39 protein-coding genes and 1 pseudogene (2 of these 40 cut by a window edge) are annotated in these 57671 nt (G+C 33.6%); 27 read left to right on the top strand and 13 right to left on the bottom strand.

The window, feature by feature from the left end:
* The 3 genes in view from M666_RS12765 to M666_RS19995 are tightly spaced (at most 21 nt apart) and all read right to left on the bottom strand, a layout consistent with a single transcriptional unit that may run on beyond the window.
* A protein-coding gene (locus M666_RS12765; RefSeq protein WP_029446170.1) for a hypothetical protein crosses the window boundary here: on the bottom strand, positions 1-285 show its beginning. It extends 291 nt beyond the left edge of the window; only the first 285 of its 576 coding nucleotides appear in the window; its start codon is at positions 283-285; its stop codon lies off the left edge, out of view.
* Between the two features lie 21 nt (positions 286-306).
* The gene (locus M666_RS12760) at positions 307-2238 is read right to left on the bottom strand and encodes a hypothetical protein (RefSeq protein ID WP_029446169.1); all 1932 of its coding nucleotides are present in this window, start codon (positions 2236-2238) and stop codon (positions 307-309) included.
* A 14-nt stretch (positions 2239-2252) separates the two neighbouring features.
* The gene (locus tag M666_RS19995; RefSeq protein ID WP_029446168.1) at positions 2253-3566 is read right to left on the bottom strand and encodes a T9SS type A sorting domain-containing protein; all 1314 of its coding nucleotides are present in this window, start codon (positions 3564-3566) and stop codon (positions 2253-2255) included.
* A gap of 291 nt (positions 3567-3857) precedes the next feature.
* On the opposite strand from M666_RS19995, the gene M666_RS12750 reads away from it, so the two are divergent.
* Positions 3858-4241: a hypothetical protein gene (locus tag M666_RS12750; RefSeq protein ID WP_029446167.1), complete on the top strand. Its 384-nt coding sequence runs from the start codon at positions 3858-3860 to the stop codon at positions 4239-4241.
* A gap of 277 nt (positions 4242-4518) precedes the next feature.
* On the opposite strand, the gene M666_RS20500 is transcribed toward M666_RS12750, so the two are convergent.
* Positions 4519-4680, bottom strand: a complete 162-nt coding sequence (locus M666_RS20500; RefSeq protein WP_158400240.1) for a hypothetical protein — start codon at positions 4678-4680, stop codon at positions 4519-4521.
* 434 nt (positions 4681-5114) lie between these two features.
* On the opposite strand from M666_RS20500, the gene M666_RS12745 reads away from it, so the two are divergent.
* The 9 genes and pseudogenes from M666_RS12745 to M666_RS20895 form a co-directional block, all read left to right on the top strand.
* Positions 5115-6968, top strand: coding sequence for a type VI secretion system Vgr family protein (locus M666_RS12745; protein ID WP_029446166.1), 1854 nt, complete (start codon positions 5115-5117; stop codon positions 6966-6968).
* Between the two features lie 2 nt (positions 6969-6970).
* On the top strand, positions 6971-7822 hold the full coding sequence (locus M666_RS12740) for a hypothetical protein (protein WP_039325763.1): 852 nt from the start codon (positions 6971-6973) through the stop codon (positions 7820-7822).
* Positions 7819-9318, top strand: a complete 1500-nt coding sequence (locus M666_RS12735) for a PAAR-like protein (RefSeq protein WP_029446164.1) — start codon at positions 7819-7821, stop codon at positions 9316-9318. The genes M666_RS12740 and M666_RS12735 overlap by 4 nt, the downstream gene beginning before the upstream one ends.
* Positions 9319-9320: 2 nt before the next feature.
* Positions 9321-10238, top strand: coding sequence for a hypothetical protein (locus tag M666_RS12730; RefSeq protein ID WP_029446163.1), 918 nt, complete (start codon positions 9321-9323; stop codon positions 10236-10238).
* A gap of 346 nt (positions 10239-10584) precedes the next feature.
* Positions 10585-11139, top strand: a complete 555-nt coding sequence (locus M666_RS12725) for a hypothetical protein (RefSeq protein ID WP_029446162.1) — start codon at positions 10585-10587, stop codon at positions 11137-11139.
* Between the two features lie 384 nt (positions 11140-11523).
* On the top strand, positions 11524-12123 hold the full coding sequence (locus M666_RS12720) for a hypothetical protein (protein ID WP_029446161.1): 600 nt from the start codon (positions 11524-11526) through the stop codon (positions 12121-12123).
* Between the two features lie 259 nt (positions 12124-12382).
* On the top strand, positions 12383-13192 hold the full coding sequence (locus tag M666_RS12715) for a hypothetical protein (RefSeq protein WP_029446160.1): 810 nt from the start codon (positions 12383-12385) through the stop codon (positions 13190-13192).
* An 82-nt stretch (positions 13193-13274) separates the two neighbouring features.
* A complete protein-coding gene (locus M666_RS12710) occupies positions 13275-13472 on the top strand; it encodes a hypothetical protein (RefSeq protein ID WP_029446159.1) in 198 nt (65 codons plus the stop codon).
* A 140-nt stretch (positions 13473-13612) separates the two neighbouring features.
* Positions 13613-13810: pseudogene (locus M666_RS20895) on the top strand (NUDIX domain-containing protein); the annotation flags it as partial.
* Positions 13811-14322: 512 nt separating this feature from the next.
* On the opposite strand, the gene M666_RS12705 reads toward M666_RS20895, so the two are convergent.
* Positions 14323-15114, bottom strand: a complete 792-nt coding sequence (locus tag M666_RS12705) for an aspartate dehydrogenase domain-containing protein (protein WP_029446158.1) — start codon at positions 15112-15114, stop codon at positions 14323-14325.
* A 610-nt stretch (positions 15115-15724) separates the two neighbouring features.
* Between M666_RS12705 and M666_RS12700 the strand changes: the two genes are divergently transcribed.
* The 4 genes from M666_RS12700 to M666_RS12685 all read left to right on the top strand — a co-directional run bounded on the left by M666_RS12700 (position 15725) and on the right by M666_RS12685 (position 20146).
* Positions 15725-16525, top strand: a complete 801-nt coding sequence (locus tag M666_RS12700) for a type 1 glutamine amidotransferase domain-containing protein (protein WP_029446157.1) — start codon at positions 15725-15727, stop codon at positions 16523-16525.
* Positions 16526-16918 (top strand): ACT domain-containing protein, encoded by a 393-nt coding sequence (locus M666_RS12695; RefSeq protein ID WP_029446156.1) that lies wholly within the window; start codon positions 16526-16528, stop codon positions 16916-16918. It abuts the gene before it with no gap.
* Positions 16919-17453: 535 nt separating this feature from the next.
* Positions 17454-18338, top strand: coding sequence for a putative metal-binding motif-containing protein (locus M666_RS12690; protein ID WP_029446155.1), 885 nt, complete (start codon positions 17454-17456; stop codon positions 18336-18338).
* A 545-nt stretch (positions 18339-18883) separates the two neighbouring features.
* Complete coding sequence (locus tag M666_RS12685; protein WP_029446154.1) at positions 18884-20146, top strand: MutS-related protein; 1263 nt, start codon at positions 18884-18886, stop codon at positions 20144-20146.
* A gap of 137 nt (positions 20147-20283) precedes the next feature.
* Here the strand turns inward: M666_RS12685 and M666_RS12680 are convergent, their stop codons facing one another.
* From M666_RS12680 to M666_RS12655, 6 genes are all read right to left on the bottom strand, one after another.
* Positions 20284-22653, bottom strand: coding sequence for a TonB-dependent receptor (locus M666_RS12680; protein WP_029446153.1), 2370 nt, complete (start codon positions 22651-22653; stop codon positions 20284-20286).
* A 153-nt stretch (positions 22654-22806) separates the two neighbouring features.
* Entirely contained in the window at positions 22807-24273 is a 1467-nt protein-coding gene (locus M666_RS12675; protein ID WP_151198053.1) for a hypothetical protein, read from the bottom strand.
* Between the two features lies 1 nt (position 24274).
* Positions 24275-25555, bottom strand: coding sequence for a PKD domain-containing protein (locus M666_RS12670; protein ID WP_193353724.1), 1281 nt, complete (start codon positions 25553-25555; stop codon positions 24275-24277).
* An 88-nt stretch (positions 25556-25643) separates the two neighbouring features.
* Positions 25644-29027 (bottom strand): T9SS type A sorting domain-containing protein, encoded by a 3384-nt coding sequence (locus M666_RS12665; protein ID WP_029446150.1) that lies wholly within the window; start codon positions 29025-29027, stop codon positions 25644-25646.
* A gap of 3 nt (positions 29028-29030) precedes the next feature.
* Positions 29031-31103, bottom strand: a complete 2073-nt coding sequence (locus tag M666_RS12660; protein ID WP_029446149.1) for a fibronectin type III domain-containing protein — start codon at positions 31101-31103, stop codon at positions 29031-29033.
* A gap of 137 nt (positions 31104-31240) precedes the next feature.
* Entirely contained in the window at positions 31241-35971 is a 4731-nt protein-coding gene (locus M666_RS12655) for a hypothetical protein (protein WP_029446148.1), read from the bottom strand.
* Between the two features lie 1202 nt (positions 35972-37173).
* Here M666_RS12655 and M666_RS19990 point away from each other — a divergent pair.
* From M666_RS19990 to M666_RS12620, 7 genes are all read left to right on the top strand, one after another.
* The gene (locus M666_RS19990) at positions 37174-40143 is read left to right on the top strand and encodes a carbohydrate-binding protein (protein ID WP_029446147.1); all 2970 of its coding nucleotides are present in this window, start codon (positions 37174-37176) and stop codon (positions 40141-40143) included.
* A gap of 127 nt (positions 40144-40270) precedes the next feature.
* Positions 40271-42202 (top strand): T9SS type A sorting domain-containing protein, encoded by a 1932-nt coding sequence (locus tag M666_RS12645; protein WP_158400238.1) that lies wholly within the window; start codon positions 40271-40273, stop codon positions 42200-42202.
* Positions 42203-42259: 57 nt separating this feature from the next.
* On the top strand, positions 42260-44998 hold the full coding sequence (locus tag M666_RS12640) for an RICIN domain-containing protein (protein ID WP_029446145.1): 2739 nt from the start codon (positions 42260-42262) through the stop codon (positions 44996-44998).
* A 140-nt stretch (positions 44999-45138) separates the two neighbouring features.
* On the top strand, positions 45139-45762 hold the full coding sequence (locus M666_RS12635) for a hypothetical protein (RefSeq protein ID WP_029446144.1): 624 nt from the start codon (positions 45139-45141) through the stop codon (positions 45760-45762).
* 172 nt (positions 45763-45934) lie between these two features.
* Complete coding sequence (locus tag M666_RS12630; protein ID WP_029446143.1) at positions 45935-46528, top strand: DUF6134 family protein; 594 nt, start codon at positions 45935-45937, stop codon at positions 46526-46528.
* A 526-nt stretch (positions 46529-47054) separates the two neighbouring features.
* Positions 47055-47582 (top strand): sigma-70 family RNA polymerase sigma factor, encoded by a 528-nt coding sequence (locus M666_RS12625; RefSeq protein ID WP_029446142.1) that lies wholly within the window; start codon positions 47055-47057, stop codon positions 47580-47582.
* A gap of 161 nt (positions 47583-47743) precedes the next feature.
* Positions 47744-49219 (top strand): serine hydrolase, encoded by a 1476-nt coding sequence (locus M666_RS12620; protein ID WP_029446141.1) that lies wholly within the window; start codon positions 47744-47746, stop codon positions 49217-49219.
* Positions 49220-49239: 20 nt separating this feature from the next.
* On the opposite strand, the gene M666_RS20495 is transcribed toward M666_RS12620, so the two are convergent.
* Both M666_RS20495 and M666_RS12615 read right to left on the bottom strand, forming a co-directional pair.
* A complete protein-coding gene (locus M666_RS20495; RefSeq protein ID WP_158400236.1) occupies positions 49240-49410 on the bottom strand; it encodes a cyclic nucleotide-binding domain-containing protein in 171 nt (56 codons plus the stop codon).
* Positions 49411-49613: 203 nt separating this feature from the next.
* Complete coding sequence (locus tag M666_RS12615) at positions 49614-50204, bottom strand: hypothetical protein (protein ID WP_029446140.1); 591 nt, start codon at positions 50202-50204, stop codon at positions 49614-49616.
* Positions 50205-50539: 335 nt separating this feature from the next.
* Between M666_RS12615 and M666_RS12610 the strand changes: the two genes are divergently transcribed.
* The 6 genes from M666_RS12610 to M666_RS12585 form a co-directional block, all read left to right on the top strand.
* Entirely contained in the window at positions 50540-50887 is a 348-nt protein-coding gene (locus tag M666_RS12610; RefSeq protein WP_029446139.1) for a hypothetical protein, read from the top strand.
* A 348-nt stretch (positions 50888-51235) separates the two neighbouring features.
* Complete coding sequence (locus M666_RS12605; RefSeq protein WP_029446138.1) at positions 51236-54289, top strand: HD domain-containing protein; 3054 nt, start codon at positions 51236-51238, stop codon at positions 54287-54289.
* A gap of 164 nt (positions 54290-54453) precedes the next feature.
* On the top strand, positions 54454-54861 hold the full coding sequence (locus tag M666_RS12600; RefSeq protein WP_029446137.1) for a DUF2314 domain-containing protein: 408 nt from the start codon (positions 54454-54456) through the stop codon (positions 54859-54861).
* A 289-nt stretch (positions 54862-55150) separates the two neighbouring features.
* On the top strand, positions 55151-55531 hold the full coding sequence (locus M666_RS12595; protein WP_151198052.1) for a hypothetical protein: 381 nt from the start codon (positions 55151-55153) through the stop codon (positions 55529-55531).
* 185 nt (positions 55532-55716) lie between these two features.
* Positions 55717-56415 carry a hypothetical protein gene (locus tag M666_RS12590; RefSeq protein WP_029446135.1) on the top strand — a complete coding sequence of 233 codons (699 nt, stop codon included), beginning with the start codon at positions 55717-55719 and terminating at the stop codon, positions 56413-56415.
* Between the two features lie 593 nt (positions 56416-57008).
* Positions 57009-57671: the 5' portion of a syntaxin family protein gene (locus M666_RS12585; protein WP_151198051.1), read on the top strand. Its footprint extends 837 nt past the window's final position; 663 of the gene's 1500 nt are visible here — the first part of the coding sequence; it begins with the start codon at positions 57009-57011; the stop codon falls past the right edge of the window.

Here is a 57671-nt window from a genome sequence, read left to right as displayed (position 1 = left end):
ATTTCGATGCTGTATCATACTGTGGTCATTCCGGAATATTATTACTTTAGAAATTTTTGAACCTCTTTTTAATTCAAAATATGGGCTTAAATTCTTTTGAAATAAAATATTCGCTAGTTCTTCTATTTTATTAAATTTAATTCGATTTTTTAGGTCTAATTTAAATTTTGTTGAAGAATCAAAATAAGTTGAATCAGGGTAATAAATATTTTCAACCGAATCAATATTAGTCAGACCGTTGCAGCTAGTTAAACCAAATGCTATAATTATTAATGTTTTTTTCATTTTAATTTTAATTTTAATTTTTTAATCACATGGATTTTTATTACTATCTGTACTTATAACTGCAGATAATCTATAATTTTTATCTCTTTGATCTTTTGTAAGAATATTAGCTCGAATTCCTGCTTCTTCCAATCCTCTCCAAGCATATGACATATAATTTTCTACCGGATGGGTATTATTATCAAATTTTCTGAGACCAGCTGCAATGTAGACAATATAGGATTCAGCCATCAGATAGTGCTGAGAAGCACTCGCTATAAGATTATTAGTCTCCTTATAACTATATAATTCCCATAAACGTAAATATCTGTCATATAGACTTGCACTTAATGGCTTGGGTCCAGCATTGTTTGAGATTTTTATTCTATGTAATTCAGCATGTATACCTTCGTGGATTAAAACTGTAGCTAAATCAATTGCTTGACTCCTACTTGTATTTGCTAAATTGAATTTGATAGTTATTACTGAATCTTTGTTTTCAGGGAATCCGGTCCTGGCATCCGCACTATCATTTGTTTTAAAATATGTTGTAAATTTTAATTTAAATTTACTATTATTATTTGTAAAAGCATTGATAGTATTTTGAAATGTTTTATTGCCCGAACTTAGCAAAGAACTAAGAACACAATCAGCCTTAGTTCCAATAAATGATTTGTCTTTAATAATTTCATTATCATAGTCAACCTTACCGCCTTCACCAAAAGTTCTCAAAGCTTCACGCGCAAAGTTTAAGGCATCAGGAGCATCGTTATATTTGGTCAAATAAGACTTTGTTTTATTTACCATATCTAAATTTGTTAAATTTAATTCATCTAACCACTTGATTGAATTTGTGTTTCGCCACTGCGAACCAAATAATTTATTTCCTAATGCTTCACCAAATTTGAGTAATGAATTTTGATGCTCAGAAATAATCCGATCTTTCATCTCAATCAAATACTGCCTTTGACCTGCGCAATTTGGCCCTGGACTAAATCCATTCATACAGGCTCCGAAAGTGTTTTCTATGTAATTGGGTGAAAACACCAATTCTTCGATCTTAAATCTAGGAGCAGAAACCGCTTTCCCTTTATCTAGTAATGACGTAGGACTATAAAATGATGGGATTTGAAATGAATTAGGGTAGATGACTGGACCATTATAAACATAAGTATTTAAATAAGCTGCCATTAAAATAACTTTATCAAATTGAGATTTACCATTATAGATGGAAATGTGATTCTGAACATAACCTGAAATAAAATTATTATCAAACTGGAGTCCATATACTCCATTAGCCCAGTGTATATTTTTTGCTGACTCATATTCTTTATTCGAAAATTTGGTTATAAGCTGTGAAGTAACTCTTTTTTCTTCCGAAAGTTGAAGCGGACGAGTGCGTGCATTAATTATATCTTTAACCGTCCTACCGTCTATTATAACATCACCTAATTTAGGATTTCTAGAAGCACTATAATTTTTTAAAGCATATAATCGTAATGTTTCTGCTTCTTGTTCTTCATTAAATTTAGCGCCCAAATCCTTATATGATTTTGAAATTTGGTTTACATTAACTGCTATTAATTTTGTTTCTCTACGTTTTAATAATTCTTTTTGCGCATCTTTAAAATTATTATAATTAGTTCCCAGTATTTTATTAATTTCATCCTTAAAAACATTCTCTTGTTTACCGAGCCATCTATTTAAAGCATCTCTTTGAGCCTTGCGCATTGCCCCATCTAAACTCAGTAACATGTTAATGTCATTGAATCTATATTCAAAATTAAATTCGTTGGTAGGTGTTTCTTTACCTACAGGAGTTAACGTTGGTTTATACCCATACAAATCCAAAGCTTCTATCCTTTGTAATTTATCATCAGAAGTATCTAATTTTCTTATTTGTGCAGTTACGGAATTTAGACCAACAATAATTAATAGCCCTAAAATCGTATTTCTTATGTGTGATTTTTGCATCTTTTTAAACTTGATTATTTTTTTATAACTATTCTAGAATGTTGATCATTACCTATAATCATTTGAACAATGTAAAGTCCTGGATTAAGATTATCCATATCGTTAAATGAGATAGTCCTTTCACCACTCATTTGATACTTTTTCTTTGTTTTTAAAATTTTATTGGTATTGTAATAGTCATAAAAATTAACTGTTACCTCAGAATCAATATCTAGAGTATAGTATAACAATAAATTTTCCTGAAATGGATTTGGATATACCTTTATAAATTGATCTTTTTGAACCGAAAGAGCATCTTTTATTTCTTGGCTTAATAAGGCGCCTTCTCGATGTAAAATGATTTTACTAGGAGATCCTGGTTCCAACCAGTTTTCAATGAAAGTTTCTAACTCCCCTGATAGGATTTCAGTTCCATTTTCATTCAAATAAGAATAATTTAAATTAGTGATTCTATAATTTAAGGATAATTCACTTGGATCATCTGTATACCTTTTTCTAAGATTAATTCTAAAATCCGGAAATACCAACTCACTTGGATTTACTAAAACATTCCCATCAAATTTTTGCTGATCAATTATCATATTTATGTCAGCTATTCCGGTTCCATTATTCGTTAGCTCTATATAAATAGGAATGGTGCGTTCTGTAATTTCTCCGGACCAGTCTTTGATTTGCCATTCTCCAACCCATGAACCATAAATACCATTATTTTTAGAATACTCTAGTTCTGGTAGGCTATCCTTCATTTTTAACGAATAATTAGCCTCACTTTCTTCAGTATTATTCATTTCATATTGCCATTGTTGAAGTAATAATTGGCTATTTGGAATCAAATTATTTTGTAAAAGTTCTAATGCTTTAGTTTTATTTATTGAAACGCCATAACCATGGTAGTAGCATTTTGCCAACCAATGCTTGCTCATAGAGTAATCACTTTCTTCAAAAAACCTCAAGGCTTTAGAATAATCTTGATTAACACCACCTATACCTTTCAAATACAGATAACCTAAACTAAAAGCAGCTTTAGAATTACCTAATTTTTCAGATTTTTCAAACCATTCTTTTGCTTTCTTAATATTTAAATTTACACCTAAACCCTCCTTATACATTAAGCCTATTAAATAAGAAGCTTCACTATCACCTGATTCAGCACAGATTTTTAGTAGTTTGTAATCATTTTTAAACTCTTTATCTTTAGAGTATATATTTTGCAAGTGTTTATTAAAACTTTCAATGGAATCGTCACATTCAGTTTTGTGATTCTGAGTTATTCCTTCCAAGGGAGTAAACAGCAGAGGAAAGAATAAAAAAAGTAGTAGTTTTTTCATAATTATAGTTCTATAAATTTTGTAGAAAATTATCACAATATTTTTAAATTTGATATGATATTTTCGCAATAATTAAGAATATTTTATGATGAAAACGCAAGAAAAACACCCTTTTTCGAATCCAAATTATTTATGTTTTTTTCGAGATTCCATATGAAATAAGGGGTTAATGCTATTTTCTATATTTTAACTCAAATATTTATTAATTTTATAGAATCACGGAAATAAGAAGATTTTTTAAAAAACATTACAACTGAATTTCTAAGTTTTATTATTTCTCAAATTATATCTATGAAACTTAAAAGAATAGTAATTCACGGCATTGTAAAACCAGAAGTAAGAAAATTAATTCATGATTATTTTTCCATGAATACAGAAAATGGAATCATACATTTTAAATATTCAGAAGAAGAGTTTAGTTCATTGGCAGAGCGGAGCCCTTTTTACAAAGAATTTCTAGCTGCAGAGTATGAAGCTATTTTTAAAGTGGATAGTTGTGATATTGATTTTAAGGCTTTTGAATGGTCTATATTTAATCGGGATCATTTTTATAAATACATTAACGCTACTTATAAGTTTTGTCCAGAATGCGTAAAAAACTATGCAAAAACAAAAGAGCTTTTAGGAATAAAGATTGATGGTACTGTTGGACATGAAGTTTTATTATCTAGTTAATGAAAAATTTAATCACTGTTTCAACTGTCACCGTACATTTGAATACATACTATAATATGTACTTCAAAGTAGTATTAAACTTAGTTTTCTCAAACGCACAAAATTATCACTAAGTCATTGCAATCCTTACTTCAAATCTTTGTTTGCTTCAATGCACTAAGATTTCCAAACACTTCATAGTATTAGTTTTGGTAAGAATTGGGTTTTGATGCTAACTCAAAACATAATTTTCTATAATTTAATATTTATATAAATCTATAATTATAGAAACGCTAGATTATTTAATAAATTTAATGAGTTTCTGTTCAAATTCCTCTATAGTACCGTCAATAAAAATTACTGTTCCAAAGGTTTTTTGTGGTGCTTTAATTAAGAAAAACTTTAAATATCCTTTACGCCCATTTACTTGAACTCGTCTATAACTATCATTTATTTCCATGTATTACAAGTATTTAAATAAATTGTTTTATTAAAAGTATATATTTTGTTGTTCTATTTTTCTTAAAACGAACTACCACTAGAGCTATAGTCAATTACAGAACTTGACTTCCCATAAACATTAGAACAATCACAAGAATTTTTTACTTTGATTTTTAAATATGTTTCGTACGATTCACTTTTAAAAGTTAGAACAAATGGCAGGTGCAATATTCTTTCTGACATTTATACGCTAGAAATATTTTTTTTATTGAATTAGTTTTTTTTTTAAAAATGATAAGTTCTAAACTATTATTAAATATAGATATTTTATCCATTTCACTAAAAAAATCATAGCTAATACTCTACAAAATTAAATGCACTTCATCGAAATACATTTTTATTTATTGTTCAGCTCATTGATTGTCTATACTTTAACGCTCTAAAACTTCTATCATGCCTAAAATGATTACCCCTACGCTTATTATCGAAGGTGAGCGTTTTCTTCCTAAATCTGGTTATAAGGTTACTATAGAGCAATCTATGGGTACCCATAGCTCTTTTAGTGTGGTATTTCAAACCAATGCTACCGAAGGTTACGGCGGTACACTAATGAATAATTCTATTAATTATTCAGGTAAAAAAATATCTATAGGTGTTAATGATGGCGAATTAGAATATGTGGGGATTATTACTTCGGTAGCCTTACAAAAAGGTATTGGTGCCTCTGGAGCTATCGTACTCTCTGGACAAGGAGCTAGTATTTTACTCTCACGCTCCGTACAATGTTTTAGCTATGAAGAAGGGTCTTCTTTTAGCCAAGTAGTGAGTGATACCTTTAACGGACATTCCACTGACCTTCTTAAAATGGAAATAGGAAGTGGAACTAACATCCGTTTGCCTTATACGGTACAATATAACGAATCAGATTTTTCTTTCTTGCAACGTATGTGTGCACGTTATGGCATTTGGATGTATGACAATGGGAGAACCTTTTGCGTAGGACGCACGGGAGACAAGCAATTTAGCGGGGTGTATGGTCAGGATATTCAAACCTTCGGACTCTCTACGACCCTACAATCCCAAAATAGCGGTTTTACTTCTAAAGATTGGGTAAATGATAGCGACTTAGAATCGGTTTCCACCTCTTATAACGCTCAAAGTGGTCATATGTATTCAGGACATGTAAAAAATGAATCTGAGGGTTTATTTGCTAAAAAAGAAAATTATTCTTGGAATCATAATCAAAATGAATATAGCGGACAGCAAGGTTTAGACCATGTAGCAAAAGTAGATACGTTGTCTAAAGCCGCAAATATGATTATTGCCAACGGATCCTCAGAAATTGTAGGTTTACGTGTAGGCGATAATTTAACCATTGAAGGCGTTAGTTTTTCTGATAAAACGCGTAGAGATGCTTTTGGGTCCTATATGATTACCAAAGTAGCCCATCGTTTTGATCATAGTGGTAATTATGAAAATCATTTTGAAGGCGTACCCGAAGGCACAGAACACCCACATTACAGTGCGGTATTTGCCACACCGTCTGCAGAAGAACAACGTGGTGTTGTACTAGACAATAATGATCCTAATGGCTTAGGCCGTATAAAAGTACAGTTTGGTTGGCAACGCAGAATGGGCACCTCTACTCCATGGATAAAAATGAATACCCCATATGGCGGTAACGGTAAAGGCTTTTATTTTATTCCTGAACTAGACGAAGAGGTACTCGTAGGTTTTGAAAACAATAATCCTGAAAAACCCTATGTACTGAGTGCTGGTTTTAATAGCAATGCAAAGAGTGGTTTTGCAGATCCAGAAAATAATTTAAAAGTAATACAGACCAGAAGTGGGCATATTATAAAACTAAATGATACTGAAGGAGAGGAATCTATAACCATTACTGATAAAAATAACAATAAAATATTTTTAAACACAAAAAGTAGCAGCATAAGTATTTCGGCTCCAGGTAACCTATCCTTATCTGCAGACACTATTGATATTAAGGCAAAAAATGGCATTACCATGAAATCTGACGAAGCCTCTATTGATATAGATGCTAAAATGAATATTTCTATTGACGCAGAGGAAGATATGGACATTCACAGCGCTAATACTACTGTTAAAATTAGTGGTAAAGAAAGTGTTGAAATTACAAGTAACGATTCGGAAGTAGCTATTACGGGAAGTACAGCCGTAAACATGAACAGTTCAGATGCCATATCTATTAAAGCAGGTAGTGAACTTAAAGCTCATGGAGGTGGTAAAACAAAAATATCTGGTGGCAAGGTTGAAATTAATCAAGGATAAGAATGCAAACAAAGACTCCTTTAACACCCACTGATTCATATATTTGGTATACTTATAAAATGGATGTACGACAGCGCTCCATAATGGGCGGAACTGCGAATGAAAATTTTATAACCGCTACTATTAAAAAAGCTCTTGTAAGTAAAAATGAAACTGGATATATTTATCAAATTGATACCATTGAGAGAAAGCAGACAAATCTTGAAGGTATTAGAGCAATGGAGGATGATATAGTTCAACTCCAAAATGAATTAATTGTCCAGACAGATTTCAGCGGCTTACCTATTCGAATTGTTAATTTGACACCCATAAGAGATAAGTGGTTAGCATATAGAGCTAAATTCAAAAAAAAACATAAAAACCAAGAAAACATTTCTAATATAATTTTAGAAATAGATTCACTTTTAAATAACAATAAATTATTTACCTTAAATTTTATAGAATCGGAAATAGGTACTCTTTTCTTCCCTCCTATTTATGGCTCCTTGACTAATCCTGACGAAACAATACAACAACATAAAAACTTCGATAATTTTTTCGCACAATCAGCTCTTCCTTTGAATATAACCACTCTACTAAAAGAACGTCAACCAAATGACAAGATGGTGTTAGTTAAGCGTTTTGGTGAACTTAATATAGAAAAATTTGATCATTATGCTGTTCGAAAGTTTTTTAGAAAAATGGCTGATAACATTAAATTAGCTATTCCGGTCAAAGTAAATTACATAGAAAGCTATGATTTAAACAAGTTTCATGCTATTACACATTCAGGACAAATATTAAATGTTCAAATAGAAGCACTATTTACTTTTGAACAAATTGCTCGTGTCACCCCTTTAAATACTGAACTATGAGTGGAAAAAAATATGTACCAGAAGGGGTATACTTAGTTTGTGATAAAGGAGCTAAACCATCCGAGCTTAAAATACTATACTATGAAGAAACTTTCATATATGGCGAAAAAATAGCTACAAGTGCCGATAAAATATTCATTGCTAACTTTGATCCTTTTGGTGCCTGTGCTTGCGCAAATGGCAGCCCTTGTACTGCACCGGTGACAGACTGGACTAACGTAACGGATGGAATAACTTTAAATGGTAATGATCTTTTATTAGAAGATAGCGAATTACCCTGTACTCTTGGCGGAAATATTAAAATTTTCTTCTCTTTAGCAGCAGCAACAGCTGCAGTTCCTAAACCAGAGAAAAACTTTTTTGAAAAAATGTTTGATGCCCTGCCAGAAGGTATTTTTAAAACATATGTTGATTTTGAAATTGGTGTTGCTCAAGGGCTATGGAAAGGACTTAAAGGAACAGTTACAGGTATCGTAGATCTTGTTGTATGGTCTGGAAAGCACACATTGCCCTACATAATATTAAACCCACAAGGTTTTAAAGAGCAGCTTGAAAAAGATAAGAAAACCTTGGAAGCTATTGGAAATGTAGCTGAAAAAGCCGGTACATGGGCTTATCGTAATTCCGCTGTAAATATGCTAAACGATCCAAGCGATTATATAGCCGCACAACAGGAAAATAGTGTAATGGCAGGTAAGCTAATGGAGAAAGCATCCAATATGAGCACGAGAGAATGGGGTGATGTTACTGGGCAGATATTTTTTGAAGTTGCTTTAGAAGTAGGGACGGCAGGTGTTGCATCTACATTGACAGCCGTAAAGGCAGCAGATAGAAGTTTAGATGTGATAAAAACTGTGAATGCATTAGATAATGCCACCGATGGCATCAAAGTATTGGAAAATGCTGAAGATCTTATTGACGCTGGTAGAGGTTTAGAAAATATGCACTCACCGATGCCCGAAGAATTAGGCGATGTGGTAAATTTGGAAAATGTTTTTGATAAATCTAATTATAAACTTGGGGATGGAGAGAAGCTCGGAGATTTTGGAGAAGTCATAGTTGAAGACATGTTAACTTTAGATGGGTATGACGAATTTTACAGGGTTCAAAATAATTCAGGGAATGGTGTTGACATAATAGCAAAAAATAAAAATGGAGATATTATTAAAGGAGAAGTTAAAACAACTCAACAAGATAAACTCTGGAATAATGGAGAGCCTAAAGAAATACCCATGAGTAAAGCCCAACGTGAGATGGGCGGTGAAAACTATACGAATGATAGAATAAACAAGGCGGCAAACGAAGAAGATGGTTACACTGATGGTAACAGTTCTGTAGAAGCTAGAAATGCTCAAGACGCGATTAGAGACGCAGAATTTGATGGAAAAAAAGTTGAAAATAAGAAATATGATGTTCACGTGGATAGCGAAGGTAACTTAAGAGATAAACCTATCACTCGAGATTGGGAACCTAAACCATCTAAGAAAAAAGATTAAAAATGAAAACACTAGAAGAATCTATAAAATACACCACTAATAAAAAAAAGAATCAGATTTTAAGATTAGAAAATTCCCATTTTCACCAATCTATTGAAGACTTAAAGCTTTTCCTAGAAACAGGAAAAGGGATTGGATCATCAAGCTTAAAAATAGAATACTTAGGAACGTGGTATCACTGGAATTTTATATATAAATATTTAGTAGATCAAGAAATTAAATATGATTTATTGTCGGCTAGTACTTACTATAATTTAGAATGTAATAATTGGTGTTATTTTTTGGGAGAATGGAAAGAAAATTTTAAATCAGCAACATCCTTTACTAAGAGTATAAAACACTTAGGGCAAATGCTTTATTTGGGTCAGAAAGAAGACGCAATTCAATATGGTAATTTTCTTTTAAAAATGCTCTATGGAAAGCAATATGATGGTTGGATTGTTTTTCCAACACATCCATGGTTCATGTTAGAATTATTTTGTAGATGGCAAAATATAAGTTTAGATTATGAAAAGTTAAACTACCCTAATAATCTAGGAGTATACCAGAGTGCTTTAGATAATTGGGAAACTATAGACACTCAGTTGTTATCTGATAATATCGACAGTCTTACTAAATTCCATATTGCACAATCCGATGAAGATGAACAAGGAAATGCAAATGACGAAAATGGTGATGGTTATGATTTAGAGTTCACTAGTGCAGATTATTTTATTTTTCCAATTGAAATTTTAATGTGGTTGGCAATCCGGAGAGATTTAGGCTTGCCAGAGTATAGTGCCTCCTCCCAGAATAAATTGATGCAGATGGAAATAAACCAACTACCAAGCGTAACGATTCCTATGTATGAAGATGTACTGATTCAAAAATGTAAAAACAAGTTAATGCAAGAAAACTCTGATATTACTTTTAAGCTGTAAGTCTTATTTTTCCTTATGATTGTTATATCCCATTTGCACCACTTCGTGATGAGTGTTATATACAGTAAAAAAATGAAAATGAAACTTGATTAGGTTAAAAAGTAGCTACAAACGTTTGTGAGTGACTGTATATGATTAAAAGTCCAAACTATTATCTATTCATACATTGCATTTACGGCTTATAACCAATATTTACATGTAATAAATAGAAAATTTAACGCCTTAATATTATCTTAGGCACATAGTACGGATATACTCAATACGTAAATCCAATTGTTGCCATTAATATAGACCAACCGAAATATAGAGTGAATCACTACTTAGGAATAGGACAAATATAAATTCTATGAAAAACTATATGGATAGATACGAACATTACAGCAAGCTTTTCTATGAAGAATTAAAAAACCGACGTGATTTAGATAGAGCGGTAAATATTCCTATTTTAGTAATAACTACTTTAATTGCATTTCTTACTTATATTATTGAAGCACTCGATTATAAAACTGGATTTTTCAATTTACAGATAAAAGAAAAAATTATTATGATTTTAGTCTTAATAATCTTTTTATTCTTAATACTATCAATAATTAATGTAATAAAGTCCTATAATAACCACTTGAAGGGATATAATTATGAAATATTAGGCTCAAACCAAGAATTTGAAAATTATAGAGAAGATTTGATTGAATATAAAAATAATTATGGTGATGAAGTTGAATTCAACCCTGAAAAAAAATTTAAATCCGAATTAATAAAAAAGATTGTCTTCGCTACTGACAATAATTCAGAGATAAATATCAAAAGAAATCACTATTTGTTTCTAGCGAAACGACATATAGTGATTGCACTAGTTTTATCCTTTGTAACATTCATAACTTTAGTAATCGAAAAAATATAATAAAAATGAGTAATAAAAAAGAGCAAAAACCGCCACCACCACCTAAACCACCAACTAATAGAGTTGTGAAAAATAGCGAACCAAAATCAAAACCAAAAACAACTATAAAAAAGAAATAATACTACTGGCAACAAGGTGTATAAAACATAGCTAATAAGTGCTTAACCGAAAGATTTATTTATATTTATAAAGTCCACCAAATTTTTAATTTGGCTTTTAAAAAGAGAAAAATTAAATACTAAATATAAAAATTCGGCTCTGTGTTTATCCGAAATGTTAGTGTCTTATTGCACGCTACGTTCCATACACAAGTCCGTTGGCAGCAATACCAGACAGAAACTAAATTATCGGAATGATTGTATTATTTATGGGTTATGAAATAGATTGGAATTTGGTTCCGACTTGGACTCAAATGAAGATACATCATTCATTCTTATAAGCACAAACACCCTACCTTCTGCTATTCAATTTGACAGCGCAAAAAGACTTTTTTACAATCACCAGATTAGGAAACAGAATCAAAACAATTATTCTACCGACCTTTTAGCACTATATGCAATAAGACTGTCACTAGAAAGCAGAGTGCGTGGACTTTTAGGAATTGATTACGCAACAACTAATGGAAAAAATATTGGACTCTCAACTTTTATGAAAATTGCGAAAGGACTTAAATATGTTGAATACTCAAGCAATACTGAATGGACTGAAATAGAATGGGTAAATAATTGGTTGAATCATCATATGCATAGACATTTACGACCATATCCCTGGATTATTCATCAAGCCCTTGAAGTATTGAGACTTTTAGTAGACCCAAAAGAACCGTTAATAAAATCGAACCGGACTATTTATTCCTTTTATAGTGCAACCTATGTAATTGACGAAAGTGCTTTACAGAAAGAGATTGAAGCAACCCTGAAAGAATTACATATTAAAGTGCAAATTAGATGGCTTGACAAGCGCGAAATAGTAAAAAAGAAATAAAAACTGTTGCCAACAATACCCATAGCAATTAGGGCAAAAAAGAGTTAAATTTAATGGCTTGAGTTAATTTATTAAGTCCGCAAAATCTTTTAATTGGGCTTTTAGAAAATAAAGATAAAAAAGTAATGTCAGTAGCATCTAGAAAAAGCCTTTGAACATATTGAAAAGCAAAGTCGTTTAGATTAAAATACTGCCTAAATAATTTTACCTATTATTTGGAAATAGCTAAATCAACTGACAAGCTTAAATAAAGACGTTTATGAAAAAAGAAATCTCAGTAATAATATTATTCATCGTTTTGGTATCTTGTTCTGAAGCTAAGAATAAAAAAGAGTACAATGCTACCATTCAAGAAGAGCAAAATCTCTCATTGGAAAAAATAGATAGAAAGGATTCCGTTTTTTTAAACCTAAGTCCCAATATGACTAATGCGGAATTCGAAAATGCAGTACAAAATCAAACTGTTTCAAATGTAAAAGACAAAAATTTTCAAATTCTTATAGAGCAAAAAGTGCTGAATTTTAAAATTCTGAAAAGTCAAAATGCTATATCATTAAAATATTATTCAGAAGGCGTTTCAAAAGATGAAAAAAGCACCACTCCTATTGAAAAATATTATGATGAATTAATATCAATCTTTAGAAAAAAATACGAAAGATATGAATTAGGTGATTTTACAAATAAGTCAAGTTTTCAATATTTTACTAAAGAATATCTAAAGAATAAAAAAAACGATAGCTTAATATTACAAAATCTTATCAAATATGATTTTGACAAAAATAATTACGTAATGTTCAAAGACTCCGTAAAAACAATTATGATTGGTCATTCATTTGAACATAATTTATTTAGTTCACTTGTTAAAAAAAGTAAAAGAAATAACTTAGAGATATATAATCATACAATAGAAATTGACTACTTCTTAACTAAAAATTTTGATAGTTTGAAAATAGACATTTTGACAAACTATCAAAAACATGTTTTGGGTGTTGAAAAAGACAAATTATTAAGAAAAAAAATAAAGGAAGACAACCAAAATCAATTAAATAAAAACATAGATAATTTGTAAGAAAGCAATATTAAAATAGAGAGAGAATTAAATAAATATTCCATTTCATCCTCTAAAAAAATTATAATAAACCCACTAAGTTATGGATCACGTAGACAAAAAAATAATACAACTACTGTCAAAGGGTTATATAACCCCAGAAATTTCAACTCATTTTATTGAAAAAAATATTACACCTAGTTCCGTATCATCTGTCGAGAAAAGAATAAAAGCCATAAAAAAAGCTCATGGAGCAAAAACGCTTTTCCATTTAGCTGCAATTCTATATAGTAAAAAATAAATGTAAAAGTAAAAGAGGTCACTATACAACTCTCAATGATAAAAGTAGCTGCCGGAATAATAGAATCCGAGAATAGAATACTAATTGCCCGAAGAAAAGAAGGTAAGTACCTCGCCGGTTTATGAGAATTTCCTGGTGGTAAAATTGAAATAGGAGAAACACCTGAAATTTGTCTCAAGAGAGAACTTTATGAAGAATTAGGTGTAGATATGATGACTGGTAAATTCTTTATGGAGAACATCTGTAAATATGCCGAAAAAACTGTACAATTAAAATCTTATAAATGTAAAATTGTATCAGGAGACATTGCTTTGAAAGATCATGATAAAATGGAATAGGTGGCAATCTCAAATATAAGTAATTTCAAATTTGCATCAGCTGATATACCATTTGAAACGCCTCTAGTGAACGAAGATGAATTTAATCGAAGGGTATGAAAAAATATCTAGCAAGACATAGAGCTAGGTTAAGTAATTATGATTTTAATAAGAGTATTATTTAAAAGTCAATTATTTCAATAATCAACAATACTTATTGTACCTCATCAGCTCTCAAGCACTGTAAAATATGAATATCAAAACTCTGTATTGGAAAGTAACCATTTACTCCCATTTATTGCTGTATAAACAGCATATAGAATCTTCTAAAGTTTCTGCTAATTAATGATGCATTACAAAAGCAATAGTGGTTAGCCGTAAGTCAACTTAATTCTAAATCGATAAAACCGATAGTACTGCAATACCTTTGATTACTTCGAACTCATTCCGTAATTTTAATTATGGAATAAGTCCGAAATTATCTTTACACCATCTTGATGTATAGATGGTTCTCTATTTAAACAGAACAGTCGTTAATTTATTTTAATATTCGTATTCATATTTCTAAGAATACTTACTACACTTTTAACGGCTAAAAAGCTTGTTTTTGGGTTAGCTGGACTTGGTTTATTCTCAGTACGGGTGTATATTTTTCCGAAATCGCCCTCACAAGTTATCTCATGCCTGTTGCTAGTCGCATTAGGATCAGCAACTATTTCTATTCTTAAATTTTCACATTTAGACGCAAAATAGATACTTGCTGCAACGTTTATATTTTTAGGAAATAAACTTACGGCCTCACTTACTTCACCTTCCCAAATAGTCTGACTAGTTTTAATAGAAGCCAAGTTAATCTCTGAATTGTCAAAAAACGGTGCTCCTTCTAAACTTTTAGGATGTTTTGTTGTCTTTAATTTAATGGACGTAATATCATCATTAACTGCTTTTATCGCATCCAATCCGGCAATTGCACCTATTGGTAGTATCACTTCACAGTTTTTCAGTTTTTTCAAAACCTCTTTATTCTGGTATAGCCCGCCCGTACTAATAAGAATTAGTTTCAGCCCCGTACGATCTATTTCACCAAATTTTAATAATTGCGATACCACTTCTTTCGTTGCACATTCAATAATAATATCAACATCATTTATCAATTCTGGCGTAACTTCTTTTCTGAATTTTACAGGTCCAATTTTAAAATCGATACGTTCTTTATCAATTTCTTTTCTAGCCACCACATATCTCAATTCAAAAGAAGGTTCATTACAAATCCATTCTGCTAGATATTTACCTATATTTCCAAAACCTATTATCGCTATTTTCACTTGGTTAATTTTATTGTTTGAGTAAAATAATTACTTAAATATATAACAAAGTTTTCAATTCAAAATCTAGCAACTTAACGCTTTGAAAATGAGATAATCATACGGGGTTCGTTTGGTAAGTCTACTCCATGAAGAAGGGAAGCTATATACTATCTTTATTATTCTCACTTGAATAATTAGTGTGCGATGCAGTATACTTGATGCTGAAAACTGGTCTTATTTTAAAAATTGAGTTTTAGATTCTTAATCTTAAAGTTTAAGCATTATAATGACGTTAAAGAACTATATACTGCTTAAGTTTGACTCTCTTTAAATTGATAGAATAATCAGAAAGAACAAGAGAGAGAATTAAGGTTACTATTTACGGCAAAGCTTAGAAGTACTTAAAAATAACTTAGACTACCTCCTATTCAACCTTTATATTCCTTATCATTTTATGAACAATACCACCACCTAAACTAAATTTCCTTTTTATCATTTGTTAAATAAATTCTCTAATATGTTTAAGACTTTTGTCCTGTACATTATTCTTTAGGATAGCTATTAAAATTATTTTCGGCACACCCTAAACTAGAATAATCTAAAATTTCATTTTTAATTTCAATACACTATGATAAAAATTAAAACACCTTTTTTCTTGCTGTTATTTACGGTTCTTCTTGTGGCCTGTAATTCTAAAAAAACTTCAGACCATACCGCTGTCAAAGCGGAAACTAAAGCATTAAAAAAAATCTTATTTGTAGTTACCAGCCATAGCCAAAAAGGCACTACTGGAGAAAAAACAGGGTATTATTTAGGTGAAGTTTCTCACCCTTGGGATGTATTACATACAGCGGGCTACGAAATAGATTTCGTAAGCCCTAAAGGTGGAAAAGCACCTGTAGACGCATTTGATATGAATGATTCTATCAATAAGAAATTTTGGGATAACAATACCTATCGCAACAAAATTGAAAATACTAAAAAACCAAGTGACGTACATCCAGAAGACTATGTCGCCATTCATTATGCCGGTGGTCATGGTGCCATGTGGGATTTTGCAGAAAATACGGAAATAGCAGAAATCGCAAAGCAGATTTATGAAAATAACGGTGTTGTAAGTGCCGTATGTCATGGTCCTGCAGGCCTAGTAAATATAAAACTTAGCAATGGGTCGTATCTTGTAGCTGGTAAAAAGGTAAATGCTTTCACCAATGAAGAAGAAGTAAAAGTGCATCTAGAAGATATAGTTCCTTTTCTACTAGAAGATCAATTAATAGCTCACGGCGCTATTTTTGAAAAGTCGGCTCCTTTTCAAACGCATGTGGTTACGGACCAACGATTAGTAACGGGTCAAAATCCGCAATCTGCACATAGTGTTGGAGAGGCTACCTTAAATGAATTACAGAGACTAACCAAAAGTGATCAATAAATGAGTGGAGAAAAAAACTTGGCAGCGCTATTAAAATCGATGAAACCTAAACATAATCTAGGCGAATTTGTTTTTTGTAAGACAACACATTTGGAGCAAATAAATTTGAGCCAAATCATAATGACTTTTAAAGAAGAAGAGAGCACTACTATTATAGCTAAAAAGGAAGTCGCAGACCAACTAAATTTAGACTATTCTTATATTGCGACTTGGATTACACTTACGGTTCATTCATCTTTAGAAGCCGTAGGTTTAACCGCCGCATTTTCAAATGCACTAGCTAAAAACGGAATAAGTTGTAATGTGGTTGCAGCGTATTACCATGATCATATTTTTGTGGATACAAAAGACACCGAAAAGGCTATGGAAATTCTGAATAAATTTTCAGAATAAAATTTGTACGATATGTAATTATACGAAGAGGTACAACAATTCATTTCATTTTTGGATTACCTCCATTAAATTCAAAGGCTACTTTTTAATTAAAAAGTAGCCTTATTTTGTACTCTTCACTTCTACTATTTTCCATAAAATCTAACGAAATACAAATTCCCTCAGTTTTTATGTAGTTCGTAATTTGATTCAAATTATAATTCAGCCCATTGTTTGTAAACTATTCTAAGTAAATTAGAATTCAAATAATTTCCCAAAGAGGAGACTAATGATGACTATAAATTAAATAAGTTAGGATTTATTGTCAAAACAACTAAGAATACGGGGCTTATAATATTGCTGTCTTTATAATGTCGAAAAAAAACTAAATTTTTTAAAAAATATATTACAGGTAAGTTCGATATGTCTTAAATTGGCTTTATAATGAACATATGTTCGTTCATGTGATTATAATCACCCAAAAAAGCTGAATATTTAAAATCGATAGCTAATTTTATTTGAAAACGTTAACCGAAAAGACAAAACTAAAAAAATCATGACTAAACACACACACATAATAGCAATAATAATTTTTAGCTTTTTCTTACTTAACTCTTGTAGTCAAGATGATACATGTACAGAACAAACTTGGTATCAAGATTCTGATGGAGATGGATTTGGAAACTTGAGTAATTCAAAACAATCTTGCACACAGCCAGAAGGATATGTTTCAGATAATACTGATTTTGACGACAATAATTCCACATCTAATCCTGATGCAATTGAGCTTTGTAATGGAATAGACGACAATGGAAATGGTATAATAGACGAAAACGCAACAATTTGTGGAGAATTAAATGTTTGTGAAAATGGGACTTGTGTAACAGCTGTAACATACTACAAAGATGCCGATGGCGATTTATTTGGGAACCCAAATGATTCAATTATAGCCGGAAATAATGCCCCCACCAATTACGTTATTGACAATACTGATTGTGACGATATGAATTCTTCCATAAACCCTGAAGCAAAAGAAAATCTATCAGACTCGGTTGATAATAATTGCAATGGCGAAGTTGATGAATTAATTATTACTGGTGAAACTTGGTTTTTTCAAAGAGATGACTCAACAAGTTGCTCTAATGGCGGATCTTTAGGAGGAGGAGAACCTTATGATTTCGTATTTTTAAATAATAATACGGTAAGTTTTACAGACCCTGGAAGCCTTAGCTCATCGTCTTTTAATTTAACAGGCGCCAATTTAACACTTGAAATGGTTTATCTCACCGAAGTTCGAGCTTATAAATTTATTGGAAATTATGTTTATTCGGAAAATACTCGTAAATTTTTAGGCAGCTTTATCTATACCGCTTACGAAGGCCTCAATACAAATGAAGATGTGAAATGGACGTGTGAAGGGTCTACAGAAATATTTAAATAGCAATTGCCATTTATCTTAGCAGAATTATTTCATAAAATATTAGGTAACACAGGAACCGTTACTTGCAAGCTAGTGCTAGCTGCAAAATTCATCACACACAAAAAGTGCTAAATAAATTTTCAATAAACGTCGCACTTTTTTTAAACATAAATTTAATTAAACCAGAGAAAATCAAAAATTACCTACCGCTAAAGTTTGAAAGAATATGTGGAAGAAGCAAAGCAGGAAATTCAGAGGCTGATTTTAATATTTAAAAACAAAAGGAGGAGATTCAAAAAAACAATTCGATAAAAAGCGTAGTATTTGTTCTTTCTAGTTATAGCAACAATTTACTGAGAATCAATCTTAAGACGCCCATAAATAGTTCTATGTTTTAGATTTTAAGCCAAGGTCTGTGTATATTTACTACAAGCATAAAAACTAATATATTTTACTTTAGACAGAACTTAAAATTAGAAAGAGTTGCGTAGTGCACAACTATAAATCAAAAGTATATTAGCTGTGTAGTGAGGTACTACCTAAATAAATATCCTTCCAACAATAGAATGAACAATTTAAAAGACTTAAATATAGAAAAAGAACTTTTGCCTTTGTTCGATTTTTCGCTGAACAAGTTTGCTAGGGAAAAAATTATTGAAATTTTAGAAAATCCGTTACCATCTACAATTGCTATTATCAACCGACAAAATATCCTGAAAGGTTTTTCAGCAAATAATATTGTATTAAAAGATTACTCCTATACCGTTCTATACTTAAATGAAGTCCATTTTTTTCTCAATGAAGAAAAAATAGAAGACCTATCTCAAAAGAAACTTAAGTACAAATTATTCGCCTCTAAACACGAAAAAACTAAATACATAGGTAAATTTAATCAGTTAGTCCTATTATTTCATCGCTTACAATCTAAGTATTTTTCAAGACTAGATTTAGAACACTTTCCAAAGGAATATAGTTCAAATATAAAATTGATTTCACAATTTTTATCCAATTTTGAACTTAACAAATATGAAGAAATCATTAGAGAAGACAGATTAAAAGATAAACACGTCATTGCGTTAACTGAAAAAATTAGTGTTCTAAAAAAACAGAAACTAGTAGTGCCTTTCTGGGAAAATTTATTTCTGTTCGAAGCTTACTTGTCCATAAATTCTGGCCTACTTAAAAATAATTTTACATTTCCAGATTTCAATATTGATCGTATCAAATTGCTCGATTTTTACCATCCCTTGGTCCATAAACCGGTAAAGAATGATTTTGAGACTACGAGTAATGTTATTGTATTAAATGGCCCCAACATGTCTGGGAAATCTACTTTTCTTAAATCCGTTGGTCTTTGCTTGTATTTTGGACATTTAGGAATTGGAATACCTGCCGCTTCTGGTGAAATTCCATTTTGCAATCACTTTTCTATTGAAATAAACAAAAGAGACGATATGTCAAATGGCTATAGCCATTTCATGACTGAGATTATGAATTTGAAAAATGTTCTTAAGAATGCTGCAGATGGACAGCAATGTTTTGCAATTTTCGATGAGCTTTTTAGCGGAACAAATGTTGAAGACGCACTCGAAATCTGCACGACAACCATTAACGGTTTGAGCAAGTATAAAAATTCTTTCTTTTTTATATCTACCCACCTTCAAAATCTTAAAAATATTTCAAATGCTCAAATATCTAATTACTACATAGATTGCAAACTAATAGAAGACAAACCTACTTTTACCTATAAATTGAAAAAAGGTTGGTCTGACATAAAAGTGGGACGTATCCTTTTTGATAAAGAAGGATTAAATGATATGTTAAACTAAATAAAAATTCAAAATACAACCAAAACTATACCCGTATGAATTTTAGATCGTAACTAGAAAGTTTGCAAATAGTTAACCCGTTAACAGTTAGATTTATTATGTCTGTAACATCTAAAAATTACTATTCCAACCATTTCCTACCTCATCTGCTTATGGTATAAGTCCGCCAAATAGTACTCTAAAAAATCTATGATTTCAGCATCGGTTTTTGCATTGCGGTACATGAGGTATACTTTATTAATATGCTTGTTTTTAAACCTATTTAAACGGATGCTATTAATTTCTTTCATAATATCCCAAGCGCGCATCCCCTTAAGCATTGTTCGATGATTTTCAAACCGGTCATTTACCACTTTTATATTCGCCTTAAATTCGGCCGTCTTTTTAATTTTAGTGTCATTATTTTCTGCATTTAAACGTAAAAATTCTTTCTCTAATTGGTAATCTATAGCTTCTGCATCTTTTATTAATTTAGTGTAGGCGCTGAGCACATACTCCGTATACTGTTTTTGGAATTTTTTAAAATCATCTACAGATTTTAAATAAGCAATAGCACTTTCTTTAAACACCACTTCTCTTTTATCAATAGCTTTTACCATTACCTCAGCCAAACCTTGTAGTTCCAGATTTTTATCGTCAGGGAGGGTTCCAAATTTACTACTTTTAGTTAGTTGCAATATGGTATCTGCAATAGTCTCCGCATAAGCTACATACTTGTACTTTTTATAATTCAAGGTAAGTATACTGTCTTTAGCCCTGCGCTTCCGGTCTTTTTTCTTCCAATTTATTTTAGGTTTTTTTACATCAAAAGAATAGTTATAAGCTAGGGTTGCCGTAAACTCTTTTAAGCCAGAAACAGAAGGTGTGCTTCTAAACAACTGAATGGCATTCAGACTCAAATTATGCTTTTCTAAATAAACGTACGAAACTCCTCCTCTTAGATTTGTGGTCTTTATAGCTCCACTTGTATTTTTTGCGGTATTATAGGAAGAGGATAGGACCGATTTTAATTCATTATTTAAAAAACCTTTTTTTACACTTATGGTGGGGCCCCAAGTAATGGCATCTTCTAATCCTATAGTATTATAAGTACCATGTACTGCCGGTGTAATGTTTAGATGTAATTCCTTGATCCCATAGGTATACGCGGTAGAAAAATTATGAAAAACAGAAGCATCTCCTACTCGAACCACACCTCCTTGTGCGTTTGATATATCACTCACATTATAGTTCAGGTTTAGATTTTCATTTTTTGTTTTGGTACTCGATAAAATATAGTTAATGTTAAGATTGGCGTTCTGCGATACCTGTTTATAGTTTAAGGTATCTACGACATTGTCTAAAAGATTGGCATCATTAATATCCTCAAACTGGTTGCTCCTTACATTGGTATAGGTACTAAAATTAGAATAGGAACCTGTCAAAGACAAGCGTTCAGAAGGCGTGTATGTAGCATTAATGGCGCCTACAAACCTACTCGTTGGGTTGGCCTTTTGGTCTTCCAAATCATCTCTTTGATACCCTACATTAAAACTCAAATTAACTTTATGATTAAAAAGAGGGCGAGAGAGATTAAGGGTGATGTTTTCAAAATCGTTATTAAAAAAATAGGCCCCTAGGGTTTCATATCCGGGAGCTACACGCTCATAATCTATTCCTAAAGTAGCCTCATACACACTATATTTTACTCCTAATTTATAAGCATTGTAATACTCCGTAGAGGCTCTGTTATTAAATAGTTTACGGAGTACGCCTTTGGTAGATTCTGAAGTTTCTTGTGCTCTTAGATCTTGTGTAAGGATGGTAGTGGCATAGGTTGCATTTAGTTCTAAATCTTTGCTTAATGCTACACGCCCTTCTACGTCTAGGACTAAATTTTCTTTGGGAAACACCCCTTCCTCATCTGGGTTTATCGCAATAGAATTTTGGTTGTCTATGGCATAAAAAGTTGAAACCCCAACGGTATAGGTCTTTTGCTCATAGACTGTTTTAAAACCATAACCCATTCTTTGGTAACTAGCTAAGGTACGGTCATCTTCCGTAGGAGTTATTGCTTTAACAAGGCGGCCATACATAGCTTTAAAGCTAATTGCTTTGGTGGGTTGCAATTCTACTCCTGCACCCGAAAACTGGTGTCCGCTTAAGGTGTACGGAGAAAAGCTCATATTCACATCTCCCACGTGTGCCGTTACCCATTTATATTTTGGGTGAAGACTTAATCTATTAAAATTAAATGGCAACTGATACCCTAATTGCGCTCCTTGATTGGAATAGTTATAGCTTATGGGAATAGAAAAATTGTAATAACTAATATTCAGGTTCCCTTGTGCAAAATAGGTAAATGGTGCTCTATTATTTCTTTGGTTGCTACTATAAAATACAGAACTTGCAGAAATACCACCTCCTATTTTAAAAGGGGAAGATTTTCCGAACGTTTCTAAATCTACACTTTGTGAACATACAAAGGCAGGAAGTAGTATAACAACTAAAAACAATAGGTTTTTCAACAAAAAGAGCTCTTTGGTTAAAGATGATGCTTAGGTTTCTTTGGGGGAATTTATGGTTTCACTATCGGCCATTTTTCAATAGCTTTCCTGTGCGCTACATAAGTGTTTACTTCTTTGAAAGAGATCCTACAAAAGTCTCTCTTCCCTTCTTTCCTATTCCGGAGTATATTCGGTTGCTACAAAACCATCGGTTAATTGCTTGTCTGTATTTATGTGTATGTCATCAAAACCCACACTTAGTTTTGTATTTCCTAAATAAGGAACTACAATAAAGCCCCTACCTGAAAAGCTACCATTGCCGCCAGATACTTCTTTAACCGTAACCTCAAAATCACCAGCAGTAAAAACATCATCTACCTTAAGCTCTTGTAAAGGTTCTTGGTTTGTGATGATAATTTCTGGAGGTATCCCACAATTATACTCACTTGCTGTTTCCTGAGAAGGTGTGGTAAATGTATGAATGGCGGAATAGCTGTATCCGCCATTTTGCATACATTGCCCACCAACTCTATACTCATACGTGGTTGCTTTCTCTAAAAAGAAAAGCTCTTTTGTTGTTTCTACCAGTTCTGACTCAAACCAAACGCCATTGTTAGCATTACCAGCTTCTGCTTTTCTAAATTGCACTTGGTAGCTTAGGTGATTAGGATTGGTTTGCCATGTAATTTTCTCGGACGTAGTACCTTCAGATTTTGCTAAAATATATTGAGGAGCTTCACACTGCCCCGTATAAGAGAAGTAAAATATTTCACTATACCCATCATTTTTGAAGACGGCAGCTTTGCTAATACCATCACTAACAATAGCACGCACACGCCAGCCATAATTTTTACCTTCCAACAAGCTTGTTTCTCCCGGACCATAGAGTAAAGTATTGGCAAAACTGGTAGTTTGGTATAATACCGGACTTGCTAAAAAGGCGGTCTGAGGATCTACCTGTGTGTCCCAAAGTTCTCGGAGTTCAAAAGCATACTCCACTCCCGTCGCATTTACATGTCTAGGCGTCCATTGAAAAATAATATTCTGTAATTCTTTGGCGGGTACTTGTGCTCCACGCTGCGGTAAGTTTAAAAAAGGAGGATCATTAAGAAACAGATATACCGGATAGCATTTTTTCACAGATAGTGGCCTGCCTGTTGCCCAATCAAAAACCTCAAAACAAAACTGGTATAAACCACTGGGTAATGGTTTGTTGTATTCATTAAGCGTAATACCTTCAAGATTCTGAAAATCAAAATAAGGTCGTAAATCTAAATTAGACAAACGTAAGGGTACCCCGCCAGTAATTTGTATGGGAGCAGCGTTTTGCACGTAATTTCTAGATTGTATCCGTACGCTATTTCCAGAGATTGAAAAACGCAACCTTACCTGCAAATCAGATTCATTTACATCGGTTAAAAGTAAGTTTACCAATAACTTTTCGCTCGTAGTGGTGCTATAATCGGATAGCTTTAAACTGTATGGGGGCACTAGTTGTGGTGCTACTTGTACCGGGAATAATTGTGCCGATAAAACGGAACCATGAAAGAGTATAAGTATCCATAGTACTGGTATTAAAAATTTAGGCATAAATGCGCTCCATCTGCTTGCCTGACAAGGTATTAATTTACGTATCGTCATCTTATTTTTTCTGAATTTTGATCTCGGTTAGGATGTAAGAGTTGAGACCATCTTTGACATATTCTTTTATTTTTATCGCTCCCTTTCTACCATCAGCTGTTTGAAATAACACCACTCTAGGTACTATAGCAGCTGTGAAATGCAGAGCACCTCCATTCGTTTCCGTTAGGTGTAAATTATGCAGCAGTACATCAGTGGTAATCGCATCAAATTCTACTGCCGATAATGTGCTTGCACACATACATTGCTCTTGAGAATTTATAATACGGGTATGCTGTGCATTTTCAAGTACCGGAAAGGTTGTACTACTCAGGTCATCTGGAGCAACAAATTTGTTAAAGGAAAAATCTTCTCCTAAACCAAAAAACACCAGATCTATTGCGTTTCCTTCTACCGTATTTCTGCTTTCTTTCGTGTATACTTCTCTGGTTGTGGCAGAGAAAAATGCCCCTATCGTATTGTTATGATGAGCGGTATTAATTCCGAATTTTACATTGGTAAACGTTCTAAGATTGGTATTGGCAATCAGGGCTATGGTTTTAGAAATAGCTTTTGATTCTTTTCCGTTAAACACTGTTAGCGTTATGGTCTGGGTACCCTCTTTCGTAAACGTAACACTGGGGTTTTCTTCTGTACTTGTAGATGGCGTGGCATTGGTGAAGCTCCACTGGTAGGCTAACACTCCCTTGCTAGAATTACGCATCACCAAGCTTACGGGAATTTGAAGATCGTCGTCTTGAAAAGCTACGTCCCAATCAAAAGCGACATCCAATCCTTCGGCAACCGTTATTATTTTTTCTAGTTCATGCGTTTCTCTGCCATTCCCTACGACCAAGTTAATACGATGCGCTCCTGGAGTTGTAAAAAGCACCACTCCCGGTTGTTCTTGGGTACTTGTTGCTGGCGAACCCCCTTCAAAAGTCCACGAATAGCTTGTAGCGCCTTGGGTTTTATTATATATAAAGACCGAAGCAGGGGCAAAATTATTGGTCTCAATTTCGGTATCAAAATCTACGACAACCGCAGCATCTAAGGTAAAGGTGATTTCTTTCTGTGCTATTTCCCCATCTTTATTAGACCCCTCTAACCAAATGGTATAGGTGCCTAATTTAGAATAGACTAAAGTTCCCGGATTTTTACTAGTACTAGTCTCTTGGTCTGCCCCACTAAACGTCCAAGAGTAGGCATCTGCACCAAATGTTTGGTTTAAAACTTTAACTTTTACAGGTACAGAGTAGTCATCATCTACAATGCTTATACTAAAATCTAAGCTTATAGGCACCGCCTGTTCCTTGGAACAGCTCGCACAAAAAAAGCAAACTATTAGTACGCAAAAACAATAAAAAGCGGTGTGTTTTAGGATGCTCATATTATTTTATAATAATTTTTCTTATTTCACTACCCTTTGCCGTTTCTAACAATAAAACATAGGTTCCTGAAGCCAGCGTAACCCCATAGGCTAATTCAAAACTAGCTGCTGCTTTTTCTTGACGTTCATGTACCAATCCTTGAGAAGCCATATTGAATATTTTTAATGAAATAGGACTGGCTTCTGTTAGGTTAATGCTTACGGAAAAATCTCCGTTAGAGGGATTGGGAAATATTTTAAAATCTTGAATAAAAGGGGTTTCTGCGTCTCCGATATCTGGGATATCTGCAGCCTCTCCAATACGTATGGTTTTCATATACTCTAAAAAGCAAGTACCTTGATTGGTACGGAGTATGATGTCATAGGCGCCGGGGGCATCAAAAAGAAGAATAACATTCTCTTTGGTTTCGGCAATAATTTGAGCCTCGGGCGGAAAAAACCATTCCACCGTATCTCCTAAAGGTTCACTAATATTCACTAGTGCCAATTCTTCACCAGCAAAAGCCTGAGTGCTCACAATAAAATGTGCATCTATTGGGGTGTCTGTTATTGAAATAGTGATACTATCTCCCCCATTGCAACCAAGCAGTGTGGTAAGAACCACCGTATAGGTTCCTGCTTCTGTAACTTCAATAGTGGAAGATGTACTGGTAAAGCCGGTATCTGAGGTCCATACATACGTAGTACCCTCACTATGATAGGTGGTATCTAATACTATACTTTGTCCACCGCACAGCAACCTATCTTCTCCTAAGTTTATTAAATCAAGACTAGGGTTTGCTAAATTGATCTCTACTGTTTTTGAACATAAGTTAGCATCCGTAACGGTAATGGTATAGTCTCCTGACGTTAAATTATTAGCATAAAAACCAGAATGATTTGTAATGGGTGTTCCCTCTTTAAGCCAGCTGTAGGTGTATTCTTCTAGTCCGCCACTAATTCCTAAAGATATTACCCCGTCCGCACCATTGTTACACACAGGAGCATTTTGTTCTAAAATAGCTATATCCAGAACATTTGGAGCCTCAATACGCACTTGGCTGGTAGCCTGACACCCTTTTTCATCGGTAACAAAAAGAAGGTAGCTGCCTTTTTCTAGATTTTTAATTTTAGGATCTGTAGCACCATTAGACCACTTTAGGGTATAGTTACCTGTACCACCAGTAATGTTAGCTTCTGCCCAACCTTCAGTACCATCAGAACATTTTAAATCTCCTTTGGTAAATGTAATTACTAAAGGTTCTGGGTCTAGTAAATCGTGAATCAAATCAGTTTCAGTATCCAAACTATTGTTTACATAGTTACCGATGAGAATACCGTTAGCATCTCTAATATTGACCGAATAACGAGCAGCCGTTGCATTGCTTAGAATACTATCTTTTTCTTCCAGAAGCTCTTGAAAAACGCCATTTTCATCCTCTTTTTTCCAAGTATAATAATAGGGTAAACCATTGTTTTCTAACATATTTAATTGTACCCCACCAGTACCGTGAGCCACCAATTCTCCATCGCCCACAGGATCATTAAATTCATTGAAACTATTACAAGAAACAGGATTTGTTTCTTCTAGCGTTAACAATAACTTATCTGGTTGCGTAATTGAAAAATCTCCTTCAGCAAAACAAGTTGCTTTTTGTGTTGCTTGGGTGTGATTGAAATCTGTAACTGTTAAGGTATACGTACCTTCTCCGATAGTGTTTAAAGTAAAAGTTTGACTTTCTTCAACGTCATCAAAAGGTGTACTAGAAACTGTTGTAACTACAACTCCAGTATTTTTATTCTTCCATTCTACCGTATAAGGGGCTGTACCCCCAGTAACAACAGCAGTAATACGACCGTCTGTAAAACCAAAAGCTTTAGCGTCATTACTCATCGCTGTTCTATCAGTAGTAACCGCTAAAAATTCTAAGGCAAGTACGCTTGTAGGTTCTTCAATTAATTGTTCTAAAATTAAATCTTCATCTTGGTCGGGAGTATCATTACCATCCGCATCAGGTACTAGTTCTTTAGCAACACACTCATTACCATCTCTAACTTTTATGCTGTAGGTATTTGCTCGTAAATCTGTAATCGTATGAGATTTGCCGTTGGTAAAAGGAATCCAAGTGCCATCTGAACCGTCATCGTTAACAATGGAAAATTGATACCCCGTTTCTGAACCACCATCTGCTTCAATTGTAATTGTGCCATCTGCACCATCTTTACAATATACCTCTGTAAATCTTGTTATTTTTGAGGTAACAAAATCTGGTTCATAAATTTTAAAATCGATAGTATGTTTCGCCCCGCCTGCAAAAAGACCAGAACCTCCAAGAAACTGAATCCTAAAATTCTCAGCATTGCTACCTCTAAGACCTGTAATTGTTAATTTATTATTTATGATATCCTTAGAAGTGATTGAAAAACCAGGAATTACAGCCTCATACAAAGGTTCACTGCTCTTAATATCATTAATTTGTTTTGATAAGTCTACTACCTCTATAGCTAAGGACTCTTTGTCCCCTAAATTTTTATTAAACTGTAAGGTTACGGTACCGTTATTGGCGCCATAACAAGTAACAGGAGTTGTAGTATAGTTGATTATTTTAGGAGCCGAAGGAAGTATGTCATAACCGACTATATTTCCCGGAATTTGATAATTACAAGGTTCTATTCTAAAATAAATATACTTGCCAATAGAAGAATTTGGTAGAATTGCATTTGCGGTAAATTCTAAACGCCAAGAAGTCATTGGTTGATGTAAATTTATCCAAGAATTTGGGTTTGGTAGATTGCCACGTTTAGATACCACTTGATACTGCCACTGATATAATAAAAAATCTAAAAAAGGTGTCGCGTTAATGGTAATAAGGTCATCGTAGCCTAACTGTGTTCTTATAGGATCATTAAGAACGTCAAAACTATTTGACATTTTGAAATTAAATTTTAACGTGTTTTTAGTTTCTAGAAATAACCCCCAAGGTTGTTCAGATGCCTTACCCACTTCATCATGCCTACGAGAATGACAATTATTATCCCTGTACATATAATAATTTTTCTCAACTTGTGATGCATATAAGAGTGGGTCATGATTACAGTTAACTGAAGTATTCTTTAAAAAAGAAAATTGTTTGACAGTTAAACTTTTAATGATTTTTCCAGGGAAATCATAGAAAGCTTTAGGAGCAGGACTAGTAAATAACCCTAGCTTTTCAAACTCTTGATCAAAAAAAACTTTTGAAGTACCATCTTCAAAAGAAACAGTAAGCCGTACGTAGTTCTCGCAAACCTCTCCCCAAACAAATTCGGGCGTTTCAAAACTAAAATCGGAAATCTCAATCCTAGAATTCTGGGCATTTAGAACAGAACTGCCTATAATAAACAATAAAAACAATAGCTTTTTCATAACTTAATAATTTACTTCTAAGGTCTCTAAGTGGCCATAACTACCATCTTCAAACACGGGACGTATTTGATAGATATACCTGTTACTCGGAGAGATATTTTTATCTATAATTTCTGTAAGAGCAGCGGGCAATTGTTTCCATGTAGTTGGTTTACCATCTTTTTTAGATTTAAAAATCACTAACTCTTTAATCCTATCAGGTAATTTTCGCCAGTATAACCTAATCGTATTATGGTCCCTATCTACTACCGCATGCAAGTTTTTTATAACCTCATCTTCCGTATTAGAAGCTGTTTTTATGGTGATGGTAGGAGAATCTTCAGAGCTAAGACCACTTTCATCTACCGCTTTTATGGCATAGGTATATTTGGTAGCTGCAGTAAGCTTAGTGTCTTTGAAATGAGTAATCGTATCTTTTGTTTCAAATACCAATTCCCAAATACCAGAAGCTTTTGTGCTTTTTCTAAAGAGTTGGTGTTTCGCTACATCGGTACTACTACTGCTGATCCAAGAAAGGGAAACGCCTGTATGTAACACCTTAAAATTTTTAAAGACAGGCGCTGATGGGGGAATGATATCTGGCTTCTTAAGTTCTAATACTTCTGAATATGCAGAGGTATTAAACCGGTGATCTACTGCTACTACTGTATAGTATACATCAGTATTTAAAGAATTTAACTGTACCGTATCTATAAATTGATTGGTCTGTAAAGGATCTATAGTAATCTGCGCATAGGTTTCATCTTTAAGGTTACCTCTAAAAATACGGTAGCCTAAAATATCTTTTTCCATATTCGGTTCCCATGAAATTATAGCGACCCCTAAGCTATCTACAACACCCCTTAAGCCTGTTGGCTTTGCTGGTGCTATAGAATCTATAAGCTGTACTAGCGCAGAGAATGAGGCGGTCTCTGTACTGTCTTTGCCTATGGCTATTACTTTGATGTAATTTACACTGAAGGGGGCCGCTATTTCTCCTGTTCTAGTTTGGGGGGAGATTCCATCTTTTAGAATTTTATAAGTACCATTGTCTTTACTTGCTGCTCTAATTTCAAATGTTGCTACTTCATTTTCTTTTTCTTTTGGAAAATCCCAATAGATTTTGGCTCCAGTGCCCACCAATAGTTCATGATTGATAATAAATGGAGTCGCTGATAATGCTTTTTGTCCTTGACCTACAATCGCCTTTGAGGGTTTTCCTTCTTCTCCAAAAGGAGAAATCCCTGATACCCTATAATGGTATTGCTTATTGTTTTGTGCTAGCGTATCTATATAATACATTCGTTTTGTTGGCGAATGCTCTGTATTGTTTAGGTTTACCAAAGGCAAATCTCCCAAACGTTTGTAATGTGTACCATCTTCTGAGCGTTCGATATAGTAGGTAGCATAAATACTTTTGAACAGTTCATATTCCCAGGTAAGGATGACCTCTTTATCTTTAAAAACACCAACCAAATCTATGGGTACGGGCAAGGCGTCTGTTTCAGAAGCATCTATATAAACTACGCCTTCTTTTACAACCGCCAAATCCGATGGAATCGCAGTATTTATTTGATATAAATATCCTTCATTACTTTTTACGGATGTATCTTCAAAACCTAAACCGGCTAATTTTGCAGCTTCAAAATTCATATCAGCGGCAAACAACGCAAAAGAGAAACGTTGTTCCAATTGTTTTACTTTATTCACAACCGCCAATAACTGCCCCTCTTCTGAACCAATTTCAAAATCGTCTCCATAAATGGCTTGTGCAAGAATGGCTGCATTATCATTTGCTAAGGCGAGGCCTTCCCAAGATGCTAAGGGAGCTGGTTTAAGTATGTGCGTTGCTACTTGCTTTTTTTCAGGCGTGTCTAATCGCTTTCCATTTCTATAGACTGTAAAGCGCTCTAACGTATAGCCATAGGTATTAGCTCTTTGCCAAACCACAGCATCTGTAGGCGCCCAACGCACCAAAATTTTATCTTGTTGCGCTCTTGCAATGACCTGAATAGTTGGCGTTGCAATACTATCTTGTTGCTGAGCAAAACAAAACATGACAGTGAAAAAGAAGCTTATAACTAGTAATACTCTCATTTAGTTTTTAAAATTTTGGGATTGGTGCAATTTGTAATTAAGCGTACTTACTTTTTTGTATAGGTTGCTCTAAAAATGAACATATCATTTTCAAAGCTGCCTGATGATTTTAGTTTACTATCTTTTTTAGACATTTGTTACTCTAGATTTAGTGGGTTTTTAAAGTTTACTGTGGCGGAACTTCCTAGTCTATTACCAGGTAGGATATATTGTATTTTAATACGATAAGATCCTTTTGGCATAAATTTATAGGCTGTATCTAAAATGGAAGCTTCCGGTGCGTGTCTAGAAATTTTTCCATTTACAAAAGCGTTTAATACTTTAGTTTTGGTAGTGACATAATCTAGTTTGTAGAGCTCTGGCAAATTGTAACGGTATGGAAAATGTGTCCTTGTCCAACCCTTATCTACACCATACGAAATACTGGTAACGTAATTTGAAAATAAAGGCAAAGCCTTTTTGGGAGGAAGGCCATAAGGCGTTTCAGGGCGTTCTATTTTATAAGCCCCAGAGCTGTATTTTTGATAGAGTATAGGATTAATATCTTTTGTAAAATAGCTGTCGCGCAAATCAGATTCTGCTACCACCATTGGTTGATGACCCGTATAAACCGTACCCACCAATTCTGCCGTTTCAAAAGCTTCATGATGATCTATGGTATTGTATAGGTAAACCACATCATTCGCAATTTTACCCCAAGCATAATTAGCAACCTTTATAGCTTGTATTTTTTTAGCAAATGTATTGTAAGCACTACTCTTAAAATTATATCCAATACGCTCAATTACTCCCTCTTTAGAAACAGATTGCGCTTGGTTTTCGGTTATGACTACCGTGTTCTGATTCCCTAGAGCTGTATCTTTCTGACTTGTTCCTGTCGATGTAGCCTCTTTGGTAGTCTTAGGCGTGCTAAAAATAGATAAGGTATATGCTGCCGAATTATCTAAAATGGGCAAGGTATAATTAAGTGTATTGCTTCCAGAATGATAAGAAAATGACGTCTTTACCGCTGTGCCTTGTTCATCTGTTAACACTAATTCACTTTTCCATTGTGTATCATCAAACAGGTAATCCTGGCCTTGTTTTAATTGTATATACCCTTTCGCATACTCTTTTGGATAGTAATATTGTTGGTCGATAACAGGATATGAGTATACAATGTTTTTTAAAGGAATATAGGCTGGTGCTTCTCCTGTGATAAAAGAACGTTCTTCGGTTTCAATCGCAGGAACACCATCAATCATTACCACCTGATACACACCATTAATTCGCTCTTTAAAGCCAACTGTTACGCTCACCTTTAATTTTGTTGCCGGAGGTAAAATATCTACGGGCACAAAAGTTAGTGTACTGTTATTTTCTCCCCATTCTAGGGCTCCAGAAATAAGGGTGTTATTTTCATCTGCAATTTTGAACCCTTCTAAGGTTATTTTGTAAATGTGGTCGCCATCTACTTCAGGAATGGTTAAGGCTTTTTCTACCTCCATATTAAATGCGACTTGTGGTGTAGCAAATACATCTGCTTTGGTCTCCCCATCTCTTGGCGTTAGATCGCTTATTATTTTCAAGCCTCCTAACGGCGCGCTATTCTCAAACTCACACTCTTCTCCTATGGTTACTTTAAAATTAAACTCTCCTTTTACCAATCCTCCTAACAAATCATAATGTCCGCCAACATAGCCACGCATCCATACCGGATTTGGTGCTTTTGTTTGCAAGAGTACTGCAGCTGCAGCATTGATTATCGGAATTCGTTTTTTAACAGAAAAGAGATTTACGTTTATTCCTAATTCTCCTAGTAGGTACGCATAGGCTTGTCCATTTGCATACCAGCCATTTATACCTACTTGGTCTCCTGTATTCACGCATTTGGCTTCACCAAAATCTTTTAGCATGATATCAAATCCTAAGCCTGCATTGAAACTTGCATAGAACATTAAGAATTCCATATCACCCGTGGAAACAGAAAAATCACTCCCAAAGGCAAAACCTTTACCACCTCGTAAGGCGTTTTCATCTCTTGTGTACTGTAAGGTCTCTGCATCTACACCTAAAATTTCGGCAACGATTGGTGGTGGTGGCGGACTTTCGGGAATGTTGTCTCCTAACATAAAGTAACTTCTAGCTTTTGCAGAGAGTTCCCCTACCCCAAGTTTTAAACCAAGTCTATCTGTTGGTGTTCCCATATGCACATACCACTCCTCTTCTGAAGAATGAAAAACACCCCAACCAGCTCTTCCACCAGAACTTTCTCCTTGCAAAATTTCTCCTTCTACATTCACATAAAGATCCATAGTGGCATGAAATGATTTATTTATAAAATCATACTCCATTCCCATTTTAGCAGTAATACCTGCTTCACCAACTATTTCAGTTTCATATTCGGTATCTGCTTTTTCTAAAAATGTTTTTCCGAGCCTACTATCCATCACCCCGTTAACTACTTTGGTGTCGGCCATTTTATTGAGCTTGTCTGATAATTTTGCGACGGGATTAGGGAAATTAAAAGCTTTCATCATTTGTGCTTCCCCATAAAATCCTAGTCTATTGACGCCCCCTTTTGTATTAAATTCTATTTCAAAACCAGCACCAATACTTATCGCATTTTCATCTGGAATGCCCCCAAAAACCATAGCTTTCATTCCTAAATCTGCTTCCTTATTAGGGATATAAGAAAGGCCGGAAGGAGAAAAATCTGGATCACCATTGGCTTCTCTGCTCATTTTATAAAAAGCGCCACCCGCAAAACCAGATAGCTGTACGGGGCCTGCCTGTAATTTAAGTCCGTGCACCGCAGCATCTACATACCAATAGTTGAATTCTTTTTTTCCAAAAATTGCTTTACACGTAATAGGGCCAAAAGTGCTAAATGTCCCTTCTATTTCCCCAGAAAAACCATTGCCATATATGGGATCATCAATCATAAGGGTTACCCCTCCTTGTATTTGAACAGCTCCTAAATTAGCATCAATAACTATTTCAGAAAGATCAAAACTGTCATAATTCCATTGCTGTACATACTCTTCTTCGCTATAATTTGCTATAATTGCCAACCTAGCATCTGCAGCAAATCCTTTAGCTTCTTTATCCATAAGATTTACTTTTAGATCAAAAGCTAAGCTTGCCTCAACTTCATCTGCGGAGAAAACAATAGCGGCTATAGAAACAGGGAAATTGGCCAGTTTTACTTCATCCGTATACCCAAAATAATCTACGGTTAGAACAGGAGCTTCCGTTTGAACCACAAGATTTTGGAAGTCAATACCCTTAAAATTTAATACACTAGAATCTTTAGCTACTTGCCCCTCGTTCTCTAAACTATTTTTCTGATTTGCAGAAATTGCCATGCGACCATTCAATACGGCTTTGGGCCTAAAACTATCATCAACAACCTTCATTTCTATAAAAGAATCTGGTAGTAATTGCGCTTTAGCCTGCCACACATCAAAATTCAACGTATCTGATGTAGCTACACGCACCAAGTATTCTTCTTCACTAATAAGGCCTTCATAAGCGATCCCTATTTTCTTACTAGCATCTTTCGGCCTTTTCTTGCTTTTATCTTTAGCTGTATTTTTTGATGTGGATATGGGTAATAACAGTTGTCCATCAAAAGCAGCACTGGTAATTCTATTGGTAGTAATTTCTAAAGCGATATGATCTACGGAATAGGCCCAAGCTTTTTTATCACTTGTTCTTCCGTTATCTATAGCAATAACATCAGTTGCAGAAAACAACCCAGATACTCCATTATTATCAATAATCATGTTGGTAGCACCAAAACTTACACGCTCTTGATTTTCAATACTTTCGGTAGTTTTAAATACTTTTGGCAAGGATACTTCTAATGATGTTACATATATACCGCGCCACGTATTTACATTAGGCAGTAACAGTCCTTGGTCATGATAATGTTCTGGAAAGGCAATATCGGGGGTTCTAAGATCGCTAAAATCTAGTTCGGCTTGGCTTAAGTTAAACACGAACTTGTTGGGATGTTTAGCCAAGACAAAAGGCTGAAGTTCTATAGATGTTATAATATCATTCCACCCAGAAGCAACAATAGAAAATTTACCTGTCACCCTATTAGGTACCTCCGCAGAAGTTTCATCTAAGCGCTCTATAGTTTTTGTTTCCGGTAATAATTCTCCTAATTCTGTAACCGGCAAAATTAAGTTTCTAGAAAACTGAATTTCTGCCGTAAGTCCCATTTCTTTAACGCCACTACAATCTATAGTTACATAACTTAGGTCTTCTATTGCTCCAGATTCCCTATCAAAACCTCCTTTAAGTTCTAACAGCCAATTTCCTGCATTGAACGGAATTTGAATATCTCCGAGTAGTACTAAATTACCATCACCAAAAATGCCGCCATTATGAGAGAGCTTTATATGGTTTGCACCAAAAAATAGTTCTACAGGCTCTCCGTTTTCATCTGTTTGCGGAAGTATAGCTCTTACAAAAACAGTTAGTTCCGTATACTCTTTCTGTATCGTAGCTTTGGCTATTCCTATAGCATATTCTACCTCATTTACGGTGCTTTTAATCCCTACTGGCAGTGACATAATTGTAGCACCAGAAATGATATTTACCCAAGCATCTTTTGCTTCAATTTCTTTTAATACCGCAGCTGCTGTCTTCCTATTATTTTTTACAAGGGTAGGTACAGGAAATTCTTTTTTAATATTCTGAAAAGAAAAAATAGCTTCTAAATTCAAATTAGCTTCTAAGGCTATTGTATTCTGCTTTGGTAGGGTATCTCCTAAAACAAAGGTTACCGGCACATGTAGCTTTCCAAAGCTAGCGAGCGGAAAAATGAATAAGATGACTAACAAAAAAATAGATTTGGATCTTTTTTTGTACTTCATAAGTTATGGATTAACTAATAATGATTAAAAAGGATTGGATGTAATTCACCTCCTAAAGGGTGACGAACATTTTTTCTAAGCAGTGCATACGATGACTACTATTTTATAAAGCACTATAGAGTAACAGGAACAAAAGCATGCAAAAAACAGCTTCTAACTTGTCTAAATTGGGTAGTTCCATTTATACTTGTTTTTACGATTATCTGATTAAAACTAGCGACAAACAAAACGCTTACCTAATATCGGTGGTAGACAAAGTATGGACATGATGTGGTCGTTTCCGCGTAGGTCCATAAAAATTTCCAAAAAAACAAAAAGAACACAATAAGACCTTAACACCAACAAAAACAAAGACTTACAAAGCGTAAGTTATTTTATTAAAAACTTTTTAGTCAGGACAAAGCATGGACAGGTGTGAAAAAAAAATAATTTCGAAATAGGAAAGAAAGAAGCCCCTATTTAGCGTTTTAAAATAAATTAAATTCTTGAAAATTTAATTTTGGAAGCAACTAAACAGGTTAAAATAGGGTACTAAATTGCTAAAATAGTGTACTATAGTATATATACATAATACTTACCTTTATTCTAAAATCCCCAAAGATTTATTTATCAACTTAATTACAATAAAATGAGAACACTACTACTTAAAACCTACTCTCGTGCAACAAGCGAGATTCCAACTTGTTATTCTTTAATTTTTTATCAGCTAAAAATCTTTTCACCTCAACGCATTTGCTAAAAGTTGTGTTTTACTAAGAAAATTTAAGCGTATCTAATACCGCTTACTGTGCTGTACATATTAAATTTCAAGATATGGACACCGTACACGTGGAGCGTATTGTTGCCTTAGCAATTCATGACTAAAAGTAATTTAAAGGTATACCCTACTCTAACATTTAGTAGGTGCACTCGTACTTTTTATCATTTTCACAACGCTACAAGCATACCCGCTATTTTTCAGTAAAACAAGCTTTTATTTCTGCATAAAAAGATAATGAGCCTTATCGCTATATACATCAATTTTTAATTGAATTGTATAGGCATTTGAACGTTTCTCTTACCCATTCATAAAGGAGGTAATTTGAGGAACAGGATAGGTATGTCTATCGGTCAAATATTAAAAATTCAAAGCCTCAAACTTTTTTTAATTGCTATAAGCCACTCATTACATTCAATTAATTAATAATTAAAACGTAACACCTATGAAATCAATTACACCTTACCTACTTATGGCATTTATGTTTTTAAGTCTCAATTTAAAAGCACAAACGCTAGATGGAGAACTCAAAAGATGGCACAAAGTATCTTTAACTTTTAATGGTCCAAATACCACCGAAACTGCCACTCCCAATCCGTTTTCTGATTATAGATTAGAAGTCGTCTTTACACATACTGCTAGTAACAAATCTTATACCATTCCAGGGTATTTTGCAGCTTGTGGCGATGCAGAAAATACAGGATGTGATTCTGGAAATAAATGGAGGGTACATTTTGCTCCAGACCATACAGGCGCATGGACTTGGAAAGCCACCTTTACCTCTGGAACTAATGTTGCCATTAATGGCGGCGGTTCTAGTGGTGGATTTATGGATGGAACTGCCGGAACCTTTACTATTGCAGAATCTAATAAATCTGGAAGAGATTTTAGAAGTAAAGATCTTGGAAGGTTAACCTATGTTGGAGCGCATTATTTAAAGCATATAGGAAGTGATCCTGAGAATCCAAACGGACCTTGGTTTTTGAAAGTTGGAGCAGATTCTCCTGAAAATCGCTTTCATTATGTAGACTTTGATGGTACTCCAGGAAATACGGCGGGAGGAAACAAAAGCAAAACTTGGGAAGCACATACACAAGACTATGTGGCTACCGATGCCAGTGCCTACACTTGGAATGGCGGAAAAGGAAAAGGAATGCTAGGGTCTATTAATTACCTTTCTGGTCAAGGTGCCAATGTAATGTCATTCTTAACTTGGGCCGCTGGTGGTGATGACGGCGCAGTGTTTCCGCATATTCTAAAAGGTACTTCTCAAGATTATTCCAATACGGCAAAAGCAGGCCAATGGGATAAATTACATAAAGACCGTTTTGATGTTTCTAAGCTAGCGCAGTGGGAAAAAGTAATGGAGTATGCCGATAAAAAAGGAATGTACTTGCATTTTAAAACCATGGAAACAGAGAATTGTGAAAAAATGGATGGGCATACTTTTGGGAGAGAAAGAAAATTGTACTACCGGGAATTAATTGCAAGATTCGGGCATCATTTAGCGTTAAACTGGAACTTATCAGAAGAATCTACGATTAAAGATGATGTGGTAAAATCTACCGTAAACTACATTCAAAATCTAGATCCTTACCAACATCATGTAGTACTACATACATACCCAGGACAACAAGACCAAAGATATAATCCGTTATTAGGGAGCAAATCTAATCTAACAGGCGCCTCCGTACAAACAAGTCAGAATAATGTACATAACGATGTACGTAGATGGGTAGAAAACTCTAAAAATGCCGGTAGAAAATGGGTGGTTGCAAATGATGAGCAAGGTAGCGCATCAGAAGGGATCATGGTTTCTGATAAACAAGTTAGAGAAAAAGTACTTTGGGCAACTTTACTGGCTGGTGGTGCTGGTGTAGAATATTACAGTGGTTATACTGCTGATGATGGAGATCTTAATGGGCAAGATCACAGAAAAAGAGGTGTAAAGTATAAAGAAGGTAGTTATGCGCTTGCATTTTTTGCTGCTAATTTACTTCCTACCCTTACCGATATGGTTTCATCAGATGGTGTTACTACGGACAGTAATGATTATGTGTTTGCCGCGGAAGGTAAAATTTATGCTATTTACAGACCTAATGGAGGTAGTACGGGTTTAAGCTTACCTGCAGGAAATGCTAAATATGATGTACAATGGTTTAACCCAAGAGCTGGAGGTAGCCTTACCGCTAAAAGTACATTAGGAACTAATTTGGTAGCGCCAGATAGCAATGACTGGGTGGCTTTAATTACAAGTAAAGATAGTGACGGTAATGAAGGTGGTTGTGATGCTACTCTTGCAACAAGCTTATCTCATGATGCCTATTTACAAAATACGACCAAATATAACACTAACGAATTAAGAGTAGAAAGCGGAAAAAGAATATCCTATCTGCAATTTACAGTACCGACAACCATTGAAAATGTGACGAGTGCTAAATTAGCGTTAACCGTTTCTAGTGATGGTGGTAATGGTTTAATCGAAATTTATAAAGGAAGTACAAATACTTGGACCGAAGGAAATTTATCTGCGACCAATAAACCAGGGGAACAAACTAAATTAGGTTCTCTAAATACCACCTATAGTGTAGGCAGCACTTACAACTGGGTATTATCTGGCATTACTCCTGGAGAAACCATTTCGCTTATCGTAAAACAAATAGATGGTAATGATGTCTCTTTTTCGTCTAAAGAAGGTTCTTCTGCTCCAAAACTGGTTTTGGAATTAGCATGTGCTGATACAGGTAATACCATTGATACGTCTATTGCTATTCCTGGAGTTTTAGAAGCGGAAGCTTTTGCAACGCAATCTGGTATTGAATTAGAAAATACAACCGATACAGATGGAGGTAAAAACATTGGCTACATCCAAAATGGAGATGCTACCACTTACCTACTCAATATAGCAGAAACAGGCGTGTATCAAGTAGAAGCTAGAGTGGCTACCAATACTTCTGGAGGAACAATTTCATTAGTATCTGAAAGCGCAGCTTTAGGACAACTAGTGGTTGCAAATACTGGAGGATGGCAGACCTGGAAAACAGTAACAACTACGGTAAACTTAACGGCAGGAGAACAAACCCTAACCCTAAATTTCACCGGAGGCACGGGATATCTATTCAATGTAAATAAATTAAATTTTGTAAAGCAAGATGTGGCAGCAAGTATGCTAGTAGCTACGGCTACAAGCGCTAAAACAACACTTGTGGCTTACCCTAATCCTGCACAAAACTATATTACTCTTTCTGGCATCCTCAGCGGTAACCAGCTTATAGTATATGATTTTTCAGGGAATATAGTACTGCAAAAAAAGGCACTGAGTACAGAAGAAACTTTAGATGTTTCTAGTCTAAGGAAAGGAACCTACATTATTTCTATTGAAGGAAAACAAAGTTTACAATTTATCAAGCAATAAAAATTAAGAGCGATTTAGGATAGCACATTCTAGATCGCTCTTTATCATTTAAAAAGGCTCTTTTCAAATAACAGCAGGAGCTAGAGCAGAACATTGTAATTATGAATACTGTTTAAACATGAGAAAAATGAAAAATTACGTATTTAAAAAATATGCCTATACGATGAGTAGTCTATGGTGCATCCTCTTTATGGGGTTTCAACTAAATGCCCAATTAAAAGTGGGTGATCCAGGGGTAACTTTCGACTCCGGAAAATATGATAGCCGCTATCCTCAAATGAAAAAATGGCAAACAGCGGGTGTTAGAGGTGGTATTCCTTTTGTCAAAGATATTAGAGTGGTAAAAACGCTGACCAGTGGTGCCAGTAGTGATGCTATTAATAAAGCTATCGTTGATGCGTCTAAAGAAAGCGGACTAGTAGCTGTCTTATTAAAAAAAGGAACCTACTCTATTGATAAGCGCATTGTAATGAAATCAAATGTCTCTTTAATTGGGGAAGATAGAAATAAAGTCAAGTGTATCATAAAAATGACGGATGGCGATGCTTTTAGCTTCTATAAAGTGAGTAAAAGTGGGATCTACACCCTAACTATAGAAGGCAGTTGGGGAACACCAAAATACGACTGGAATTATGGACTGGATGCCAATGATGAATTACCAAATAACGATAATATTTCTGTTAAAATTAGTGCTTCAGAAGATTGTTGGTTAGATAAAGTGACGATCCTAAATTGCGCTAAAGATCCGATCCGAGTACCTGCAAACCATGTAACATTAAGAGATTTAAAGGTAGAAGGAGCACACAAAAAAGCAGGAGGAGCACAAGGATACTTTTTTATTCAAGGAGCTTATAACTTAGTTACCGGTTGTGAAATTACGCATATAAGACATATTTCTCTTCAAGGGGGTAATGTGGAATATAATGTAGTGTATGACAATGATTTTAAACAAGAAGTAAGTTTTCATAGTGGAGACAAAGGCAATAATTTAATAGAAAACAACAGAATAATCTTGCCTTTTGACATGCCTAACTCAAAAGCAGACACGCCTAATGCCGCCTATAATAATAGTAAAGAGCCTAATTATTATGCCATTATGGGCCCATGGTCTATTCAACATGAAAATTCTAAATACCCTAATTTCATCTATAAAAATACCTGTTTAGAAAAAAACCATAACAATGCAACACCTTGGTCAGACCCTGCCTTATTATACAAAGGTCCTAAAGAGGTGAAACCAGCTAATCCTGCAACCAACTTTCCGGCATTGGCAGCAAGTTTAAGCCCAAAAGGAGGTACTTTGTATCCTATAAAATTAGGAGGAGCTACCGGAGGAAGTACACCATGTACGGAGGTGTTAAACGTATCCCCCACTGAAGATGCCTACCTTCAAGGAACTACACGTTATAATAGCAATCAGCTTCGAGTAGAAAACGGAAAACGATTGGTTTTCCTGAAATTTAAAATCCCTACTAATTTTAAAGCTAACGATGCTGCAATCCTAAACCTAACCGTGTCTTCTGATAACGGAAACGGTCGTATAGATATTTTTAAAGGAAAATCTACGAATTGGACAGAAGAGAACTTATCTAGCGGTAACAGACCCGTTCAAGGTGCTTTATTAGGAACTAAAACAGGCACCTATAATGTAGGGGCAAACTACCAATGGAACCTATCGGGTATTACTGCAGGAGAAACCATTACAATAATCGTTAGACAAGTTAGTGGTAATGATGTTTCTTTTTGGTCTAAAGAGGGTACCATGGCTCCTAAACTTACTTTATCCTGTAGTGCGCTAAATAGTGCTGCCGCAAAAAGTATCAGCGAAGTTTCAATTGAACCTTCCGTGTTATTATTTCCTAATCCTGCACAAAATTATATAACCGCTACAGGTATTGCTCATGGTGACATGATTATCGTATACGATTTTTCTGGAAATCGTGTGCTGCAAGAAGTAGCGCAACATACCGAAGAAACCATAGATATCTCTAGTTTAAAAAAAGGAAAATATATTATTTCTATCGCAGGAAAAAACAATCAACAATTTATAAAAGAATAATTTAAAATTAGGCCTAAGACAACAATGCTTAGGTCTCATTTTTATATAAAAACTACTATGAACTCAACAAAACAACGTATAAGCACCTATATACTAGGCCTATTTTTAGTACTCTGCAGCACTACCCTAGTCGCTCAAAAAAACTATTACGTAAGTGCCTCGGGCACTGATTCAAATAATGGGACATCAGCAGCATCCCCATGGAAAACCATAAACAAAGTAAACAGCATGAAGAATGCTCTAGCTCCAGGAGACATTATTCATTTTAATAGTGGAGATATCTTTTACGGAAGTCTAGATTTAAAAGGAAAAAAAGGTTCTTCTAGCAATGCCATCGTATTAAAATCTTATGGATCTGGAGCTAAACCCGTGCTAAGGGCGGCAAAAAAAATTACAGGATGGACACGTCATAGTGGTGCTATCTGGAAAGTAAGCCTACCTAAAATTGATAATGGGAGAATTCCATCTTTATTTTTAGAGAATGTAGCACAGCAAATAGGTAGAGAACCTAATAGTGATGCGCCTAATGGTGGCTATAGAACTATCAAGGATCATGCAGGAAACAATACCTCTATTTCTGAAGCTTCTAGTTTACCCTACGCTTCTAATAGTTTTAGAGGTGGTGAAATTACCATAAGAACTACAGATGATAACGTAAAAGTAGAAACTATAACGTCTCACTCCGGTACCACGGTAAACTTTAGTTTATCTGACCCTTCTGGTAATTTTGAAAATAATATAGAAAACAATTTTGGCTACTTTTTCCAAAACCATGTAAACACTTTAGACAAAAATGGAGAATGGGCTCATGACACTACTGCTGGTGTCTTATACTTGTATAGTACTAATGACCCTAATAGTTTGAGTGTAGAAATTCCTGAAGGAGAAGAGGCTTTGGCTTTGAACAATAGTAGCTATATTAAAATTCAAGATTTAAAAATAGAAGGCGGTTTAAAACAAACATTGGCGGTAAGCGGTGCCGCAAATTTAACGATGACCAACTGTGATTTTAAAAACGGAAACAACTATTTATCCTTAGGTTTTACACTTACCAATATAACAGCCACAAACAATACGTTTGAGCAAAGTAATAATAGCGCCATTCGTTGGGAAGCTATAAGCGGACTCACGTTTACCAACAATAAAATTGTAAACATCGGTATGCGCTCTGGTATGGGAGACCGCAGTTTTATAGGCTATACAGGCGTTAGGTTCATCAGTAAATCTGGATCTTCGGAGAACATCATAGAAAAAAACTCACTTAAGGATATAGGATACCATGCCTTAAATTTTTCGGGCGGTAATTTTAAAGTACGCTATAATGATATTAGTAATTATTGCTATACCAAAGATGATGGTGGCGGCATATACTCTGTTGGGAATAAAGAGGCTACAAATAGCGTATATAAAAATATGGTACATGATTCTCCAGGAGCTATCAGAGGTATCCCTACCGGTAGAGGCGTAAAAACTGCTGGTATATATATTGATAACGATTCACAAAATCAATCCATTTATGAAAATACAGTATACAACGTAGTTGGTTGGGGTATTATGGCTAATTTATCTAGTAAAAATAGCATTAAAGATAATACGGTGTATAACTGTGATTATGGTCTAGTATTATCTACCTATACAAATAGTTTTGGTGCTGGTGGTAGTGTTGCGAAGTCTACCAATAATACCGTGACCAATAATATTTTATTCTCTAAAAAACCTACGCAGTTTTCTGCTAGATATACCAATCAAATTACAGATGCAAATTTTAATACGTTTCTAGGCGATATCAATAGCAATTATTACTGTCAGCCTTATACCGATGGAAAAGAAGTGAGTGTAACGGTGGCCAGACAGACCAATGATTACACCTTAGATCAGTTTAAAACTAAGTACCCAAATTATGAAAAAAAAGGCAAAAGAGCGCCTGTTAGTTTTAGTACTTCTACTAATCCTGATTCATTTATTAAATTTGTTGTCAATAATACAGGAGCAAATAAGACCGTAAACTTAGGTACTATTGCGTATGTAGATGCTACACATAAGGCGTATTCTGGCAATATTACCATAGCGCCCTATTCTGCCATTATTTTATTAAAAGGAACAGCAGACACCAATACACCAATAAGCTCACAATTAATAGAAAACGGAGTATACACTTTAGAATCTATAAACTCTAATCAACGCTTGTTATCTAGAGCTTTAGAAAATTATGCCGCTAAAATGATTAACCCAGGTGATTATGACGATCAAAAATGGGTATTTAATCATTTAGGTGCTAATGTGTACACGATTAAAAACAAGAGCAACAATAGGTTCTTGGAAGTCCCTTATGCTAAATGTGAAAATAGCATACAAGTAGCGACCTACACAAGTGCAGGACAGGCGCATCAACAATGGAAAGTTGTTGAAAATGGAGAAGGTATTTATGGGATACAACCAAACCATTGTCATGCACAAGGTTTAGACCGCAATAACGGGGCCTTGAACACCAATGTTATTACGTATGCTTATGCTACAACAAATGGAAATCAAAAATGGAAGATTGTACCTGCGGCTGCCAACCTTACCGTAAGTGCAATGGCACTGAAAGTATTTCCGAATCCAGCGCAAGAATATATAAAGATTGTGGGCGTAAGTTCAGGAGATGAATTAAAAATTAGAGATATGAGTGGTATCGTTTTAAAAGCCATACCCGTGACTTCTGATGAAGAACTTATTTCTTTAGATGGCCTAAAATCCGGAATGTATATAATTTCTGTAGCCGGTAAAGAAAGTCTACAGTTTTTTAAACAATAAGCAGAATACCTTTATAAAGCCTCCCAGATATAACATCTGGGAGGCTTTTCTGTTTATAGCTAGTTCATACGAATGCTAAAAGTATAGTATCTTCCAACAAATCACATCTTTTTAATAATTGAATAACTGATCCGCACAAAATGAAAGTTTTAAAATACATAGGCTACACTATTTTAGGAATTGTTCTCTCATTTCTTAGTTTGATTTATTTCTTAAAAATACAAAGAGAGACGGTAAAGAGTAGGCTAGATATTCAGGCTACTAAAAATCTAGTAATCCCTATTAAAAAAACACATTCTCAAAGGGTCTATTATGGCGGTCATGGTTTAGGTTGGGGAGGTGGAGATGTGAAAAACTTGATTGAGTTTAATTATCTTGATAAAGCTTATTCTCACGAAACACCCTTTATTCTTGTGCTATTTAGACTTTATAAAGAAGATTTTTATGTAGTGTATTATGATAGAGAAACGGACTTTAATAACATCACGTACCGATTTTACAAATCAAATAAAAAAAGAGAATTTGAGGAAATTAAAGCAACTACTTTTCCAAAACATCTAGCCATACAAAATAGATTTTGGTGTATTGAATGTTCTGACGGCAGTAAACCAGAAGAGCTAATAGGTCTGGAGCCTACAAATATGCTAGGTACAACAACCGCGCAATTATGGTATTTAATAGAAGGAAAGCCGAAAATGTATAATGAAAACCCAAAGCAATTTTTAAAAGAATACAAACGGAAATACATCACGAGTAGCGAATAAGTCAGAAAACATAATTCTACGAATATCCATCTTTCTTAGAAAGCATCCCTTTTTTAAAAACAAGATGTAACCTTCAATGATAATCATCAGCTTTGAATACCTCGGTTCTAATTACCTTTGTATCTTGTAATCTAAATGGTTTTACGACTACATATTCTTTAAATACAAGCCTATGCTTTGGTGTCTGATACTTTTCAATTTTATAATGTTTCAAGGAGATTTAACACCTTCCCCAGATAAAACATTATGGTATGATATTATCTATAAAGAGAAAACTATTGGAAGTTTAAAAGCGACAAAAACTCACAAGGATGCCAAAACAACCTATCATACCTCAAGTACTATTGCGTTTAGACTCATAAAAGAATTTGCTGTAAACTATAATTATAGTGTAGATTTTGAGGCTAAACTTTTGAAAAAAGCAGTGGTAAATATTCATATAAATGATAAGTCGCACGCAAAAACACTTACGCAATGGCATGAGAACGAATATCTAATTACTAAAAATGGAAAGTCTGAAGTCCCTATAAAAACTACCATTGATTACACCACCATCTTATTGTATTTTTTAGAACCCACACATATAAACAATTGTTACTCTGAGCAAGACGGTAGTTTTAATACCATAGTCTCTTTGGGCAATCATGTGTACAAAAAAATTAATGCGAATGGCAAAGAGAATGTCTATTATTACAAGAACGGTGTCTTAGAAAAAGCGGTTATTGACGGTGGTCTCATCGCTTTTGAAATGCTATTGCGGAAATAGACTTTCATAAAAATAAGTAAGCCTTCCCTCCTACTTGTTGATGATTGATGATAATTTCAAAAATTAGGCTTTAAAACAGGCATCAAACGCTATAAAATTGCATCGAATCCCTCAGTGACAAAAATACTTCTAGATACTAATTTAAAGCCAAAAAAAGCTTGAAATTCACTCGAAGTGACAACCGTATTCAATTTAAAAACGCATTGTCAGTTCGAGTGATTTTTGTGTAGGGCAGCGAAACAAAAATAGTATCGAGAACCGATGACAAGCAAAAAAGTACAACAGCAATAATAAAATGTAAAATAAAATGTATCCTTTTTAAGGTTTATCAGTCTACTTACTGAACCTTAAAAATTAGAATACTATGAATACTTGTAAATGCACCAATTGTGAATGTGCCAAATGTAATTGTAAAAATTGCATGGAACGTAATTGCCCATGTACTATATGTGAATGTACTAAATGTACCTGTTGTTAATTTTATCAAAAGCTAGTTATTTAACTAGCTTTTATTTATTTTTCAAATATGGAAACTCAAAAAATATGGAACAAATTCAATGATGAGCTCTATTTTTTTATTTTAAAAAAAACAAAAAATAAAGATCGGACCAATGATATTTTCCAAAACACGTTCCTGAAAATTCATGAAAATGTATCCAAACTAAAGAAAGAAGAAAAAGCTAGGGCTTGGATTTTTCAAATAGCTAGAAACGAAATAGCCAATCACTATACGAAGGAAGCAATTTATGTGGAGAAAAATAGTGCGAATATAAGTGAGCCGTTGGAAGAATATCAATCGGTCTGTTGCTTTGATAACTTCATAAATGACCTTCCTGAGATTTACAAACAGGTAATAGAGTTAATTTATATCAAAGGACTAAAGCAAAAAGATATTGCCATACAATTAGATATAAGTCTTGAAAACGTAAAAGCAAGAATTAAAAGAGGCAAAGATATTTTAAAGAACAAATTCAACACATGTTGTAAATATGAGTTTGATAAAAATGGAAAGTTAAGTGGGGAGTCTAACTGTGCTGTTTGTAAAGCATCCTGAAATAGGCTTCCAAACAGGGTACTGAAGTAGAAAACAGCTAATTTCTTCTTTAGCTATCCGCTTTGAGTCGTTTAAAAACTTAGCTGTTGCTTATACTGTTAGTCATATCTTAGTACTAAAACGTAACAAAGTCAAATCTTCGATGTCTTTAAATAAAAAATATGAATAAGATTGCTAGTGTAATTGGTCTCCTTATGTTGTTAGGATGCCAGTCTGAACAAAAAAACACCATCGAGCCATTTGAACAGTTAACAAAATCTGTTGATCAATATGCTGAGAATATAGTAAGCCGTGGCAACATAAAATCCATGTCTGTAGGCATGTACAAAAACGGAAATACATATCATAATTATTACGGAGCAATTGATTCCGTTTCAAAAAACCCTCCAAATAATCAAACACTCTTTGAAATAGCTTCCATTTCAAAAGTCTTTACGGGTTCCTTAATGGCAAAAGCCATAGTAGATAAGAAAGTGTCATTAGATACAGATATTAGAGAATTCTTGCCAAGAGCCTATCCTAATTTAGCATATGAAGGCACTCCTGTGACTATTAAAAACTTAGTTACCCATACACTAGGATTTGAAACCCCTACGAAATTGAAAAATGTATATTCCAAAATATTTTCGGGGGAATATGCAAAGAACCCTATTGCCTATACGATAGAGGACTTATTTGATGAGTTAGAAACAACAACATTAAGCCATGCACCAGGAACATTTTATGAGTATAATAATGTAGGTCCAGAAATTGCTGCTTATATTTTAGAACAGGTATATAAGAAACCTTATCCTGAACTATTAAACGAATTTCTTAAAGAGATAGGTATGAAAAACACCTATCTACAGGACTATAACAACCACAAAGACCGTCTTATCCATGGCTACACAGAATCTGGTGCATTAGCCACAATAGACGAGAATCCGTTATTAGGAGGCGCATCGGGCATTATCACAACGCTACCAGATTTAATGAAATTCATGCAATTTCAATTAGAAGCTAAGCAGCCCTTTATAAAAGAAGCTACCCGTACTTTATTTGAAAATGAGGAAGAAAGTGTTGGCTATTTTTGGGATGTGGGGTATGCTGAAGAAGAAGGGTTTTATTATTTAAAATCAGGAACCTCCAATGGCGTACAAAGTATTCTATTGGTTTGTCCAGATACTAATTACGGACAAATATTGCTAATGAATACTACTTCTGAAGAAGCTGTAAACGATTGGATAAATCTATACAATAAGATAGAATATGACCTGATTAGATACCCGAAAATCAATTTATGGTCACAAGTAGCGCCTTTGTTTCTTAAAGATCCAAAAGAAGCATCAAAACAATACTTAGAATTAAAGAAGGATACGGTCCAATATTTTGCCACAGCAAACTATCTTAACAAAGTCGGCTATGATTTTCTGTACCAAGAGCAAACCGCCTTGGCTATAGACGTTTTTAAACTTGCAATTTCAACAGATCCTGAAAATGCAAATTTATACGATAGCCTAGGGGAAGCATATTACAAGGCTAAACAATATAAAAACGCAAAAGAGAGTTATGAAAATGTCCTAACATTAGATCCCGATAACACCCATGCTAAAAAAAATATTAAAGAGATAAATTTAGTCTTAGAACAATCTAATTAGCTTTCGTCAAAAAAGTAGCCTTATAGACAACCTTTCACTATCCAATATTCTTTGTCAGCAATTTCATTTTCTTGCAAAATGTATTGATGTTTACGTTTGATTGTAGTTTCAAAATGGCTCAAGATGAATTCAAACTCTTCGTCTGTCAGCTTAATAATTTCTTCTATATGTTGCTGTAATGGATGTTTCATTTAAGTATTGCCAATATTAAAATAAGAATTTTATAGGGAAAATAGTATCAAAAAATAAGACTAAAAGATAAGTAAGCATAACTATTGGAAATAAAAATTAGAGATGATTGAGGACTATTTGAACAAAATGAATCTGAAAAGAGAATAAAAACTAATTAATCCTTCAAATGGAGGATGGAAAGGTTGACATTGAGCATAGAAAATTAATGGCATTTAAAATTGTTATATTTTTTCAAAGCTTTTATTTTGGTTTCTTGTTCTTTATAAATCCCAAACCTATATTTTCCAGTTTCGTAATTAAAATGATAATCTGCATTACAAAACAGTGAATCTTTTATTGAGTACATGACTACTTCAAAATGAATTTCGGAAGATCGACTGTAATTATATCTAGTTGACATTAAATGAAAGTTATCAATATTTATGCGGTCTTTTTGTTGATTATCAGCCAAAGCAGCAATGTTTTTTTTATTGATTAAAATATTAATTACGGTATCATTGAGTTTTAAATTACCATTATTAGCCTTTTTCTTATCCCTTATTAATAATAATTCATACTCCATATTATGCTTAGGTTGAGATAAATTTGGAGTTATTTTTAGTTTATAAGCATAATTACCTAATCGTATGTCCTTAATAGAATCTTTGTCTAAACAGACTTTATAGCTTTCCTTCTTTTCTGTACTTTTTGGTTTTTCTGATATTTTTTTTTGTGGTTCCGGTTTTTCATTTTTACAACAGCATAAAGAAAAACTGATAATGAATAGTACGATGATTTGAAGAAAATTTCTCAAAATTTCAATTATTTAAATGCTAAATTAATGTGTTTTATTTTTATTATATTTCTAATATCAATAAGAAACATTTAATACCTATATCGTATTAAAAATTGTATTGATACTAAAATAGATATAAAAAACATAGGGCGTCTGTGCTAAATTTTATTTTCTATGAATATTAATAAAGTCCGCCAAACCTGAAAATTGGCATTTTCAACAAAAAAGATAAAAGTTAAATATTTATAAATAGCGGAGTAATAAACCAAAACCTTGATACTTGTCTCCCATCCTACTCATTTTACACACAACCTTATGTAACTGCAGTTCATGCTCCTAAAGCGATCAACACTATGCCAAAAAAAATATCTATGAAACCCTTCTTTTTCGGACTTGAAAAAAAACTTATAAGCAAAGAAGAGTTTTATTTTGACCATGAAAATTTCTATGCTATTCATCAAGACCTTCAAAAAAAAGTGTTTAAACTCAGTACCATTACGGAGCTTAAAAGAACCGCTACTCAAGTAAATAATAGACGTATTTGGCAGATTACCATTCAACAAGCTAATGCTACCACTGTGGTATTTAAGTTTGCACATAATTATACACTATGGAATAAAAATTTTGCGATATTTCATAAAAAAATAAAAAAAATAAATCCCGAAGCCATAAAATCAAAGTGGAGTTTATGGTCCATGTAAGCAACAAAGCACAAAAAAATTCTTAGAACTCATAGGCCATTTAGAATCTTAAATAAGAAAATTTAGACGTCCTGTACTTTTACAAGATGATCCTAGCGATCTAGAGTTAGATACATATTCAAGTAAATAGCTAACGATTTTGCTGATACAGTACTTACCATCCAACCCATAGTTTTATAGCTAAGCAAACGGAGCTTATGGTAATGTAAGTAGTATATCGATGTAGGTCTCAGTTCTTTAAAATTATATAGAAGATATAATGAACATATGTTTAATATATCTTAAATTGGCAGTATAATGAACATATGTTCATTATACAATTGGTTGGCTACCATTAAAAAATAACATATGAGCGAAATAAAACTCAAAAGCAAAGCTGAAGAAAAAGCTGAAAAAGCTGAAAATTTAAATGCTTTTAGCGGAATAAAACTATTACATATTAAAAAACAAGTTGCTTTAATCCTAGCTCAAATAGGGAGAGAAGGAATTTTTGATGAGTATACCAAACATGACATTAGCCATATAGATTACATGCTTGATTCGCTTGAGTGGATAATACCTAACGAAACTCAAGATATAATGACATCCTCTGATTGGTTAATGGTTACCCTAGCAATTTATTTTCATGATTTAGGTATGTTAGTGACTAAAGATGAATTTAAAGGTCGAAATAAGACCTCCTTTAAAAAGTACAAACAGTTAATAGAAGAAGGTAAATTTGGTCAAGATTTTAAAGAAAAAATTTTCAATCTTGAAGGTGTTGAAAAACAAGATAGGTTTATTTATCAGGAGCATGTCAGAAGAACCCATGCAGAAAGGATTAAGTATTGGATTTTAGAAGAGAATAACCCTATTTACCCTAATAATATTGCAATTATAGATGAAATCAAAAAGTTGATTTCAAATGCTGATAATATGTTTAGAAGAGACTTAGCTTTAATTTGCGAAAGTCACCATTTATCTGATTTAGAGGATTTTGAAAAATACAAACCTGATCAACAATATGGTCCTTCAAAAGACGAAAAAGTTAATTTGCACTATTGTGCATTAATATTGAGAACAGCAGATTTACTTCACATAACTTCTGACAGAACTCCCTCAATAGAGTATAATTTAATAAACCCTTCTGATCCAATTAGTCAAGAGGAATGGGCAAAACAAAAGTCTGTCAAAACTGTTAGGGTTAAAACCAAAAAAAATTCAGAAGGTCAATTTGATGAAACAATAATCCAAGACACTCTGGAAGTTATAGCTCTTTTTGAGAAGGATATGGGCTTTTTTGGATTGATTTCATATATTAACTATGCCAATTCACAACTCAAAGAAAATTTCAGACTAAACGAATTAGCCAATAAAACTTATGGATACAATTTCAACTATCCTTGGAAGAGGATTGATGATAGTTCAATAGAAACAAAAGATTTTGAAAAAAAACAATTTGAATTTGTTCTTGACCAAACAAAAATACTTGACTTATTAATTGGTCATACTCTTTACAATGATTCTTCCGTAGTATTAAGAGAACTTACTCAAAATGGAATTGATGCTTCAAAGCTTAAAAAATATGAATTAGATAAACAAGGGAGCAATTCTTATGCACCTGAAATAAAAATATCTTGGAGTAACAAGGATAGAGAATTATCTTTTATGGATAACGGTACAGGAATGACTCTTGAAATTATCCAAAATCATCTACTCAAAGTAGGATCTTCTAGATATCAAGATGAAAATTTTATAAAAAACAATCCTGATTTCTCTTCTATTAGTAGATTTGGTATTGGTTTATTAACTTGTTTTTTAATCGCCAATGATATTGATATCATTACCAAATCAAGTGAATCAGACAAAGCAATTCTACTTAGGATAAAAAAAATACATGGTAAATATTTATTGAAATATTTACCTGTTGACAAATTACCAGCCGAAATAAAAGAACATGGTACTATTATTAAATTGTATGTACGCACAGAAGTTGATTTAGACAATATTGAAAGTGATTTAAAAAAATGGATATTATTTCCTGATTGTAAAATGACGTTCAATGACAATGGAAATGAAATAAATATAGGTTATAAAAAGCCTAGTGAATTACTAAAAGAATATTTGGAAAATGCAGGATATGATTTCACCGATAAAAACTTAAAAATAAAAGAAGTTTATCATGATGGAGTAACCTTGGCATTTGCTCTCAGGTATGTTGAACACTGGAAAGAATGGAATTTTTTAGAATACCGTGAACATTCAAGAGAAAACATGCCTCCTATAGGGACATGCGTAGAAGGTATTAGGGTCGATTTTAATACCCCTGGTTTTCAAGGCAGAAATCTATTTGCAATTGTAAATTCAACTGGTAAAAACTCCCCCAAAACAAACGTTGCTCGTTCAAACATTGAAATCACACCAGAAAAGGAAGTGCTACTTACATCTATTTACAATTTGTATTTACAACATATTTCTGACGAAATGGAGAACCTAATTAAACAAGGGTTTTCTATTACTTGGGCAGCAACTGAAGGAAATTGGCTTCTAAAATCATTTTCTCAATCGAATCCATATAACAAAAGAGACATTAAATTTGAAGATTTGGAAATTTTTGAAAAAGAGCTGTCAAATACAAAATGTATCTTAATTGAAAACAATAATAAACGGGAATTAAAAAGCATAAATGAATTAAAAACAATCAACCATTTTTGGACAATTGATTGTGCTTCTTACTCCTCAGCTGATTCACTTATCAAAGAAGTTAAATCGTCCAATACTTCTGCATTATCATTGTTGCAAAGTATTTTTGGAGATAGTGATTCTAATATAGGACACATTGACAATCTTCTTTGCAACAATAATCAATCTGATAAATATATTGAAAAACTAATTGGGGAAAACTTTCAAGTTAACTCTATCAAAATAATTCCTTCACAAAGACGCCTAGACTTAAAATGGTCTTTAAGCGATAAGAAAATTTGGGAAGAGATTAACCTTATGGATGACGAACCGTATAGAGGGCATGTTTCTAAGTGTTTTATACAATTACATGATTTCGATATTGATGATTCAATTAATCAAACAGCAATAAATTCCTCTAATGCATTGTTTATTCTGAAAAACTCAGAATTAAACACTTATCTAGTCAAACTAATAGAACAATTATCTGATAAAACACAAGAAGACAAAATAGCTTTAGCTAAAATTGTTGCCTTATTAAACAGTTTCTTCTACTATAAAAATTTAGACAAGTCCAAGATTGAAGAATTAATAGAATCCAGATTCCAAAGAAATAATAATCGTGATCTTGACAAAATTGTTTGGAACAGAGTAGATAAAGATGAATTAATTACAACGATTTTGAAAACAGACTTTATTAAATATGATACTACAGTTTGGTTTAGAAGAGATATGTACTAAAACGGTAGCCAACAATATGTATAGTGCATAGCACCCTTCGGGATACTACGACACCATACACAAAACGCTAGGCGAAATTTCAGAAAATGATATATATTTTAGTTGGGCTTTTTATTTTTCTAGGTGTCTGTTTTTTTTTCTTTCGTTCTCCAAGACCTAAAATCATGCCCTTGGAAATTAATAAAGATAACCCGACAATGATTGCCGCAATTAAAAATGCAAAAAATAGTTTAGACGAGTTTAAAAAATTATTGGACCTATACCCAAAAGAAGGACATGTTAAAGTTCCATTTTTGACAAACTCAGGAGAAACTGAATTTCTTTGGGGAGATGTCACCAAAATAATGAATAGTGATTTAGATGTTTTTTTAACTACTCCACCAATTACTCATGATGGAAAAATGGACAGAAATGTAAAGTACAGCCTAAATGATATTGTGGACTGGACCGTAACTGTCCCAGATGAAAAAATAAAAGGAGGGTTTACTATGAAAGCCATGTTTGAAATTTATATCGACAAATATGGCGAACTACCCGAAATACTACTTCAGGAAAAAAATATGTACGAGTAAAAAACTTTGCCTAACACAACCTATAAACAATACGGGCTTCAGGTTTAATCATGAGGTTTGTGTATTTTTATGAAGTCCGCAAAATCTTTTGGATTTAGCTTTGGACAAAAAAAGAAAAAGTAAAACAATAAGCTTTAGCTTCGTGCGTAGACGGAAACGAAAGGTTTCCTTGACTCCGCACTACGCTTAGCTGAGACCGTTAGCCATCATTTTAATGAACATTCAAAATATTAAATACATATTGATTTTAATTTTGACAATTTCATTTGGATGTCAAAATGAACCTAAAATGGATGGAAATTATTACGTATGTGAAACCGGTTATTATGAGATATATATTAGAAATGATTCGATACGTGCGGCATCAGACACTAATGGAGATGACCTAACTGAATGGCAAAAAATGGACATTGAAAATGATACTCTTTATTTTATCCAATTTGGACAACTGATTGATTCTGTTAAAGGTAAGATGAAGTATGTAGGAAATGATAAAATGGAATTTAACTATATAATAGGTTCAGGAAAATATAGTTTCGTGGGTGTAAGCACTCTAAACCGAATTGATGATAAATTAAACTTCAAATCGATTAAAGAATTCTGGGTAGAATTTAAAAAGAGACAGAATTTAGCAGACTGTGAAAGCATACCGAAAAAAAACGCTGGATAACACAAACTATAAACAATAAGAGCTTTGGACTTACCTGCCTTCCGGCAGGCAGGATCGAAAGGTTTGCGTATTTTTATAAAGTTCGCTAAATATAAAATTTGAGGTATATAGTAACATCTATTCAAGATATCTTAAATTGGCGGTATTATGCCCATTTGTTTAGTATCCAATTTTTGTAAACCATTATGATAGATTTATCTCATGCTGAGCATCAAATTCGCTGTGTCACGAATTTTGAAGACCTTATTTCCATGCCTTTTATTGGAAAAATTAACGCGGCTTGTTGGACTCGTGAATTAGTAGGCGATTTTGCTGAGATTATCCAGCAAATAGAACTTCACGAAAACATAGCGGAAATTAATCAAGAAGAGCTTCGTGAACTCGAATTAAGCGATCAGGGACAACTTGCTCGTGAAATACTTTTAAATGATTTGCAGGCCTTGAAAAATCTTGGTGCATCTCCGGTACTAAATCTAATCAAATGTTATGAAAGAGATGATGCGTACCCATTTTTCCCAACAGATGTGTATTCTTTTCATGTAGATCGTTCTCCTATCCCTACCGATACCTTTTTATGCACGTACCATGGCGATTCGAGCGATATAATCCCCAATTCACAAGCCATTCAAAAAGTATTGGTACCTGAAATTCGGGAGGAACTCAGAAAACTATATGGTGGAGCAGATGAAGGTTTTGAAGCATTTTTAAGTGAGTATTTCTTTGATCTCCATTATCAACCGAAACCTGAAGCGCCTATTATTAACTTAGGCATTGGCCATTTATGGAAATTAGCCGTGGATCATCCTGAAAGTAAATCCCTTCCGTGTATTCACAGAGCACCTAACGAAATAACAGGACAACATCGTTTGTTGCTGATCTGTTAAATACCAATTAAAAAAGTCATAGATTTTCAAGTGCGCTGTAATCCAATAAAAGGCTAATTATTTACTCGAGGAAAATTATTTACAGTACCCTTTGCATATAATTTATAAATGAAAAAATTAAGCGCTTCGTAATGTATTAGGTGATGCTACTAATATATAGTCACAAAAAACGTTTTAGTTTAATAATTAAATTTTCTCACTCTAATCAACTTATTTACCAACTGCACATGAAAACCTTATTTAAAAATTTAGAAAATAAACATATCACTTTAAAAAATACTAAGTTATTACCTATACTACTAATAACAGGTATTTTTCACTTGATCTATTTTATTTACGGTTTTCTGTTAACAGATGATCCAAAAGTATTTCAAGAATATGAGTTTCATAAGTACTATGAAAACAACTTACTCCTAATAGGAGCACTAACATCGCTACTACTATTGATATTTTGGATATTTTTAATGAGTAAACAAAAATCATTCAAATCTTTCTTTCAATTTTCCAATAGAAAAATTTTCTTTCAATTTTTATGTTATTTTTTTATCTCATTTTGCCTAACCTCATTTTACTATTCGTTTAGCATTGGATTAATGTGTGGTATTAAATCTAATTATTCCAATAAAGAGCTGGCTAAGGACATAGAGATAGTGAATAAGGCTGGTGTATTTTTAAATTTTGATAAAGCATATTATTCTTTAAGCAATCGTACCTATGACTTTCCTTTTGATAAGTTAACATCTACGGAAATATCAAGTGATGCTACTGAGGATTACTTCTATAATTATGAAGATAGAAAATATCGGTTCTGGTCCGTTAAAGAAACAGAAGAAACCTATAATGAAAAATACAGAAGTGATAACCGTACCGTAAGGACCAAAATAAATTCTGATAGCACTAAAATTACTATGATTTCTTTTGATTCCATTACCAATGTTATTAGAAATCCTTTTGATACTATTCCTGCTGATTATTTAATTTTTAAACCCTTACCACATCTAAAACTTGATACAACGCATACCAATGATTTCCAAATAGGAGAAATTATTTATAAAGAAAATGGTAAGATAAAAAAAGCCATTGTAGAAATCAAAAATTACACTAACTATCAGCTTTCAAAAGCTAAAAGTTATAAAGAATATCAATTAAATTATTACAATTACTCAAGTGTTCTAATACCTGTAAAAACTACTATTGCAGATACTAATTATAAATTTCAAGCAGAAGGATATCATAATGCCCACCTTAAAAAAAGG

Origin of the sequence: Cellulophaga baltica 18 (assembly GCF_000468615.2) — a bacterium.
Classification (GTDB): Bacteria; Bacteroidota; Bacteroidia; order Flavobacteriales; family Flavobacteriaceae; genus Cellulophaga; species Cellulophaga baltica.
This window is presented reverse-complemented; position numbering and strand designations above follow the sequence as displayed.

Coding starts and splice junctions, on each gene's coding strand:
- M666_RS12760 (WP_029446169.1), bottom strand. CDS start 2,238: ATGCAAAAATCACACATAAGAAATACGATTTTAGGGCTATTAATTATT.
- M666_RS19995 (WP_029446168.1), bottom strand. CDS start 3,566: ATGAAAAAACTACTACTTTTTTTATTCTTTCCTCTGCTGTTTACTCCC.
- M666_RS12750 (WP_029446167.1), top strand. CDS start 3,858: ATGAAACTTAAAAGAATAGTAATTCACGGCATTGTAAAACCAGAAGTA.
- M666_RS20500 (WP_158400240.1), bottom strand. CDS start 4,680: ATGGAAATAAATGATAGTTATAGACGAGTTCAAGTAAATGGGCGTAAA.
- M666_RS12745 (WP_029446166.1), top strand. CDS start 5,115: ATGCCTAAAATGATTACCCCTACGCTTATTATCGAAGGTGAGCGTTTT.
- M666_RS12740 (WP_039325763.1), top strand. CDS start 6,971: ATGCAAACAAAGACTCCTTTAACACCCACTGATTCATATATTTGGTAT.
- M666_RS12735 (WP_029446164.1), top strand. CDS start 7,819: ATGAGTGGAAAAAAATATGTACCAGAAGGGGTATACTTAGTTTGTGAT.
- M666_RS12730 (WP_029446163.1), top strand. CDS start 9,321: ATGAAAACACTAGAAGAATCTATAAAATACACCACTAATAAAAAAAAG.
- M666_RS12725 (WP_029446162.1), top strand. CDS start 10,585: ATGAAAAACTATATGGATAGATACGAACATTACAGCAAGCTTTTCTAT.
- M666_RS12715 (WP_029446160.1), top strand. CDS start 12,383: ATGAAAAAAGAAATCTCAGTAATAATATTATTCATCGTTTTGGTATCT.
- M666_RS12710 (WP_029446159.1), top strand. CDS start 13,275: ATGGATCACGTAGACAAAAAAATAATACAACTACTGTCAAAGGGTTAT.
- M666_RS12700 (WP_029446157.1), top strand. CDS start 15,725: ATGATAAAAATTAAAACACCTTTTTTCTTGCTGTTATTTACGGTTCTT.
- M666_RS12695 (WP_029446156.1), top strand. CDS start 16,526: ATGAGTGGAGAAAAAAACTTGGCAGCGCTATTAAAATCGATGAAACCT.
- M666_RS12690 (WP_029446155.1), top strand. CDS start 17,454: ATGACTAAACACACACACATAATAGCAATAATAATTTTTAGCTTTTTC.
- M666_RS12685 (WP_029446154.1), top strand. CDS start 18,884: ATGAACAATTTAAAAGACTTAAATATAGAAAAAGAACTTTTGCCTTTG.
- M666_RS12675 (WP_151198053.1), bottom strand. CDS start 24,273: ATGACGATACGTAAATTAATACCTTGTCAGGCAAGCAGATGGAGCGCA.
- M666_RS12665 (WP_029446150.1), bottom strand. CDS start 29,027: ATGAAAAAGCTATTGTTTTTATTGTTTATTATAGGCAGTTCTGTTCTA.
- M666_RS12660 (WP_029446149.1), bottom strand. CDS start 31,103: ATGAGAGTATTACTAGTTATAAGCTTCTTTTTCACTGTCATGTTTTGT.
- M666_RS12655 (WP_029446148.1), bottom strand. CDS start 35,971: ATGAAGTACAAAAAAAGATCCAAATCTATTTTTTTGTTAGTCATCTTA.
- M666_RS19990 (WP_029446147.1), top strand. CDS start 37,174: ATGAAATCAATTACACCTTACCTACTTATGGCATTTATGTTTTTAAGT.
- M666_RS12645 (WP_158400238.1), top strand. CDS start 40,271: ATGAAAAATTACGTATTTAAAAAATATGCCTATACGATGAGTAGTCTA.
- M666_RS12640 (WP_029446145.1), top strand. CDS start 42,260: ATGAACTCAACAAAACAACGTATAAGCACCTATATACTAGGCCTATTT.
- M666_RS12635 (WP_029446144.1), top strand. CDS start 45,139: ATGAAAGTTTTAAAATACATAGGCTACACTATTTTAGGAATTGTTCTC.
- M666_RS12630 (WP_029446143.1), top strand. CDS start 45,935: ATGCTTTGGTGTCTGATACTTTTCAATTTTATAATGTTTCAAGGAGAT.
- M666_RS12625 (WP_029446142.1), top strand. CDS start 47,055: ATGGAAACTCAAAAAATATGGAACAAATTCAATGATGAGCTCTATTTT.
- M666_RS12620 (WP_029446141.1), top strand. CDS start 47,744: ATGAATAAGATTGCTAGTGTAATTGGTCTCCTTATGTTGTTAGGATGC.
- M666_RS20495 (WP_158400236.1), bottom strand. CDS start 49,410: ATGAAACATCCATTACAGCAACATATAGAAGAAATTATTAAGCTGACA.
- M666_RS12610 (WP_029446139.1), top strand. CDS start 50,540: ATGCCAAAAAAAATATCTATGAAACCCTTCTTTTTCGGACTTGAAAAA.
- M666_RS12605 (WP_029446138.1), top strand. CDS start 51,236: ATGAGCGAAATAAAACTCAAAAGCAAAGCTGAAGAAAAAGCTGAAAAA.
- M666_RS12600 (WP_029446137.1), top strand. CDS start 54,454: ATGCCCTTGGAAATTAATAAAGATAACCCGACAATGATTGCCGCAATT.
- M666_RS12595 (WP_151198052.1), top strand. CDS start 55,151: ATGGATGGAAATTATTACGTATGTGAAACCGGTTATTATGAGATATAT.
- M666_RS12590 (WP_029446135.1), top strand. CDS start 55,717: ATGATAGATTTATCTCATGCTGAGCATCAAATTCGCTGTGTCACGAAT.